General features: G+C 71.5%; 46 protein-coding genes, 1 tRNA gene, 1 pseudogene and 2 riboswitches. Of the genes and pseudogenes, 34 read left to right on the forward strand and 14 right to left on the reverse strand.

All coding sequences use genetic code 11. The features are described 5' to 3' along the window. Positions 1–187 precede the first annotated feature (187 nt). From ACWEKM_RS20080 to ACWEKM_RS20110, 7 genes are all read right to left on the reverse strand, one after another. Positions 188–2,947, reverse strand: coding sequence for a BTAD domain-containing putative transcriptional regulator (locus ACWEKM_RS20080; RefSeq protein ID WP_451622532.1), 2,760 nt, complete (start codon positions 2,945–2,947; stop codon positions 188–190). Positions 2,948–2,997: 50 nt separating this feature from the next. Then, entirely contained in the window at positions 2,998–4,008 is a 1,011-nt protein-coding gene (locus tag ACWEKM_RS20085) for an AfsA-related hotdog domain-containing protein (protein ID WP_451622533.1), read from the reverse strand. 146 nt (positions 4,009–4,154) lie between these two features. Beyond that, the gene (gene fdxA, locus ACWEKM_RS20090; protein WP_451622534.1) at positions 4,155–4,481 is read right to left on the reverse strand and encodes a ferredoxin; all 327 of its coding nucleotides are present in this window, start codon (positions 4,479–4,481) and stop codon (positions 4,155–4,157) included. Then, on the reverse strand, positions 4,478–5,533 hold the full coding sequence (locus tag ACWEKM_RS20095; protein ID WP_451622535.1) for a 2-oxoacid:ferredoxin oxidoreductase subunit beta: 1,056 nt from the start codon (positions 5,531–5,533) through the stop codon (positions 4,478–4,480). The genes fdxA and ACWEKM_RS20095 overlap by 4 nt, the downstream gene beginning before the upstream one ends. Then, complete coding sequence (locus ACWEKM_RS20100) at positions 5,523–7,382, reverse strand: 2-oxoacid:acceptor oxidoreductase subunit alpha (RefSeq protein ID WP_451622575.1); 1,860 nt, start codon at positions 7,380–7,382, stop codon at positions 5,523–5,525. The genes ACWEKM_RS20095 and ACWEKM_RS20100 overlap by 11 nt, the downstream gene beginning before the upstream one ends. 187 nt (positions 7,383–7,569) lie before the next feature. Beyond that, positions 7,570–8,178, reverse strand: a complete 609-nt coding sequence (locus tag ACWEKM_RS20105; protein ID WP_451622536.1) for a response regulator transcription factor — start codon at positions 8,176–8,178, stop codon at positions 7,570–7,572. 82 nt (positions 8,179–8,260) lie between these two features. After that, the gene (locus ACWEKM_RS20110; protein ID WP_451622537.1) at positions 8,261–9,448 is read right to left on the reverse strand and encodes a sensor histidine kinase; all 1,188 of its coding nucleotides are present in this window, start codon (positions 9,446–9,448) and stop codon (positions 8,261–8,263) included. Positions 9,449–10,558: 1,110 nt separating this feature from the next. Here ACWEKM_RS20110 and ACWEKM_RS20115 point away from each other — a divergent pair. The 12 genes from ACWEKM_RS20115 to ACWEKM_RS20170 all read left to right on the forward strand — a co-directional run bounded on the left by ACWEKM_RS20115 (position 10,559) and on the right by ACWEKM_RS20170 (position 23,232). Next, positions 10,559–11,845, forward strand: a complete 1,287-nt coding sequence (locus tag ACWEKM_RS20115; protein WP_451622538.1) for an activator-dependent family glycosyltransferase — start codon at positions 10,559–10,561, stop codon at positions 11,843–11,845. 47 nt (positions 11,846–11,892) lie between these two features. Next, positions 11,893–12,465: a dTDP-4-dehydrorhamnose 3,5-epimerase family protein gene (locus tag ACWEKM_RS20120; RefSeq protein WP_451622539.1), complete on the forward strand. Its 573-nt coding sequence runs from the start codon at positions 11,893–11,895 to the stop codon at positions 12,463–12,465. Between the two features lie 120 nt (positions 12,466–12,585). Further along, the gene (locus ACWEKM_RS20125) at positions 12,586–13,653 is read left to right on the forward strand and encodes a glucose-1-phosphate thymidylyltransferase (protein ID WP_451622540.1); all 1,068 of its coding nucleotides are present in this window, start codon (positions 12,586–12,588) and stop codon (positions 13,651–13,653) included. Next, positions 13,650–14,636: a dTDP-glucose 4,6-dehydratase gene (gene rfbB / locus ACWEKM_RS20130; RefSeq protein ID WP_451622541.1), complete on the forward strand. Its 987-nt coding sequence runs from the start codon at positions 13,650–13,652 to the stop codon at positions 14,634–14,636. The genes ACWEKM_RS20125 and rfbB overlap by 4 nt, the downstream gene beginning before the upstream one ends. Then, positions 14,623–15,627, forward strand: coding sequence for an NAD-dependent epimerase/dehydratase family protein (locus tag ACWEKM_RS20135; protein WP_451622542.1), 1,005 nt, complete (start codon positions 14,623–14,625; stop codon positions 15,625–15,627). Before rfbB ends, ACWEKM_RS20135 begins: the two co-directional genes overlap by 14 nt. Continuing rightward, the gene (rfbH, locus tag ACWEKM_RS20140) at positions 15,624–17,009 is read left to right on the forward strand and encodes a lipopolysaccharide biosynthesis protein RfbH (RefSeq protein ID WP_451622543.1); all 1,386 of its coding nucleotides are present in this window, start codon (positions 15,624–15,626) and stop codon (positions 17,007–17,009) included. Before ACWEKM_RS20135 ends, rfbH begins: the two co-directional genes overlap by 4 nt. A 42-nt stretch (positions 17,010–17,051) precedes the next feature. Continuing rightward, positions 17,052–17,795 carry an NAD-dependent epimerase/dehydratase family protein gene (locus ACWEKM_RS20145; protein ID WP_451622544.1) on the forward strand — a complete coding sequence of 248 codons (744 nt, stop codon included), beginning with the start codon at positions 17,052–17,054 and terminating at the stop codon, positions 17,793–17,795. A 43-nt stretch (positions 17,796–17,838) separates the two neighbouring features. Continuing rightward, positions 17,839–19,236, forward strand: coding sequence for an NDP-hexose 2,3-dehydratase family protein (locus ACWEKM_RS20150; protein ID WP_451622545.1), 1,398 nt, complete (start codon positions 17,839–17,841; stop codon positions 19,234–19,236). Beyond that, the gene (locus ACWEKM_RS20155; RefSeq protein ID WP_451622546.1) at positions 19,233–20,219 is read left to right on the forward strand and encodes a Gfo/Idh/MocA family protein; all 987 of its coding nucleotides are present in this window, start codon (positions 19,233–19,235) and stop codon (positions 20,217–20,219) included. The genes ACWEKM_RS20150 and ACWEKM_RS20155 overlap by 4 nt, the downstream gene beginning before the upstream one ends. Before the next feature lie 69 nt (positions 20,220–20,288). Beyond that, positions 20,289–21,470 (forward strand): macrolide family glycosyltransferase, encoded by a 1,182-nt coding sequence (locus ACWEKM_RS20160; protein ID WP_451622547.1) that lies wholly within the window; start codon positions 20,289–20,291, stop codon positions 21,468–21,470. 362 nt (positions 21,471–21,832) lie between these two features. Beyond that, on the forward strand, positions 21,833–22,897 hold the full coding sequence (locus ACWEKM_RS20165) for an alpha/beta hydrolase (protein ID WP_451622548.1): 1,065 nt from the start codon (positions 21,833–21,835) through the stop codon (positions 22,895–22,897). Then, the gene (locus ACWEKM_RS20170; protein ID WP_451622549.1) at positions 22,894–23,232 is read left to right on the forward strand and encodes a hypothetical protein; all 339 of its coding nucleotides are present in this window, start codon (positions 22,894–22,896) and stop codon (positions 23,230–23,232) included. Before ACWEKM_RS20165 ends, ACWEKM_RS20170 begins: the two co-directional genes overlap by 4 nt. A 17-nt stretch (positions 23,233–23,249) precedes the next feature. Here the strand turns inward: ACWEKM_RS20170 and ACWEKM_RS20175 are convergent. Together ACWEKM_RS20175 and ACWEKM_RS20180 are read right to left on the reverse strand one after the other, a co-directional pair. After that, a pseudogene (locus ACWEKM_RS20175) lies at positions 23,250–23,719 on the reverse strand (Gfo/Idh/MocA family oxidoreductase). 139 nt (positions 23,720–23,858) lie between these two features. Then, on the reverse strand, positions 23,859–25,019 hold the full coding sequence (locus ACWEKM_RS20180; RefSeq protein WP_451622550.1) for a Gfo/Idh/MocA family protein: 1,161 nt from the start codon (positions 25,017–25,019) through the stop codon (positions 23,859–23,861). Between the two features lie 110 nt (positions 25,020–25,129). On the opposite strand from ACWEKM_RS20180, the gene ACWEKM_RS20185 reads away from it, so the two are divergent. Next, on the forward strand, positions 25,130–26,140 hold the full coding sequence (locus ACWEKM_RS20185; RefSeq protein WP_451622551.1) for a LacI family DNA-binding transcriptional regulator: 1,011 nt from the start codon (positions 25,130–25,132) through the stop codon (positions 26,138–26,140). Here the strand turns inward: ACWEKM_RS20185 and ACWEKM_RS20190 are convergent. Continuing rightward, positions 26,130–26,474 carry a cupin domain-containing protein gene (locus tag ACWEKM_RS20190; RefSeq protein WP_451622552.1) on the reverse strand — a complete coding sequence of 115 codons (345 nt, stop codon included), beginning with the start codon at positions 26,472–26,474 and terminating at the stop codon, positions 26,130–26,132. The genes ACWEKM_RS20185 and ACWEKM_RS20190 overlap by 11 nt on opposite strands. Positions 26,475–26,718: 244 nt before the next feature. Between ACWEKM_RS20190 and ACWEKM_RS20195 the strand changes: the two genes are divergently transcribed. The 3 genes from ACWEKM_RS20195 (at position 26,719) to ACWEKM_RS20205 (ending at position 29,692) form a co-directional block, all read left to right on the forward strand. After that, positions 26,719–26,792, forward strand: a tRNA-Pro gene (locus tag ACWEKM_RS20195). A 286-nt stretch (positions 26,793–27,078) separates the two neighbouring features. Then, a complete protein-coding gene (gene glnA / locus ACWEKM_RS20200; protein WP_451622553.1) occupies positions 27,079–28,488 on the forward strand; it encodes a type I glutamate--ammonia ligase in 1,410 nt (469 codons plus the stop codon). Between the two features lie 226 nt (positions 28,489–28,714). Beyond that, positions 28,715–29,692, forward strand: coding sequence for a hypothetical protein (locus ACWEKM_RS20205; RefSeq protein ID WP_451622554.1), 978 nt, complete (start codon positions 28,715–28,717; stop codon positions 29,690–29,692). Between the two features lie 91 nt (positions 29,693–29,783). Here ACWEKM_RS20205 and ACWEKM_RS20210 read toward each other — a convergent pair whose 3' ends face one another. Then, positions 29,784–30,680, reverse strand: a complete 897-nt coding sequence (locus ACWEKM_RS20210; protein WP_451622555.1) for a GNAT family N-acetyltransferase — start codon at positions 30,678–30,680, stop codon at positions 29,784–29,786. A gap of 87 nt (positions 30,681–30,767) precedes the next feature. Next, on the reverse strand, positions 30,768–31,625 hold the full coding sequence (locus tag ACWEKM_RS20215) for an esterase/lipase family protein (protein ID WP_451622556.1): 858 nt from the start codon (positions 31,623–31,625) through the stop codon (positions 30,768–30,770). 465 nt (positions 31,626–32,090) lie between these two features. Here ACWEKM_RS20215 and ACWEKM_RS20220 point away from each other — a divergent pair, with 465 nt between their 5' ends. After that, a complete protein-coding gene (locus tag ACWEKM_RS20220; RefSeq protein ID WP_451622576.1) occupies positions 32,091–33,011 on the forward strand; it encodes an alpha/beta fold hydrolase in 921 nt (306 codons plus the stop codon). A gap of 198 nt (positions 33,012–33,209) precedes the next feature. On the opposite strand, the gene ACWEKM_RS20225 is transcribed toward ACWEKM_RS20220, so the two are convergent. Then, positions 33,210–34,049 carry a hypothetical protein gene (locus tag ACWEKM_RS20225; RefSeq protein WP_451622557.1) on the reverse strand — a complete coding sequence of 280 codons (840 nt, stop codon included), beginning with the start codon at positions 34,047–34,049 and terminating at the stop codon, positions 33,210–33,212. A gap of 226 nt (positions 34,050–34,275) precedes the next feature. Here ACWEKM_RS20225 and ACWEKM_RS20230 point away from each other — a divergent pair, with 226 nt between their 5' ends. The 9 genes from ACWEKM_RS20230 to ACWEKM_RS20270 all read left to right on the forward strand — a co-directional run bounded on the left by ACWEKM_RS20230 (position 34,276) and on the right by ACWEKM_RS20270 (position 42,550). Further along, positions 34,276–34,395 carry a putative leader peptide gene (locus ACWEKM_RS20230; protein WP_451622577.1) on the forward strand — a complete coding sequence of 40 codons (120 nt, stop codon included), beginning with the start codon at positions 34,276–34,278 and terminating at the stop codon, positions 34,393–34,395. Positions 34,396–34,509: 114 nt separating this feature from the next. Next, complete coding sequence (locus ACWEKM_RS20235) at positions 34,510–35,400, forward strand: glutathione S-transferase C-terminal domain-containing protein (protein WP_451622558.1); 891 nt, start codon at positions 34,510–34,512, stop codon at positions 35,398–35,400. 89 nt (positions 35,401–35,489) lie between these two features. After that, positions 35,490–35,601, forward strand: a riboswitch (SAM riboswitch). Positions 35,602–35,957: 356 nt separating this feature from the next. Then, positions 35,958–36,938: an amino acid ABC transporter permease gene (locus tag ACWEKM_RS20240; RefSeq protein ID WP_451622559.1), complete on the forward strand. Its 981-nt coding sequence runs from the start codon at positions 35,958–35,960 to the stop codon at positions 36,936–36,938. Beyond that, positions 36,935–37,723: an amino acid ABC transporter ATP-binding protein gene (locus tag ACWEKM_RS20245; RefSeq protein ID WP_451622560.1), complete on the forward strand. Its 789-nt coding sequence runs from the start codon at positions 36,935–36,937 to the stop codon at positions 37,721–37,723. Before ACWEKM_RS20240 ends, ACWEKM_RS20245 begins: the two co-directional genes overlap by 4 nt. A 125-nt stretch (positions 37,724–37,848) precedes the next feature. Further along, entirely contained in the window at positions 37,849–38,868 is a 1,020-nt protein-coding gene (locus ACWEKM_RS20250; protein WP_451622561.1) for an ABC transporter substrate-binding protein, read from the forward strand. Between the two features lie 135 nt (positions 38,869–39,003). Further along, a complete protein-coding gene (locus ACWEKM_RS20255; RefSeq protein WP_310887600.1) occupies positions 39,004–39,090 on the forward strand; it encodes a putative leader peptide in 87 nt (28 codons plus the stop codon). 97 nt (positions 39,091–39,187) lie between these two features. Beyond that, positions 39,188–40,429, forward strand: a complete 1,242-nt coding sequence (locus tag ACWEKM_RS20260) for an LLM class flavin-dependent oxidoreductase (protein ID WP_451622562.1) — start codon at positions 39,188–39,190, stop codon at positions 40,427–40,429. A 19-nt stretch (positions 40,430–40,448) separates the two neighbouring features. Next, positions 40,449–41,828 (forward strand): NtaA/DmoA family FMN-dependent monooxygenase, encoded by a 1,380-nt coding sequence (locus ACWEKM_RS20265; RefSeq protein WP_451622563.1) that lies wholly within the window; start codon positions 40,449–40,451, stop codon positions 41,826–41,828. 83 nt (positions 41,829–41,911) lie between these two features. Then, positions 41,912–42,550: an HAD family hydrolase gene (locus ACWEKM_RS20270; RefSeq protein WP_451622564.1), complete on the forward strand. Its 639-nt coding sequence runs from the start codon at positions 41,912–41,914 to the stop codon at positions 42,548–42,550. 521 nt (positions 42,551–43,071) lie between these two features. Here ACWEKM_RS20270 and ACWEKM_RS20275 read toward each other — a convergent pair. After that, positions 43,072–44,283, reverse strand: a complete 1,212-nt coding sequence (locus ACWEKM_RS20275) for a globin domain-containing protein (protein WP_451622565.1) — start codon at positions 44,281–44,283, stop codon at positions 43,072–43,074. A gap of 577 nt (positions 44,284–44,860) precedes the next feature. On the opposite strand from ACWEKM_RS20275, the gene ACWEKM_RS20280 reads away from it, so the two are divergent. The 8 genes from ACWEKM_RS20280 (at position 44,861) to ACWEKM_RS20315 (ending at position 53,038) form a co-directional block, all read left to right on the forward strand. Then, positions 44,861–45,421 carry an MgtC/SapB family protein gene (locus tag ACWEKM_RS20280; RefSeq protein WP_451622566.1) on the forward strand — a complete coding sequence of 187 codons (561 nt, stop codon included), beginning with the start codon at positions 44,861–44,863 and terminating at the stop codon, positions 45,419–45,421. Beyond that, a complete protein-coding gene (locus ACWEKM_RS20285; protein ID WP_451622567.1) occupies positions 45,418–45,696 on the forward strand; it encodes a hypothetical protein in 279 nt (92 codons plus the stop codon). The genes ACWEKM_RS20280 and ACWEKM_RS20285 overlap by 4 nt, the downstream gene beginning before the upstream one ends. Positions 45,697–46,148: 452 nt before the next feature. After that, a riboswitch (cobalamin riboswitch) is annotated at positions 46,149–46,361 on the forward strand. Positions 46,362–46,417: 56 nt separating this feature from the next. Then, positions 46,418–47,461 (forward strand): ABC transporter substrate-binding protein, encoded by a 1,044-nt coding sequence (locus ACWEKM_RS20290; protein ID WP_451622568.1) that lies wholly within the window; start codon positions 46,418–46,420, stop codon positions 47,459–47,461. Next, complete coding sequence (locus tag ACWEKM_RS20295; protein ID WP_451622569.1) at positions 47,458–48,471, forward strand: FecCD family ABC transporter permease; 1,014 nt, start codon at positions 47,458–47,460, stop codon at positions 48,469–48,471. The genes ACWEKM_RS20290 and ACWEKM_RS20295 overlap by 4 nt, the downstream gene beginning before the upstream one ends. Further along, a complete protein-coding gene (locus ACWEKM_RS20300; RefSeq protein WP_451622570.1) occupies positions 48,468–49,340 on the forward strand; it encodes an ABC transporter ATP-binding protein in 873 nt (290 codons plus the stop codon). Before ACWEKM_RS20295 ends, ACWEKM_RS20300 begins: the two co-directional genes overlap by 4 nt. A gap of 191 nt (positions 49,341–49,531) precedes the next feature. Continuing rightward, positions 49,532–50,164, forward strand: a complete 633-nt coding sequence (locus tag ACWEKM_RS20305) for a DUF1345 domain-containing protein (protein ID WP_451622571.1) — start codon at positions 49,532–49,534, stop codon at positions 50,162–50,164. A gap of 532 nt (positions 50,165–50,696) precedes the next feature. Beyond that, the gene (locus tag ACWEKM_RS20310; protein WP_451622572.1) at positions 50,697–52,418 is read left to right on the forward strand and encodes a PHP domain-containing protein; all 1,722 of its coding nucleotides are present in this window, start codon (positions 50,697–50,699) and stop codon (positions 52,416–52,418) included. After that, positions 52,415–53,038, forward strand: coding sequence for a hypothetical protein (locus ACWEKM_RS20315; RefSeq protein ID WP_451622573.1), 624 nt, complete (start codon positions 52,415–52,417; stop codon positions 53,036–53,038). Before ACWEKM_RS20310 ends, ACWEKM_RS20315 begins: the two co-directional genes overlap by 4 nt. Positions 53,039–53,161 lie beyond the last annotated feature (123 nt).

The raw sequence follows: 53,161 nt of genomic DNA on the forward strand, positions 1-53,161 counted from the left end.
CCGCCGCCGCCCCCCCGCCCCCTGACGTCTTTAATGTTACGGCGCCCTCTGAGTTGTACACTACGAGGACAACTCTGTTCCCCTCCACGCCGCTCTTCCGATCTGCCCTGGTCGCGGCGCTGGCCGAGGAGGAACCGGAGACGCCCGCCCAGCCCCGGGGATAGCCCCGGGGCCGGACGGGTGGCCCTCACGCGGCCCGCTGGTCCGGCCGCACCGGATGGAACAGCCAGACCCCGGGCCGCACTTCGAGCGGGATCGAGGCCGCCGCGGCCGACTGGCCGGAGCCGAGCGCCAGGCGGAGCGCGGAAGCCGTGCGCCGCGCGTACTCGATCCAGCGGTGGTCGCCGGCCGAGCGCGCGGCGCTCTCGCACTCATCGAGGCGGGCCAGCGCCTCCTCGGGACGGCCCTCGCGCTGCGCCACCAGGGCCAGTCCGCGCAGCGACTCCGCCGCGCCCCGCACATCGTCGGCCGGCCGGCTCTCCGACAGGGCACGCGCATAGCCCCGCCCGGCCCGGCCGACGTGCCCCATCGCGAGCAGCGCGTCCGCCTCCGCGGACAGACAGCGGCCCGCCGCCGCCCGGTCACCGTGCCGGGTGAACAGCTGCCAGGCGCGGTGGTACCGGTCGACGGCCTGCGAGGTCTGGTGGCGCTGCCAGGACAGGTCGCCGAGGGACCGCAGGATCACGGCCTGCGCATGGCCGTCGCCCCACGCACGGGCCGCGTCCAGCGCGAGATCGTGTGTCGACTCCCACTCGTCCCACAGGGCGCCCGCCTCGTAGTAGCCGGCCGCGGCCGAGGCCAGGGCGCAGCACAGCCCCCACAGCCCGGCCGCATGGGCCTGCCGCACGGCCTCCGACAGACCCGCGGACTCCTCCTGGAACCAGCGTAGCGGCGCCCGGCCGACCACCTCCTCGGGCGAGACCCCGGCCACGGGTTCGGCCTCGTGGCTGAGCAGGTCCCGGCCGGGTGCCAGTTGCGCGTCCGCGTGCCGGGCCAGCGTCAGAAAGGCACGGCACAGCCGTTCCACGGCCGCGGGGCCCTCCTGCGGGGACTCCTCGGCCAGCACATCGAGGGCCAGCGAGCGCAGCAGCGCGTGGAAGCCGTAGCGGACGGGAGTCAGCCGCCCCGGCCGCCGCCGCGCCTCCAACAGATGGGCCTGCACCAGCCGTTCGGTGAGCCGTTCGGCCCGCGCCGGGTCCGTCGCGAGCAGCGCGGTCGCGGTCCAGGGCGCGAAGTCCGGCAGCGGGGCCAGCCCGAGCATCCGGAACGCGTGCCGGGCCTCCTCGTCCACGTCGTGGTAGGCGGTCAGCAGCGTGCTGCGTACGTCGAGGTCGCCGAGGGCGAGCGCGGCCAGCCGGGTGCGCTCGTCGCGCAGCCGCCGGGCGAGTCCGGCGGCGGTCCAGTGCGGGCGGGCCGCGAGTCCGGCTGCCGCCACCCGAAGGGCCAGCGGCAGCCGTCCGCACAGCCGGGCGATCTCCGCCGCCGCCTCCGGCTCGTCCCGCATCCGCTCACCGCCGCAGGCCGCGAGCAGCGCCTCGGCCTCGGGCGCGGAGAGCACGTCCAGGGTCAACTGCCGCACGCTGTCCAGCGCGCCGAGCACCTGACGGCTGGTCAGGATCACCGTGCTGTCGGGCAGCGCCGACAGCACCGGCCGGACCTGTGCCTCCGAGACGGCGTCGTCCAGGACGACGAGCATCCTGCGGCCCTCGGTGCGCCGGTGCAGCAGCTCCGCGAGCTCCGCCTCGGACGACGGCAGCGGTGGTTCCGCGCCGACGTCGGCTGCCGCTGCCGTCGACTGCGGCCCGCGCAGCCGTCGCAGCAGGGTCGCCATGGCGGTCCTCGGTTCGACGGCGCGCCCGCCGGCGTCCCGCAACGTCACCAGGATCCGCCCGTCGGGGAACCGGTCGGCGGCGCCGTGGGCCAGTCGCACGGCGAGCGCCGTCTTTCCGGCACCGGCCCGGCCCGACAGCACGAGCACCCTGTTCCGGCCGGGCGGATCGCCCGCCAGCACCCGCTCACCGAAGGCCAGTTGGTCCTCGCGTCCGGTGAAGTCCGCCACGGCCGGCGGCAGCCACACCGTGGGCCCCGCGTCCCGGCCGCCGCTCGCGGACCCCTCGGCCGACCCGCCGCCCGCGGACCCCTTCGCCGATCCGCCGGGCGCCCCATCGGCCGGGTGCCGGCCGGATTCGCCGACCGGAACGAGCCGGCGTTCCGGCTCGCCGTGCCAGGCCAGCGAGGGGTCGGAGGCCAGGATCCGCTCCTGGAGCCTGCTCAGTACCGGGCCGGGCTCCACGCCCAGCTCGTCGACGAGCGAGCGCCGCGCCTGCTGATAGACCTGCAGCGCGTCCGACTGCCGGCCGGACCGGTAGAGCGCCACCATCAGATGACAGTGCAGCGTCTCGCGCAGTGGATGCTCGTGGGCCAGGGCCATCAGCTCACCGACCAGTTCCTGGTGCTGCCCGAGCCGCAGATCGGCGGAGATCCGCTGTTCCAGCACCTCCGCGCGCAGCTCGTTCAGCCGGATCGCGGAGGTCTCCAGCGTGGGGCCGTGCGGTATGCCCGAGAGCGCGGGGCCGGTCCACAGCCCGAGTGCGCGGCCGAGCGCCCGCGAAGCGGCCTCGTACTCGCACCGGCCGTACGCGGCCCGGCCCTCGGCCCGCAGCGACTCGAAGACGCCCAGGTCGAGTTCCTCCGGGGCGACCCGCAGCATATAGCCGGGCGGCCGGGTCACCAGCGGCTGCTCCGTGCCCGTCCTGGCCACGGTGTCGTCGGCGCCCTCCAGCAGGGCCTTGCGCAGCTGGGACACATACACCTGGAGGGTGGTGGTGGCGGTGCGGGGTGGCTCCGCACCCCACAGTTCATCGATCAGCGTATGGGTGGACACCACCGTGTCGCGCTGCACCAACAGGGTGGCGAGGACCGCGCGCGGCTTGGCCGCGGACGGCATACGGGGCGTCATGTGCACTGGGCCGAGTACCCGGTATCTCATCGCGCGGCTCAGCAGTCCTGCAGCACGGACGCGGAGATCCGCGCCACGACCCGGCTGCCCTGGAGGAACGACAGCCGCAGCTCGACCACCGGTCGGCCCGCGGCGTCCCGGCACACCCGCCCGTCCGTGCGGCGCACGCTCTCCCGCACCGTGCAGTGCAGCGGCAGTCCGGGCTCGGCGAAGCCGCGGAAGGATGCCTGCCACCGGGACAGCACGGCGTGCGAGGGGACGAAGCCGCGCAGTTCGGCGGTGGCGAGCAGCCCCACCTGACGGGCCACCTCCAGGAACAGCATCGGCGGCACCTCGTCCGGCGCGTCGGGCGCGCACCGCAGCAGCCCGGCCGCCGCTCGCGCGTCGATGGGGAAGGCCAGTTCCGCATGGCCGTCCGCCCCGGTGCGCTCGGGCAGCCCGACCAGGACGTCACGGCCGTCCCGGTGACCCACCTGCTCGGGCCGCGGCACGCCCTGCGGGTACGGTTCGTCGTCCCAGCCCGCCAAGGACTGCTCGCTCTGCCGTCGGCCGAGGTCGCGATGGCCGCGGTAGACGCCCTGGGTGAGGAAGACCAGCCGGGCCGCGGCGGTGCCGCAGCGCTCTCCGTCGATGGAGACGGCGGCCTCGCACTCCAGGCCGCGCGGCACGCCGGCCACGACGTCGAGCGGTGTCATCCCGAGTTCCAGGGCGATCCCGGTCGGCCCCTCGCCGCGGCGCCAGGCGTCCAGACGGGTGATCGCGGCGCTGCCCGAGGCCACCACGGGATGCCAGCCGGGCGGCACTCTGAAGTAGCGGCGTGCCGCGAACAGCATGGTCTGGTGCAGCGACTCCACGGGGAACAGCAGATCGTGGTACTGCGACACACAGTCGCCGAACAGCGGGTGTTCTTCGGGTAGTTCTGCGGAGAAGGCGAAGTTCTGCCGTACGGGTGCGGTCGCCTTCAGTAGAAATGCCTCGGGGCTGGCCGGCCTGTGGACCAGATGGTGGGCCCCGAGGAGGGAGGGGGACGGAGCGGTGATGGTGTCCATGGGGAATCCTCTGCGGCGGTGTCCGGCGGCTCTGCGGAACGCTTGCTGGGCACGTGCGCTTGACGGGGTGCACGTTGCCCGACTCCGCTGAAGGACGGGGGAAGCCGCGCTGAAGCCCGAGGGGTCGCCTTCCGCACCGCCGCCGTTCAGCCCGCTTCGACCGGTTCTCCCGTCACGATCGGGTGGTCCTCGGCCAGGGGTTCGGCCCCGCTCGCCCCGCCGGACGCGCCGGCTCCGGCCGTCGCAAAGACCTCCCGTTCGGCGGTGAGATAGCCGGACCACTCGTCGGGCAGGGCGTCCTCGTAGAAGATCGCCTCGACCGGGCAGACGGGCTCGCAGGCGCCGCAGTCCACGCATTCGTCGGGGTTGATGTACATCTTGCGCGGGCCTTCGTAGATGCAGTCGACGGGGCATTCGTCGACGCATGCCTTGTCCTTGAGGTCCACACAGGGCTGGGCGATGACGTACGTCACGGGGTCTCCACGGTCCAGGTGTCGGGGCCGGCGAGGAGGGCGGCGAGGTCGCCCTTGCCGTGCCGCTCGACGGCGGTTTCGAGCTGGTCGGACATCGTGGCGTCGTAGACCGGCCGGGCCACGGACCGGAAGACGCCGATGGGTGTGCGGTGCAGGGTGTCGGGGTCGGCGAGCCGGGACAGGGCGAACGCGGTGCCGGGGCTCGCGCGGTGGGCGTCGTGGACGAGGACCTGTGCCTCGTTCTGCGGGGTGACCGTCACCACCCGGAGCTCGTCGGTCCGTGTGTCCCGTACGACGCCCTGGGCGCGGTCGGCGCCGAAGCGGATCTGCCGGCCGTGCTCCAGGCGGATCACGGCCTCCTCGGCCCGCCGACGGTCCTTGACGGCGTCGAAGGCGCCGTCGTTGAAGATGTTGCAGTTCTGGTAGATCTCGACCAGGGCGGTGCCGGGGTGGGCGGCGGCCTGCCGCAGGACCTCGGTGAGGTGTGCGCGGTCGGAGTCGACGGTGCGGGCCACGAACGATACCTCGGCGCCGATGGCCAGGGACACCGGGTTGAACGGCGCGTCGAGCGAGCCCATCGGGGTCGACTTGGTGATCTTGCCGACTTCGGAGGTGGGGGAGTACTGGCCCTTGGTAAGGCCGTAGATGCGGTTGTTGAAGAGGAGGATCTTCAGGTTGACGTTGCGGCGCAGGGCGTGGATGAGGTGGTTGCCGCCGATCGACAGTGCGTCGCCGTCACCGGTGACGACCCAGACGGACAGGTCGCGGCGCGAGGTGGCCAGGCCGGTCGCGATCGCGGGCGCCCGGCCGTGGATGGAGTGCATCCCGTAGGTGTTCATGTAGTACGGGAAGCGGGAGGAGCAGCCGATGCCCGACACGAACACGATGTTCTCGCGGGCCAGGCCGAGTTCGGGCATGAAGCCCTGCACGGCCGCCAGGATCGCGTAGTCGCCGCAGCCGGGGCACCAGCGCACCTCCTGGTCGGACTTGAAGTCGCGGGCCGAGAGCGGAACGTCCGCCTTCGGCACCATGGACAGTGCCTCAACGGGCATGGACGGCCTCCTTGAGAACGGTGACGAGCCGCTCGACCTTGAACGGCGTTCCGTCGACCTGGCTGTACGAGTCCGCGTCGACGAGGTACTTGGCCCGCAGCAGGGCGGCGAGCTGACCGAGGTTCATCTCGGGGACGATCACCTTGTCGTAACGTGCCAGCACCGCCCCGAGGTTGGCGGGGAACGGGTTGAGGTGGCGCAGGTGGGCCCGGGCGACCGGCTCGCCCGCCGCGCGCAGCCTGCGGACCGCGGCGGTGATGGGCCCGTAGGTGGATCCCCAGCCGAGGACGAGGAGGCTTGCCCCGTCCGGATCGTCGACCTCGATGTCGGGCACCTCGATGCCGTCGATCTTGGCCTGGCGGGTGCGGACCATGAAGTCGTGGTTGGCCGGGTCGTAGGAGATGTTGCCCGTGCCGTCCTGCTTCTCGATGCCGCCGATGCGGTGCTCAAGACCCGGCGTGCCCGGGACGGCCCACGGGCGGGCGAGGGTCCGCGGATCGCGCTTGTACGGCCGGAACACCTCGGTGCCGTCGTCCAGCGTGTGATTGGGGGCCTGCGCGAACTGCACGCGAAGATCGGGGAGTTCGTCGATGGCGGGAATGCGCCAGGGCTCGGAGCCGCCCGCGAGGTAGCCGTCGGAGAGCAGGAAAACCGGGGTGCGGTAGGTCAGCGCGATCCGGGCTGCGTCGAGGGCGGCGTCGAAGCAGTCCGCGGGGGTGCGCGGGGCGATGACGGGGACCGGGGCCTCGCCGTTGCGGCCGTACATGGCCTGGAGCAGGTCGGCCTGTTCGGTCTTGGTGGGCAGGCCGGTGGAGGGTCCGCCGCGCTGAATGTCGATCACCAGCAACGGCAGTTCCAGGGACACCGCGAGTCCGATGGTCTCCGACTTCAGGGCCACACCGGGACCGCTCGTCGTGGTCACCGCCAGGGACCCGCCGAAGGCCGCCCCGAGCGCGGCACCGATGGCGGCGATCTCGTCCTCGGCCTGGAAGGTCCGTACGCCGAAGTTCTTGTGCCGGGACAGCTCGTGCAGGATGTCCGAGGCCGGGGTGATCGGGTACGACCCGAGGAACAGCGGCAGGTCCGCCTGCCGGGACGCGGCGATCAGCCCGTAGGACAGGGCCAGGTTCCCGGAGATGTTGCGGTATGTGCCGGCCGGGAACGCCTCGGCGGCGGGCGCGACCTCGTAGGAGACCGCGAAGTCCTCGGTGGTCTCGCCGAAGTTCCAGCCCGCGCGGAACGCCGTCAGATTCGCCTCGGCGATCTCCGGCCGCTTCGCGAACTTGGCCCGCAGAAACTTCTCCGTGCCCTCGGTCGGCCGGTGGTACATCCACGACAGCAGACCCAGCGCGAACATGTTCTTGCTGCGCTCGGCCTCCTTGCGGCTGAGGTCGAACTCGCCCAGCGCCTCCACCGTCAGCGTGGTCAGCGGCACCGGGTGCAGCCCGTAGCCGTCCAGCGAGCCGTCCTCCAGCGGGCTGGTGGCATAGCCGACCTTCCGCATCGCCCGTTCGGTGAACTCGTCCGTGTCGACGATGATCTCCGCGCCGCGCGGAAGGTCGCCGATGTTCGCCTTCAGCGCGGCCGGGTTCATCGCCACCAGCACGTCCGGTGCGTCGCCGGGCGTGAGGATGTCGTGGTCGGCGAAGTGCAGCTGGAACGACGAGACACCCGGCAGGGTGCCGGCGGGCGCCCGGATCTCGGCGGGGAAGTTCGGCAGCGTCGCCAGGTCGTTGCCGAAGGACGCCGTTTCCGCGGTGAAGCGGTCACCGGCGAGCTGCATCCCGTCGCCGGAGTCCCCCGCGAACCGGATGATCACCCGGTCCAGGCTGCGGACCTCGTGGGCCAAACGAGCCGTCGCGTCCGTGTTTCCGGGGGCGCTCGTGTCACTCGTGTCAGTCGTGTCAACGGCCACCGGCCGCTCCTTCCCGTCGCCGCAGCTGGCTGCCTGCCGCCGCACGGTAGTGAGCGCCCCTTGTGACCGGCCAAAGCCGGTCCGCGAGGCCGTGGGGCTCGGCCGGAACGTCTGGACACCGTCACGGCAGCCAGTCCGCCTCCCTGGCGATGCGGATCGCGTCGACGCGGTTGCGCGCGTTGAGTTTGTTGACGATGGTGGTGAGGTAGTTACGCACCGTCCCCGCCGACAACCGCAGCATGGAGGCGATCTCCCGTGCCTCCGCGCCCTCCGCCGCGAGCCGTAGTACCTGGGTCTCCCGGTCGGTGAGGGGGCTCTCGAACTCGCCCCAGGCGGCCAGCGCCAGTTCCGGGTCCACGGCCCGCTGACCCGCCGCCACCCGCCGTACGGCCAGGGCGAGTTCACCGGACGGAGCGTCCTTGAGGAGATAGCCGGAGACCCTGGCCTCCAGGGCCCGGCGCAGGGTGCCCGGACGGCCGAGGCTGGTGAGGATGAGGGTGCGGCACTGGGGGAGCCGTTCACGCAGCAGGGTGGCGGCCGACAGCCCGTCGACACCGGGCAGGTCGATGTCGATGATGGCGACATCGGGCCGGTGTTTGAGCGCCATGTCGACGATCTCGTCCCCGCGTTCGACCTCGCAGATCACTTCGAGATCATCCTGGAGATTCAGCAGAGCGACCAGGGCGCCGCGGACCATGTTCATGTCCTCGGCGAGCAGTATCCGTATCACTGAGCTCCCGTCTGCGGTCCGTTGGTGGGGCCGGATCGTGGCGAGGTGTCGTGGTCCGTACTGGTGCCGTACCGGCACTCGATCATGCGGCCGAGCCATTGGGTGGGAACACGATGTCCCGTGTTTCTGCGGGTGTTTCCGTCGGTTTTCTGGCGGGTGCTTCGGCGACCAGGCGGAATACACCGTCCTTTCCGAGATCCGATTCGAGGCGCCCGCCTATTGCGGTCATACGGGTGCGCAGATTTCCGAGTCCGTTGCCACTGTCGGGCTCCGGGTTGTGGTAAGCGGGGTCGACGCCGTCGTTTTCGACCACGAGTCGGATGACGCCGTCGTGTTGGGCTGCTCCGATACGGCAGTGCGCGGCGTTGCTGTGGCGCAAGAGGTTGGTGACGGCTTCGCGCAGGGTGGTGGCGAGCGCGGTGTCGATGTGCGGTGAGAGCGTGCCGAGTTCGCATTCCGTGCGGATCTCGATGCCGGCGGCGTGCAGCATGGACTGTGCCGTTCTGATCTCCTGCTGGAGCGACAGGGTGCGGTAACCGCTGGCCGCTTTGCGGACGTCGGTGAGGGACTGGCCGGCGATGGCCAGGACCTCGTCGATCTCTTTCATGGCACGGGCGGGCTGGGTCGGGATGAGCTGGTGGACGAGTTCGCTCTTGAGCGTGATGGCGGAGAGGCTGAAGCCGAGGAGGTCGTGGAGGTCGCGGGCGAAGCGGAGCCGTTCTCCGGTGACCGCCTGACGGGCCAGTTCGCCGCGGGTGGTGTGGAGGTGGGTGATGAGTTGGGTGAGCCGGGTGAGTCCGTACACGACGAGCCCGGTGAGCAGGGTGGTGTAGGTGAGGTGGATGCTGTGCAGCAGGGGTCGGCCCTGGAGCAGGGCGGGGACGAGGACGCTGAGCCCCACCGTCGCGCAGAGGGGCCAGGCCGCGCGGCGCGGCAGCAGAAGCAGGAGGGAGCCGGCGAGATAGCCGGCCATGGTCTCCCACAGGGTCCGGAAGAGCACGAACGGCAGATAGGTCAGGAGTGCCTGCAAGGTCAGGGTCAGGTAGGTGCGCCGCGGGGACGCCCGGTTGCCGTCCGGCGCGCAGTGCAGGAGCTGCAGCGCGAGGAGCGCCAGCAGCAGGACCAGACCGGTCGCCTTGGCCGCGAGGGACACCCCGGCGGTCAGGATGCTGGTGGTGGTCAGCAGCGCATAGCCCAGCAGCGCGGTGATGAGGACGGTGCGGGCGATCCGGGGAGCGGGGAAGGGGGGTACGGGTTCGGGCGGGGCCACCGCCCCGGGTCTGTCGGCCCTCGACTCGTCAGCGCCGTCGGAACGGTCGTGACTGTCCATCATCCGCACGGCCCCCCGCAACTATGTGCGCCATCCTGCCTGCGGGGATGATAAGTCACCGTTGTAAAGAATGTGCGGCGATCAGGGTTGTGAGAGTTCACATTTTCGCTACCAACAACTGGCGAAACAGAAGGTGAAACGGATTCACCTTTTCCGGTCGACGGACCCCTCGCTTCTCGCCAAGAGTTACGGGCGGAGGAAAGTCGGCCCGGGCGGGGGTGCGCCCAGAACTCCCGTATCCGGAAACGGTCCTTTCGGCCGCCCGAGCGCCGGGCCCGCCTCCGCGTCCGCTCCCGCCGAGGGACCGCGGCGCCGCGTGCCCCTGGGAACCGCTCGCCCCGCGCCGTGACCGCACGGCGTCCGAGCGAAGACTTGGCCGCTGCGGCGGCCGGGGCCACATGTCGTGGCGGCGCGGTCGCCCACCGCCCGGGTGCGACCGGAGAGCCGGAAGACCGGGGCCGGTCCACGGACGCCCCCCGGCCCCGGCCCGCACGGCAACGCGCCGTACGGGCCGGGGCCTTGGACCTTTCCACCCGCCGGGAACGGCCGCGTGCCGGGCTCGGCCACCTGCCGAGACCGGTCGCGTGCCAGGGACGGACGGTCGCGGTATCGGACCGGGTCGCGGTATCGAACCGGTGGGTCGAGCCGGCCGCCGCCCGGCCGCCGCCGCACCGCATCCGGCTGGTCGGGCTACCAACCGACTCCCGCCGTACCGAATCCGACTGAACAGACCCCACCAACCGAGTCCCGTCGTACCGCACCCGGCCGTTCGGGCCGCCAGCTGACTGCCGCCGTACCGCATCCGGCCGTTCGGGCCGTCAACCGAGTTCCGTCGTACCGCATCCGGCCGTTCGGGCCGCCGACTGACTTCCGCCGTACCGCACCCGGCTGTTCGGGCCGCGAACCGCATGGATCGCCCGCCGAGTCCGCGAGCCCGTGCGGCGCGTCGTTGCCCGCTCGCCTGCACAAGCGGCTCTTTAGAGCCCCCTCACAGGATTCGAGCGAACAGCACGCGTCGGCGTCGGGCCGGCAGTCTCGGAGAGGTCAGCGATGCGCGTTCTATTCACCATCTTTCCGACATCGGCACATCTGTATCCGGCCATCCCGCTGGCCTGGGCCTTGCAGAGTGCCGGTCATGAGGTCGTCCTGGCGAGCCCCGAGGGCGTGGTCGACCCCAAGGTGATCCCCAACATCACCTCGGCCGGTCTCACCGCCGTGTCGCTGGGCGGCAAGGAGGAGCTCACCGCCTCGCTGGCCCCGCTCATCGCCGCCGCGGGCCCGGGCCGGCCCACTCTGGCGCTCGACCCCGACGACGCGAACGCCTGGCGCACCACCAGGGCCGTCCTCGGGGGCATGTTCAACGCGTACTACCCGCGTGAGTCGGCCGAGGGCGGGCGGCGGCCGGTCCTCGACAACCTGGTGGAGTTCGCCCGCAGCTGGCGCCCGGACCTGGTGCTGTGGGATCCGCTGGCGCCGACCGGTGCCGTGGCCGCCCGCGCCTGCGGCGCCGCACACGCGCGGCTGCTGTTCGGCATGGACAACATCGGCCTGATCCGTGACAGGACGCGGCAGGAGCTGGCCGATCCGTCCTCGGGGCTGACCGAGGACCCGTGGCTGCAGTGGCTGGGCCCGGTGCTGGAGCGTTACGGCCTCGACTTCACCGAGGAGACGCTGGTCGGCCAGTGGACCCTGGACCTCACCCAGTCCCGGATGCGCAACCCGCTGGATCTGACGTACATCCCGGTCCGCCGGGTCCCCTACAACGGGGCCGCCATGCTTCCCCCGTGGCTGCACTCCCGGCCCGAGCGGCCCCGCGCGGTGCTCACCCTGGGGGTGAGCCGCCGACTGCTCGCCGGTCAGCACAGCGGCTTCCCGATGCGGGAGTTCTTCGACTCCGTCTCCGGCCTGGACCTGGAACTGGTCGCGACGCTGAACGGCGAGCAGCTCACCGCCGTGGGCACGCTCCCGGACAACGTCCGCGCCATCGAGTACGTACCGCTCAACCAGGTGCTGCCCACCAGCTCGGCCATCATCCACCACGGCGGCGGCGGGACGTTCGCCGCGGCCGTGGCCTGCCAGGTGCCGCAGCTCGTCGTGCCGCTGCCGATGTGGGACGAGATGGTCACGGCCCGCTATGTCGTCCGCCGGGGCGCGGGACTGGCCGCCGACCCTGCGGCGATCGACGTCGCCGACCTGCACAAGGATCTCGTCCGGCTCCTTGAGGAGCCGTCCTTCCGGCTCGGGGCCCGCGGTCTGTACGAGGACATGCTGGCCGCCCCGGCGCCCAAGGACGTGGTCCCCGTCCTGGAGCGGCTGACCGCGGAACACCGCGGCTGAGGCCCGCACCGCACGAGTCGAATCCAGGACGGGAAGGCGAGCGAGCCGTGCGCATCGAGGAAACCACCATCCCCGGCACGTTCCTGATCGAGCCGGACCACATATCCGACGACCGGGGGGTGTTCTACGAGTCGATGCGCTCCGACGAACTGGAGCGGTCCGCCGGGATCGATTTCAGCCCCCGGCAGATCAACTACTCGGTGTCCAGGCGGCACACCCTGCGCGGCATCCACAGCGTGCGCATCCCCCCGGGGCAGGCCAAGTTCGTCACCTGCGTCCGGGGCGCGCTGCGGGACATCGTCGTCGATCTGCGGATCGGTTCGCCCGCCTTCGGCCGGCACCAGGTGAACGAGCTGGACGCCGCCTCCGGACGGTCCGTGTACGTCCCGGAGGGTGTCGGCCACGGCTTCCTGGCGCTCACCGACGACGCCTGCATCTGCTACGTCGTCTCCAGCACCTATGTCCCCGGCACACAGATCGACATCAACCCGCTCGACCCCGACCTGGACCTGCCCTGGGACTGCGCCGGGACACCCCTGCTCTCGGACAAGGACGCGAAGGCACCCACGCTGGCCGAGGCGCTGACAGCAGGCATGCTGTCCGAATTCCACGCCGCCTGACGCGGCATCACCCCTGTCCTGCCCGCCGTCGGCGCACGGGACGACGCGTGCACGGCCGAGCGGCCGGGAACCGCGCACCAGACCGAAGAGGCATCAACCCATGAATCGAGAGGACCTGCCATGAAGGCTCTGGTGCTGTCCGGCGGATCGGGCACCCGCCTACGGCCCTTCAGTTACTCGATGCCCAAACAGCTCATCCCCATCGCCAACACACCGGTCCTGGAATACGTACTGAGGAACATCCTCGACCTGGGTGTGACCGAGATCGGGATCATCGTCGGCGACCGCGCCCCCGAGATCCGCCAGGCACTCGGGGACGGATCGCGGTTCGGGGCCCAACTGACCTACATCCCGCAGGACGCTCCGCTCGGCCTCGCGCACACCGTCGCCATCGCCCGGGACTTCCTCGGCGACGACGACTTCGTGATGTACCTCGGCGACAACATGCTGCCCGAGGGGATCGCCGGCATCGCCGAGGAGTTCGCCGCGCACCGCCCGGCCGCCCATGTCGTGGTGTACAAGGTCCCGGACCCGCGCGCCTTCGGTGTGGCCGAACTCGGCCCCGGCGGCGAGGTGCTGCGCCTGGTGGAGAAGCCGGCGCAGCCGCGCAGCGACCTGGCCCTGATCGGCGTGTACTTCTTCACCGCCGCCATCCACGAGGCGGTGCGGGCCATCGAGCCCAGCGCCCGCGGCGAGTTGGAGATCACCGACGCGATCCAGTGGCTGGTGTCGTCGGGCGCGGACGTACGGGCCGGCCAGTACGAGGGCTACTGGAAGGACACCGGGAACGTCGAGGACGTCCTGGAGTGCAACCGGCACATCCTGGAGGGCCTGCGGCCCCACATGGCCGGCGCGGTCGACGACGCCAGCGTGCTGGCGGGACCGGTCGTCGTGGAGGAAGGGGCGCGCATCGTGCGCTCCCACGTCGAGGGGCCGGCGATCATCGGTGCCGGCACGGTCGTGGAGGACAGCCACATCGGCCCGCACACCTCCATCGGGAGCGGCTGCACGGTCAGCAAGAGCCGGCTGGAGTACTCCATCGCCCTGGACGGTGCGTCGGTCACCGGCGTGCAGGGCCTGCGCAACTCCGTCATCGGCCGCTCCGCCTCGGTCGGCACCAGTGAGCAGAGCACGGACGGTTACCGCCTGGTCGTCGGAGACCACACCCGAGTGGAAGTCGCGGCATGAGGATCCTCATCACCGGCGCGGCCGGTTTCATCGGCTCCAACTTCGTCCGCAACCTCCTCGCGGACACCTATGCGGGCTGGGAAGGCGCCCAGGTCACCGCCCTGGACAAACTCACCTACGCCGGCAACCGCGCCAACCTGCCGGCCTCGCACCCGCGCCTGGAGTTCGTCCGCGGCGACATCTGCGACGCGGGCCTGCTGCGCGAACTGCTGCCCGGACACGACGCGGTGGTGCACTTCGCCGCGGAGTCCCACGTGGACCGCTCGCTGCAGGGCGCCGGAGAGTTCTTCCGCACCAATGTCCTCGGCACCCAGACGCTCCTCGACGCCGTGCTGGACAGCGGGGTCGAACGGGTCGTGCACGTCTCCACCGACGAGGTGTACGGCTCGATCGAGGAGGGCTCCTGGCGCGAGGACTGGCCGCTGCTGCCCAACACCCCCTACGCGGCGTCCAAGGCATGCTCCGACCTGGTCGCCCGCACCTACTGGCGCACCCACGGTGTGGACCTGTCCATCACCCGCTGCTCCAACAACTACGGGCCGCACCAGCACCCGGAGAAGCTCATCCCGCTGTTCGTCACCAACCTGCTGGAGGGGCGGCAGGTGCCGCTGTACGGCGACGGACGCAACATCCGCGAATGGCTGCACGTGGACGACCACTGCCGTGGCATCCACCTCGTGCTCCAGGGCGGCCGGGCCGGTGAGGTCTACAACATCGGCGGCGGCAACGAGCGGACCAACCGCGCCATCACCGAGCGGCTGCTCGAACTGACCGGCTCCGGCCCGGAGATGATCCGTCACGTCGCCGACCGCAAGGCACACGACCTGCGGTACTCCATCGACGAGTCCAAGATCCGCGAAGAACTGGGCTATGCGCCGCTGACCGGGTTCGACGAGGGCCTGGCCGCCACCGTGGCCTGGTACCGGGACAACCCCGACTGGTGGAAGACCGTCAAGTACGGGGCCGAACGTGCCGACGGCTGACAGCGGCGCGGCGGCCGGGCTCCATGTCGTGGTGCTCGGCGGCACCGGCTACCTGGGCCGCCGGATCGGCGCGGCGTTCTGCGCCGACGGCGCCCTGGTGCACCTGGTGTCCCGGAACCCGGCCGAGGACGGCCCGGCGGAGGGGCAACACGTCCGCCTGGACCTGCTGGCCGCCGGTCCGCGGGAACTCGGCTCATTCTTCGGCTCGGTACGGCCCGATGTGGTGGTCAACGCCGCCGGCCTGGTGTGGCGGGGCGACGAGACCGAGATGACCGCGGGCAACGCCGACCTGGTCGCCCGGGTCACGGAGGCACTCGCACAGCTGCCCCGCCCGCCACGGCTGATCCAACTCGGCACCGTCCACGAGTACGGCGCCGGCACGCCGGGCGTCGGCACCCGCGAGGAGCACGAGCCCGCTCCCGTCACACCGTACGGGCGCACCAAACTGCTCGGCACCCGGGCCGTGCTGCGGGCCACGGCCGAAGGCGGCCTGGACGGGGTGGTGCTCCGCCTCGCCAACGTGATCGGCGCCGGGGTGCCGGCCGGCAGCCTCTTCGGCCGGGTCGCCGCGCACCTCGGCGAGGCCGCGCGCGCCCGGCAACGGGGCGAGAAGCCGGACGAGTTGAGGCTTCCGCCGCTGCGCGCCCACCGCGACATCGTCGATGTGCACGACGCCGTCGACGCCGTACGGGCCGCCGCCACCGCGCCCGGGTGTGAACTCAGCGGCCAGGTGGTCAACATCGGCCGCGGCGAGGCGGTCCCGATGGATGCGCTGATCCACCGCATGGTCGAACTCAGCGGCGTGCACCTCCCGGTCGTCGAGACCGTTCCCGACCAGCCCTCGCGCACCGATGCGCAGTGGCAGCAGCTGGATGTCTCACGGGCGCTGCGGCTCCTCGGCTGGCAGCCCCGGCGCCCCCTCGACGCCTCGCTGCGCGACCTGCTCTCGGCCACGGTGCCGACGCCCGTCAACGGAAGGACACGACGATGAGCGACAACAGCCTCACCAGCAGCAACAGCGATAACGACAGCAACAGCGGCAGCGCCGGCAGCGTCGGCAACGACAGCACCGGCGGCTACAAGGAACAGGTGCTGGACGAGGTCCGCAGGTACCACCGGGAGACCGCGCCGAGCCGCGAGTTCGTGCCCGGCGTCACCGAGATCTGGCCCTCCGGCGCGGTCCTGGACGAAGCGGACCGGGTCGCCATCGTCGAGGCCGCGCTGACCATGCGCATCGCCGCCGGACCCAGCTCGAAGAAGTTCGAGTCCGCGTTCGCCAAGCGCCTGAAGCGACGCAAGGCCCATCTGACCAACTCCGGTTCGTCGGCGAACCTGCTCGCCGTCACGGCCCTCACCTCGCACCAGCTCGGCGACCGGCCGCTGCAGCCGGGCGACGAGGTGATCACCGTCGCCGCGGGCTTCCCCACCACCGTCAACCCGATCCTGCAGAACGGGCTGCTGCCGGTCTTCGTGGACGTGGACCTGGCCACCTACAACACCACGGCCGACCGGGTGGCGCGGGCCATCGGCCCGAAGACCCGGGCGATCATCATCGCGCACGCGCTCGGCAACCCCTTCGAGGTCGCCGAGGTGGCCCAACTCGCCAAGGACCACGGCCTGTTCCTCATCGAGGACAACTGCGACGCGGTCGGCTCCACCTACGACGGACAGCTCACCGGCAGCTTCGGCGATCTGACCACGGTCAGCTTCTACCCCGCGCACCACCTCACCATGGGCGAAGGCGGCTGCGTCCTCACCTCGAACCTGGTCCTCGCCCGCATCGTGGAGTCGCTGCGCGACTGGGGCCGGGACTGCTGGTGCGAACCCGGCAAGAACAACACCTGCTTCAAGCGGTTCGAGTACCAGATGGGCAACCTGCCCGCCGGCTACGACCACAAGTACATCTTCTCCCACGTCGGTTACAACCTGAAGGGCACCGACATCCAGGCCGCCCTCGGCCTCGCCCAGCTCGACAAGCTGGACGGCTTCATCGAGGCGCGCCGACGCAACTGGCGACGGCTGCGCGAGGGACTGGACGGCGTGCCGGGCCTGCTGCTGCCCGAGCCGACCCCGCGGTCCGAACCGAGCTGGTTCGGGTTCGTCATCACCGTCGACCCCAAGGCCCGCTTCACCCGCGCCGAACTGGTCGACCACCTGGAGGAACGGAAGATCGGCACCCGGCGGCTGTTCGCCGGCAACCTCACCCGTCAGCCGGCCTACATCGGCCGGCCCCACCGCATCGTCGGCGACCTCACCAACAGCGACGTCATCACCGAGCACACCTTCTGGATCGGCGTCTACCCGGGCCTCACCGACGAAATGCTCGACTACATGACCGCCACGATCAAGGAGTTCGTGGCCCAGCGCGGCTGAGCCCGACGGACCGCCTCCCACCCAGAGATCAGGACGACGACGATGGAGATAGTGGGAACCGGATTCCTGGCGCGGAGCCTGCGTCCGCTGGCCGGCCGGCATCCGGGCACCGTGGCCCTCGCGGCGGGGGAGTCCAGGACCAGCGGCGCCTCCGAAGCGGACTTCGCGCGCGAGGCCGCACTGCTGCGCGATGTCGCCAAGCAGTGCGCGGCCACCGGACAGCGGCTGGTGTTCTTCTCGACGGCCGCGACGGGAATGTACGGGTTCGCCGAGGGACCCGGCAGGGAGGACACCCCGGTGACCCCCTACACCCCCTACGGCGCACACAAACTCGCCCTGGAGCAGCAACTGCGCGACTCCGGGACCGACCACCTCATCCTCCGCCTTGCGCACCTGGTGGGCCCGCACGGCCGGTACCACCAGCTCATCCCCACACTGTTCCGGCAGGTCCGCGAAGGGGCGGTGTCCATGCACCGGGGCGCCTCCCGGGACCTGATCCGGGTCCGCGACTCGCTGACGATCATCGACCGGCTGCTCGCCGCGGGTCTGCGGGCCGACACGGTCAACGTGGCCTCCGGATTCGCCGTTTCCGTGGAAGACATCGTCGACCACCTCGCCGGCGCACTGGGGCTCACGCCGCGCAAGGAGTACGTGGACACCGGCGTCCAGTACGACATCTCCACCGAGAAGCTGCGCGCCCTGGTCCCCCAGGTGGCGGACATGGGCTTCGGCCCCGACTACTACCGCCTGGTCCTCAACGACTTCCTCGCGGCCGAACATGCCTGACCCGGCCGCGTACGCATCACAAGAAAGGCGGGGAGTCTCTCCGATGCCGTCCCACATCCTCACGACGCGTGAGAACAAGAGCCTGCCCGCCCGCATCGCTCTGTCGGCCGCCGCCACCGAGGGCGCACACCTGCGCACCGAGCAGTTCGGCGACTGGCTGGCCGAACGGGGCAGGGCCCATACCTTCCGGGTGGAGCGGATACCGTTCGCGGAACTGGACGGCTGGTCGTTCCAGGAGTCCACCGGCAACCTCGTGCACCGCAGCGGCCGGTTCTTCACCGTCGAGGGCCTGCATGTCACGGAGGAGGGGGAACCGTACGGCGACGGCCCGTACGCCGACTGGTACCAGCCCATCATCAAACAGCCCGAGGTGGGGGTCCTCGGCATCCTCGTCAAGGAGTTCGACGGGGTGCTGCACTTCCTGATGCAGGCGAAGATGGAGCCGGGCAACCCGAACCTGCTCCAGCTCTCGCCCACGGTCCAGGCGACCCGCAGCAACTACACCAAGGCCCACCAGGGCGCGGACGTCAAGTACATCGAGTACTTCGTCGGCCCCGACCGCGGCCGGATCGTCGCAGACGTGCTCCAGTCCGAGCACGGCTCGTGGTTCTACCGCAAGGCCAACCGCAACATGGTGGTGGAGGCCGTCGGCGACGTGCCGCTGCACGACGACTTCTGCTGGCTCACCCTCGGCCAGATCCACGCACTGCTGCACCGGGACAACGTGGTCAACATGGACTCCCGTACCGTGCTGTCCTGCCTGCCCTTCGCGGACGCCTCGCACGGCGCGCTGCTCTCCGACACCGACCTGCACTCGTGGATCACCGGCGAGCGCACCCGGCACAGCGTGCGGGCCGAGCGCGTCCCGCTGGACTCCATTCCCGGCTGGAAGCGCGGCGACAGCGCGATCGAGCACGAGGAAGGCCGCTACTTCAAGGTCGTGGCCGTGTCCGTACAGGCGGAGAACCGCGAGGTGACGGGCTGGACCCAGCCCCTGTTCGAGCCGGTCGGCCTGGGCGTCACCGCCTTCCTCACCCGCGAGTTCGACGGCGTTGCGCATGTGCTGGTGCACGCCCGGGTCGAGGGCGGCTTCCTCGACACCGTCGAGCTGGGACCGACCGTGCAGTGCACCCCGGACAACTACGCCCACCTGCCCGAGAAGGAACGCCCCAGGTTCCTGGACACGGTGCTGAACGCGGGCCCGGACCGCATCCGCTACGAGGTCGTGCACTCCGAGGAGGGCGGCCGCTTCCTCAACGCCGAGAGCCGCTTCCTCGTCGTCCGGGCGGACGAGTCCGACGCCCCGCTCACCCCGCCGCCCGGCTACGCCTGGGTCACCCCCGGACAGCTGACGTCCCTGGTCCGGCACGGCCACTACCTCAACGTCCAGGCCCGCACCATGCTCGCCTGCCTCAACGCGATCGCGGAGCGGACCCGGTGACCGGACCCTTGCGGCTGGGGGTGATCGGATGCGCGGGCATCGCGGTGCGCCGCATGCTGCCCGCCTTCGCCGCCTGCCCGGACATCGAGATCGCGGCCGTGGCCAGCCGTGACCGGGCCAAGGCACGGCAGGTCGCGGAACGCTTCGGCTGCCGTCCCGTGCACGGATACGCCGAACTCCTCGAACTCGACGACATCCAGGCCGTCTATGTGCCGCTGCCCGCGGCCCTGCACGCCCGATGGACCGAGGCGGCACTGCGCACGGGCCGGCACGTCCTCGCCGAGAAGCCCCTGACCACCGACCACCGGCGCACCGCGGAACTGCTCGAACTCGCCGACCGCCGCGGCCTGGTGCTCATGGAGAACGTGATGTTCGTGCACCACCCCCTGCACCGGGCGGTGGGCCGGCTGGTGGCCGACGGCGCGATCGGTGAACTGCGCACGTTCCACGCCGTGTTCACCATCCCCCCGCTGCCGGACCATGACATCAGATACGACCCCGAACTCGGCGGCGGGGCCCTGGCCGACGTCGGGATCTACCCGCTCCGGGCCGCGCTGCATCTGCTGGGCGACGGACTCGACGTCGTCGGCGCCCGTCTCACGCGGGGCCCGGGACGGCGGGTCGAGACCTCCGGCGCCGCGCTGCTGGGCACTCCCGGCACGGTCACGGCCCAGATCACCTTCGGCATGGAGCACGCCTACCGCTCGTCGTACCAACTGTGGGGCAGCGAGGGCGGCATCACGGTCGACCGGGCGTTCACCCCGCCCGCCGACCACGTCCCCGTGATCGGCCTGCACCGCGGTGGGACGGCCGAGGAGATCCGGCTCGAACCGCACGACCAGGTCGCGGCCACCGTCGCGGCCTTCGCCGCCGCGGTGCGCACCGGAACCGCGCCGGACACCGGCGCCACCCTGCGGCAGGCCGAACTCCTCGACGAGATACACCGGTCCGCCTCGCGCGAAGAACCCAACGGAACTGGATGAGCGGCCGCTGCCCGGACCTTCGGCGACGACCGGCCGAAGGACACCGGCAGCGCATGGAAGGAGACACTCGTGCAACGCCACATCGCTTTCTTCAACTTTCCGGCTGTAGGCCATGTCAATCCCACCATCGGCGTGGTCGAGGAGCTGGTGAAACGGGGCCACCGCGTCACCTGCACCGTGACGGACCACTTCGCCCCCATCGTGAAGGCCGCCGGCGCCGAACCGGTCCGATACGACTCGGTCTTCGGCGACTTCTACCGGGCCCCCCTGACCGCCGCGGAGAACGCGGGCGAGGGACTGCGGTGCCTGGGCGAAAGCACGTCGCTGGTGGAACAGGTCGCACCGTTCTACGCGGAGAACCGGCCGGATGTCATCGTCCATGACTTCATGGCGTGGGGGGCGCGTTTCTACGCCGCCCAGAACGACATTCCGCTGATCCGCACCTACCCGGTGTTCGGGGCGAACGAGCATTTCTCGCTCCGGGAGAAGTTCCCGGTGGCTGAGCTGAACGACCCGCAGATCATGGAAGCGGCGCAGAAACTCGCGGGTGTGCTGCCCCAGTTCGGCCTGCCGGCCGACCCGATGGGCTTCCTCTCGTCGATCGAGAAGCTCGGCATCATCTTCCTCCCGCGTGAATTCCAGTACGAGGGCGACACCTTCGACGAACGGTTCGTCTTCACCGGGCCCTGCATCGCCGAACGTCCCTACCAGGGCACCTGGCAGCCGGCCTCGGCGGACCGTCCCGTGCTGCTGATCTCGCTCGGCACCTCGGCGCGGGGCTGGCCGGAGTTCTTCACCATGTCCATCGAGGCATTCGCCGACTCCGAGTGGGATGTCCTCATCACCGTCGGCGAGCACACCGACCCGGCCGGCCTCGGGCCGCTGCCCGCGAACGTCGACGTACGGCGGTACGCGCCGCAGCTCGACGTGCTGCGCCACGCCAGGCTGTTCCTCACCCACGGCGGTATGAACAGCACCATGGAGTCGCTGGACAACGGCGTGCCCATGGTGGTCGTGCCGCAGACGAGCGAGCAGCGGGCGAACGCCCAGCGCGTGGAGGAGCTGGGCCTCGGCCGCCGGCTGGCCAAGGAGGACGTCACGGTGCAGAGCCTGCGCGAGATCACGGCCCAGGTGACGGCGGACGCGTCCGTGGCCGAGCGGGTGCGGGCCATGCGGGAGCGCATGCGGTCCGTCGACGGACCGGCCGTCGCGGCCGACGCCATCGAGAACCACCTCGCCCGGCTGGGCTGAACACCGACGCCGCGACACGCAACCGTGTCGCGGGCGGCCGCCGGTGTCGTACGGCCCCCGCTCACAGGCCGTACGACACCGGCGGCATCGGCCGCCCCGGCGACCTGCGGGGGTGACCTGCGGGGCGACCTGTGGGCCGTCATACCGTCGCACTACGCAGCCGACCGGGCCCAAGCAGGTCCGGTGAAGTCCGCTGCGGTTCGCCAGCACCCTGAAGGGGCGCGAGGAACTGCGCGACCAGCCACGATGGTGCCGCACCCGACCGACGGCACATCACGGCATCTCCAGCGGAGCGCCAAGCGGCCGCGGTCCGCGCCGTCCCGACGGCGCCCTCCACCGACCGGGAACGGTGACCGACCACCATGGACCATCTCGAAGAACTCAAGGAATTCGCCCGCCTGCACGCCCGAGGCCAGGGCATGACGGCCGAGCACGCCACGCGTGTCCTCGCCCGGATCACCAACGACACCACCGGGGACCCGGACTCCTGGGCCGCGGTGTGGACCGCCGAGGGCCGGGCCGCCGCCGCCCGCGGCGACCTGCTCGACGCGTGCCGACACCACGCGCTCGCCCGTTTCCCGTACCACGGCGACGCCGATCGCCGCTCCGCCCAGCGGCTCTGCGTCGACACCTTCGACCGGTGGCGCCGCGGCCAGGACGGCATCGAGCGCCTGGAGTTCGACCACGGCGACGGCACCGTCGCCTGCTGGGCCGCCGGACTCGGCGCCTCCCGCCCGCTGCTGGTCGTCATGGGCGGCATCGTCAGCGTCAAGGAACAGTGGGCGCCGCTGCTGCCCCTGCTGCGCAGACTCGGCTTCGCCGCCGTCGTCACCGAGCTGCCGGGCGTCGGCGAGAACACCGTCACCTACGGCCCCGATTCCTGGCGCACCCTCGGCCTGCTGCTCGACCGGCTCACCGGCCGCGCCCGGGTCTCGGACACCTCGATGCTCGCCCTCAGCTTCAGCGGTCACCTCGCCCTGCGGGCCGCCGCCGAGGACCCGCGCATCCGCCGCGTCCTCACCGTGGGCGCGCCCGTCGCCCACTTCTTCGCCGACGAGGCATGGTGGCCGCGCGTGCCCGGCATCACCGCCGACACCCTGCGCCGACTGACCGGCAGCGCGGACCTGTCCGAACTCCGCGGCCGACTGCCGGAGTTCGCGCTCACGCCGAAGCAGCTTCGGCAACTGCGCATCCCGGTCCGGTACGTCGCCAGCAGCCGCGACGAGATCATCCCGGACACGGAGCAGACGCTGCTGCGCGGCACGCTCCACGACGTCCGGTTCAAGACGTTCGACGACGTGCACGGCTCGCCCGCCCATCTCGGCGCGATGCGGCGCTGGCTCGTCTCCCAACTGCTGTGGCTGCGCGTCGCGCGCCGCGGCGCCCGGCCGGCGTCCCGCGCCGAACTCGGCGAGAGACGCTCGTGAACGGGCACGAGCACGGGCCCGGACATGGGCACGAGGACGCCGCGACCCCCCACAGCGCGCACGGCGCGCACGGCACGGTGCGGCCGTGGCAGACCTTGGCCTCGCTCGGCATCACCGAGGACGACCTGACGACCGTCCGCCAAGCGCCGCTGCACGGCCGTCAGCCCGAACCGGCGAGGCGCTCCGCCGCCCTCAGCGCCTTTGACGCGGTGGCCTTTGTGCGCCGGTCCGCCGGGTCGGGGGAGGTTTTGGACCAGCGCAGGCCGAAGCGGTCGAGCGGGTCACGGTCGGTGGCCCAGAGTGAATTAGCCGGCTTCGCGACGTACGCACGGTAGGGGGCGGTGCGTCCGGTTCAGGCCGTGCGGATCTCCTCGATCGTCACCGGGCGGTGCTCGCGCAGCGACAGGGTGCACGCCTCCGTGATCCAGCCGGCCTCCAGGGCGTCCGCGATCGTGCACGGTGAGGGCCGGTGACCGGAGACGACCTCGGTGAACGCGGTCAGTTCGGCGCGGTAGGCGTCGGCGAAGCGGTCCATGAAGAAGTCATGCGGGGTACCGGCCGGGAAGGCCACGCCGGGCTCGACGGAGCGCAGCGGGAGCTTGTCCTCCAGAGACGCGGCCGGCGGCGGGGCCGGGTCCAGCGTCGTCGAGCGGATCGTGTGGAGCCGGCCCAGTTCGCCGCCCCGCACCGAGGCCCCGCGGCGGCCTCGGCCGTGTCGGCGAACGGGGCGGCGACGACGAGGGACTCGACCGCGTCCAGTGCGGACAGGGTCTCGGCGTGAAAGGCGCCGATACGGCCGAGGCCGAGGATCCCGATGCGCATGGGCTTGCAGCTCCTTGGTGCGGTGCGGAGTGGGGCGGTGTGGTGTGGGCGCGGAGCCGAGAACGTGGGGGAGCGACCTGCCACGATGCCGCCGCAGTCGACCGACGGCGCGGCGCCGCACGGCACGGCCCCACCACGCCTACGACACCGGCAGGTCGACCCAGCACCCGCGCTGCGCGGACCGGGCCATCGCGTCCAGGACGACGGCGCTGTGCACCGCGTCCGCCAGGGTGGTGCCGTGCGGCGTGCCCTCGGCGATCGAGCGCAGAAACCGGTACGCCTCGATGACCTTGAGGTCGTCGTAGCCCATGGCGTTGGCCGCGCCGGGCTGGAACGCGCCGAACTCGCCCTGCCCCGGGCCGACGTACACCGTGCTGACCGGCTGGTCCCGGTATGTCGTGCCGTGGCTGACCGCCAACTCGTTCATCCTGCGGAAGTCCCAGAACACCGCGCCCTTGGTGCCGTGCACCTCGAAGCCGTAGTTGTTCTGTTCGCCGACGGAGACCCGGCATGCCTCCAGAACGCCCCGGGCGCCGGAGGCGAAGCGCAGCAGACAGCTGACGTAGTCCTCGTTCTCCACCGGGCCCAGATCGCCGCCGGAGGCGAGCGCATGGCCGGAGGTCGCGCCCGTGGGGCGGGCCCGCTCGGGGACGAAGATCGCGGTGTCGGCGGTCAGCGAGGCGATGTCGCCGAGCAGGAAGCGGGCCAGGTCGGCGCCGTGCGAGGCGAGGTCGCCGAGGACCCCGCTGCCGCCGCGCTCGCGCTCGTAGCGCCAGGTCAGGGCGGAGTCCGGGTGGGCCGCGTAGTCGCTGAACAGACGGATGCGGACATGGGTGACGGTGCCGATCTCGCCGCCCGCGATCAGCTCGCGGGCACTTTCCACGGCCGGGGCGTTGCGGTAGTTGAAGCCGACCGCGCCCCGCACCCCGGCGGTGGCGACGGCGTCGGCCACCGCCCGCGCGTCGTCGGCGGTCAGACCCACCGGCTTCTCGATCCAGAGGTGCTTGCCCGCCTCGGCCATGGCGACGCCGATCTCCCGGTGCAGGAAGTTCGGCGCGGTGATGCTGACCGCCCGCACCCTGGGGTCCGCCGCCACCTCGCGCCAGTCCCGGGTCGTCGAGGCGAAGCCGAACTGCCGGGCGGCCTCCTCGGCCCGGCCCGGCACCTCCTCGGCGACCGTGATCAGCCGGGGCCGCAGAGCCAGCTGCGGATAGTGATGCGGAACTCGGGCGTACGCCTGGGTGTGCACCCGGCCCATCCAGCCGAACCCGACGACGGCGACACCGAGCGCATCCACCATGGCGACCCCTCTTTGGAACGGTCCACATCCTGTCCAGGCCACCTTCGGAGGCGTATCAGCTTGTGTCAAGCACTTTGACAAGCGCCCGGACCTCGTGGAACGGTCCATGCATGAGACCTCCGACGATTCGCGATGTGGCCGACCGGGCCGGCGTCTCCAAGTCGCTGGTCTCCCTGGTGCTGCGCGGCGCGGGCCAGGTGCGCCCGGAGAAGCGGGAAGCGGTGCTCCGGGCCGTACGGGAGCTCGGATACCGGCCGAACGCCGCCGCGCGCAGCCTCAGCGAACAGCGTTCGCGCACCGTCGGTGTCCTCCTCGACGACCTGCGCAACCCCTGGTTCGTGGACCTGCTCGACGGCCTCAACTCCCTGCTGCACGCGGGCGGTCTGCACATGCTGCTGGCCGACGCCCGGCTGAGCCGCCGCACGGGCGGCCGGGTCACCGACCCCTTTCTGGACCTCGGGGTCGACGGCCTGGTGGTGGTCGGCACGCTGCCCGATCCGACGGACCTCGGCGGCGTCGCGGAGCGGCTCCCGGTGGTCGTCGCGGGCGCCCGGGAGCCGACGCCGGCGGGCGTGGACCTCGTGGCGGGCGACGACGAGACGGGCGCCCGCCTCGCCACCGAACACCTCATCCGGCTCGGCCACCGGCGCATCGCCCACATCGGCGGGTACGGGGCCGTCAGCGAACTGCGACGGCGCGGTTTCGAGGCGACCATGCGCGCGCACGGCCTCGCGGACCAGGCGCTCGTCGAGCCCGGCGACATGACGGAGGAGGGCGGCTACCGCGGCGCCGTCCGGCTGCTCGGCCGCCCGGACCGGCCCACCGCCGTCTTCGCGGTCAACGACATCGCCTCCGTCGGTGTGCTGTCCGCGGCCGGCGAGCTGGGCCTGCGGGTTCCCGGGGACCTCTCGGTGACCGGGGTCGACAACACCGGCATCGCCCGGCTGCGCCATGTCTGGCTCACCACCGTCGACACGGCCCCGCACGAGGTCGGCCACCGGGCCGCCCGCTTCCTTCTCGACCGCTTCGAGCGGCCCGGCGGCGCCGGCCGGGTGCACCTGGCCACGCCGACGCTGGAGGTCCGGGGCACCACGGCGGCGCCCCACGACCTCACAGGTTGATCGCGTACACCTTGCGCAGCGTCTCGTGCACGGTCCACGTCGTACGGTCGCCCGCGCGCAGCACGGCCAGATCCCCGGGCCCGACCCGCAGCGTCGGCCCGCCCTCGACCTCGATCGTCGCCGAGCCGCTGATCACCGTGAACAGCTCGTCCGCCTCGGTGTCGGTGACGACCCCCGGGGTGATCTGCCAGATCCCGCGGAGCTGTCGGCCGTCCGGCGACTCCCAGAGCACCTTCCCGGTCACCTCCGGCGTGCCGGAGACGATCTGCGCCGGGTCGAGGGGCTCGGGTTCGAGCTCGGCGTCCGGGACATGGAGAGCGAAGCTGTGCGTCATGGGGCGACCCTAGCGAGCCCGAGCGGCCGTCGGCCGTTGACAGAGTGTGCGGCATCGGGCCCGGCGGGAGGACACTTCGTCGGGCCGTGCGCGGTGGCGTCCGGGCCGTGAGCGCCGACGCCCGGGCCGGGCGCCGATGATCGGGGGAGGCAGGCCCGACTGCACGCGCCCGGCATCGGCACCTGTCCGCGTGCGGTAGGGTTGACCTGCGCGATCACGCGGAACACACCGCGTGGCACCGCATCGGGACGTGGCGCAGCTTGGTAGCGCACTTGACTGGGGGTCAAGGGGTCGCAGGTTCAAATCCTGTCGTCCCGACTTGAGAGAGTCACCGGCCAGGGGCGGTTTCGGAGGAATCCGAAACCGCCCCTGATCTTTTGTTGGGGGACCGGCGTCTCATTTTTGGGGACCGTCGCCGTGCTCAGGACGGAATCCGACCTCGATCTCGCCGTCGACGCCCGCTGTATGACGAAGACGGCGGCGGCGGGCGAAGTCTTCACCGAGTGGTGCCCCTGTCCGTAAAGTGGCATTTGTGGTGCACGCCGCATGGGCCGCACCGGAGCCGACCTCGTAGCGCACCGGAACCGGGCGGAGGGTGAGTCGGATGTTCCAGAATGCCGAGGAAGCCAGGAAGTTCATCGCGGACGCGGACGTGAAGTTCGTCGATGTGCGCTTCTGCGATGTGCCCGGCACCATGCAGCACTTCACCGTGCCGGTGGAGATCTTCGATCCCGAGGGCGAGCTGGCGTTCGACGGTTCGTCGATTCGCGGCTTCCAGGCCATCCACGAGTCCGACATGGCCCTGCGCGCCGACCTGCCGACGGCACGGCTCGACCCGTTCCGTACGGACACCACGCTGATCGTCAACTTCTTCATCCATGACCCGGTGACCGGCGAGTGGTACAGCCGTGACCCGCGCAACGTGGCCCGCAAGGCGGAGACGTACCTGGTGTCGACGGGCATCGCGGACGCCGCGTACTTCGGCCCGGAGGCGGAGTTCTACGTTTTCGACAGCGCCCGCTTCAGTACCTCTCAGAACGAGGGCTTCTACCACGTCGACTCCGAGGCGGGCGCCTGGAACACCGGCGCGCTGGAGGACAACCGCGGCTACAAGGTGCGCTACAAGGGCGGCTACTTCCCGGTTCCGCCGGTCGACCACTTCGCCGACCTGCGTGCCGAGATGACGCTCGAACTGATCAAGGTGAACATCCTGGTCGAGAAGCAGCACCACGAGGTGGGCACGGCGGGCCAGGCCGAGATCAACTACAGGTTCAACACGCTGCTGCACGCCGCCGACGATCTACAGCTCTACAAGTACATCGTCAAGAACGTCGCCTGGCGGGCCGGCAAGACAGCCACCTTCATGCCCAAGCCGATCTTCGGTGACAATGGCTCCGGCATGCACTGCCACCAGTCCCTGTGGCAGGGCGGCAGCCCTCTCTTCTACGACCAGGAGGGCTATGCCGGCCTCTCGGACACCGCCCGCCACTACATCGGCGGACTGCTCAGACACGCCCCGTCGCTGCTCGCCTTCACCAACCCGACGGTCAACTCGTACCACCGCCTGGTCCCCGGCTTCGAGGCGCCCGTCAACCTCGTCTACTCGCAGCGCAACCGCTCCGCCTGCATCCGCATCCCGATCACCGGAGCGAACCCGAAGGCCAAGCGTCTGGAGTTCCGCGCCCCCGATCCGTCCTGCAACCCCTACCTGGCGTTCTCCGCGATGCTGCTGGCGGGCCTTGACGGCATCCGGAACAAGATCGAACCGCCCGAGCCGGTCGACAAGGACCTCTACGAACTCGCCCCCGAGGAACATGCGAGCGTTCCCCAGGTCCCGGCCTCCCTCCCGGACGTGCTGGACGCCCTGAAGGCCGACCACGACTACCTCCTCCAGGGCGATGTCTTCACCGCCGACCTGATCGAGACCTGGATCGACCTCAAGCGCGCCCACGAGATCGCTCCGCTCCAACTACGGCCGCACCCGTACGAGTTCGAGCTGTACTTCGACGTGTGAACCCCGCGGCGACGTCCGGCGCCTCCGGCGCCCGGGACGTGCGGCGAGGACCCTGATCCCGTGGACCACCGCCCGGAGTCGGCGACTGCGCCCGGCTCATCCGCTCGGCCTGGTCAGAAGATGCGGGAGCGGCCGTTTCGGGGGACCGTGGGGAGGGTGGGGGCAGGGCCGTGCACCAAGGCTCTTTCTTGTTCTTGCGAGCATCGCACTAGCCGAAGGAAACATGATGGCCGTAGCCACAGACATGCTCGTTCCGGCACTGCGCGAGGTCCGTGAGGCCCAAGCCGCGCTTGCCGACCGTTTCAAGGCCCACCTTGCGGTCACACCCGCCGGCGAGTACCGGGAAGTCCTGGAGCGCCGCGTCGGCGATGCCCGGGGCCATGTGTACCTCGTCGACGAACGACTGGAGACGTTGCAGCCCCGCGGGGTGGTGCAGACCGTCGCCGAGAATGCCTGGCATCTGACCAGGCATGCGGTCCGACTCCCGTGGAACGCCGCCATGCTCGTCCCGAGCACGCTGTCGCGGGGTCAGCAGAAGGCCACCGAGCAGCAGTTGCTGAAGAACGCCGAGGACGAGTACGCGGTCACCGCCTTCGCCGTGGCCATCTCCCGGGCCGCCGAGCGTATCGCCCAGGAGGCCCGGGACCCGGCCAGCGCCGATCTGCTCGGCTTCATCCGCCGCGACGGCGAGGAGACGCTGGAGGAAATCGGCCGCAGCCTCGAAGAGCACGCCGAGGCCGCGGTGGAGGCCGCCGAGGTCTCGGGCGCCGGCGGCGCCGCCCTCGCGGTCCGTGACTGGAGCAGCTGGCTGCGGGAGACGGCCGAGCGCATGCCCGGTGTGGACCGGCTCCAGATCACTCCGGAGGGAGCCCTCATCTCGGAGGACGAGCTGCCGATTCCCGACTACCGCAGGCTCAGCAGCAGGATGATCCTGGACCGGCTCCCCGAGCTGACGCAGACGGATCTCGCCACTGTCGGCGCCTACGAGCGTTCCCACGCGGCCCGTTCCGCGGTTCTGAGCAGGATCGCCGACCTGCTGGGGCCGGAGCCCTGGCGGGGCTACGACAGCATGAACGAGGACGAGATCCTCAAGCGGCTCGGTGACGCCGGGGGGAGCCTTACCCGGCGGGTGCTGGAGTACGAGCGTCACCATCAGGCGCGCTCCGCCATCCTGGCGGCCGCCGAACCGGTTCCGCACGCCTGACCGGTTCCGGTCACTCACGCCTGACCGGTTCCGGTTCGGCGGGGCCACCGGTGCCGTAGCCCCGGGGCCGTCAGGGCCGCCCTTGCACGCCCTAGGGTTCGATCGCCCGGCCGCGGGGCTCGGGGCGCCGGTGCCAGTAGGTCCACAGCTGGTCGACGAGGGTGAAGCCGAAGGAATCGAAGAGCCGGGGGGCGGCCTGGCTGTCGGGGGCGCACTGCTGGGCGTCGTCGAGGACGAGAGCGACCTCGGTGGCGCCCAGCTCGGCCAGCAGGGCCAGGGCCTGGCCCAGCAGCTTGCGGCCCAGGCCACACCGACGGCGGGTGGGCAGGGTCTCGATCCAGTAGAGGGTCGCCGTGCGGTCGGGGCCCACACTGACCACGGCCTCGGCAACCGGTTCGGCGGCCTCGCGGACGATCAGCCGGTGGCCCGGCGGAAACTCGCAGGGGAAGACGTCGGCGACCAGCTTGGCCGAGGGGGGTTCGGCGGGAAGCCTTCGGTGCAGATAGCAGCCCTGGTGACGGCCGGTGAAGCCGGTCCGCACCAGGGCATCGTGGGTGGCGGCGCGACGAGCGCGGGGCAGGCCACCCGGTCCCAGGGGACCCGGCGGGCCACCCACGAACGCATCGATCTGCGGGCAGTCGGCGAGGGCGGCCAGCGCGTGGCCGATCAGCGCACGCAGCGCCGCGGGATCTTCGTACGCGTGCACCCAGCTGATCACCCCGGTGTGCACATCGGCCCAGGACAGATAGGCGATGAACCCGCAGGGGCGGTCCTCGGCATCGGCCAGCACACTGATCCGCGGCCGACTCGGTGTCGCCCAGACCAGAGAAACAGGACCGTGGCGCTCCGCGGGCCGCTCCTCACAGGGGGTGTACTGCGGTTGCCCCGGCAGCCGGTCGGCCTCGATCAGTTCTCGCACGCCCGCTTCGTCCTCGGGGCGATAGGGGCGCAGCCTCGACCCGCTCCCGGAGCTGGTTGAAAAGGTCATGCTGCCCGTCCGCACATGTGCTGACGCTTCTCTTGGCCGCCTGGCTTCTATCGGCTACCTACAGACTCCTCCGCTCCAGCCCGGCTGTCACCAAGGAATCCCGGCTGCGCCGAACCGGCCCTGTTGTGGGCCGTCGCCGTGCGGGGGACCTGCGGCACAGCCGGTCTGCTGGATCGCGGCCAGCAGTGAGCGCACCTGGTCGATGACCGGTCGGTGCAGGGGGAGCGTCAGATGGCCGACGCCGGGCACCAGCACGTTGCGGACCATGAGGTCGGGATGGTCGATGCGGCCCTTGGCGGCCGGGATGACCGCCTCGTCCCGGTCGCTGTAGAAGGCCACGAACCGGGTGCCGCAGCCGGCTGCCGGCTGTGCCAGCTCGGTCAGCAGCTCGCTGCCCGGCCGTAGTTGGCGCAGGAGCGGATGCGGCGGGGCCAGCAGGGCCGTGGCGGTTCCGCTGTGCGGCGTCGCCAGCGTGATCACCAGCGGCACGTGCGCGTCCCCGCCGAGCCGCTGTACGTAGTAGCGGGCGATCAGCCCGCCCAGGCTGTACCCGATCACCACCGCGGTCCGTTCCGCGCAGCGGGCACAGGCCAGCTCCACCTGCTCGCCCAGAGCCCGGGCGACCGCGCGGAGGTCCGGGCTGAAGGCCGGATAGCTCACCGAGATGAACGGCCCCGTGCCAAGGCCGCCCAGGGCCCGCTGAAGGGGCAGGACGACCGATCCTCCGTCGGCCAGCCCGTGCACCAGCAGCACGGGGATCCCCGCGTCCGCCGCCGGCGGTTCGCCCCGGCCCGTCCCCGTTTCCGGCCGCGGCACGACGCGACCGAGGCGCCCGGTCAGCTGCTCGACGCCCTCTGTGGCAAGGTCCAGCGGAAGCCGCAGCAGGCGCACGGCAGCCCTGCTCGCCTCGACACCCGCGCCGCGCACCGGCGACAGCCCCGGCACCGAAAGATGCGGTCCGAAAGGAATGCCCGTAGCCGTTCACCTTCCTTCTATGTTCTTTTCATTCTATGTCGGGACATTGTGTGCCCTGTTCGGATGTCCCGGCCATCGGGAAGCGCGCGGGAGGAGCGACGTACGCCGGGGAAGGGCGCGGGAGGGCCGACGTACGTCGGTACGCCGGGGAAGGCGGCGAGCCCGCCCGGCTGTGGTCGGCGTCATGGCGTATCTCACGTCGGGGGCGGCGCGACGGGCGGCGGGCTGTGCACATCCCCAGGTCGCGGCGGTGATCCGGGCGGCTTCGGGGTGCCCGCGGCGGGATGCGCTGTGACGTTGCCGACTCCGTAAATCGACTTGTTGATTTAGATTCCATCAGCGCGTGTGCGTGACGAGCACGTAAACCGGCACCGAGGGGCTCCGCCCCGGAGAGGAGCCACTGTGGCAAGCATCCCCCAGCAGCGTGGTGAGCCCATGCGGTTGCGTGCGATCCACCAGCCCGTCCCACGGCAGTACCGGGTCGTGCACGGCCACCGTTGGGCCTTCCGCATGGTGGGCAGGGGTCCGGCCGTACTCCTGATCCATGGCATCGGTGACTCGTCCGACACCTGGGCCGAGCTGATTCCCGAGCTCGCCCGGCACCACACGGTCATCGCCCCGGACCTGCTGGGCCACGGCTCCTCCGACAAACCGCGCGGCGACTACTCGGTCCCCGCGTACGCCAACGGCATGCGGGACCTGCTGGGAGTGCTGGACATCGACCGGGTGACGCTGGTCGGGCACTCCCTCGGCGGCGGAGTGGCCATGCAGTTCGCCTACCAGTTCCCGGGCCGGACCGAGCGGCTGGCGCTGGTGAGTACCGGTGGGGTGGGCCGCGGTGTCACTCCGGCACTGCGCCTCGCCTCGCTGCCCGGGGCCCATCTTGCGCTGGCCCTGTTGCGGCTTCCGACGGTACGGACGCAGACCGCCATCGCGGTCCGGCTGCTGCGGCTGCTCGACACCGGGCTCGGCGTGGACGCGCCGGATCTGTTGCGCGTGGTGGACGCGCTGCCCGATGCGGCCTCCCGCGACGCGTTCATCCGCACGCTGCGCGCGGTGGTGGACTGGCGCGGTCAGGTGGTGACCATGCTTGACCGCTGCTATCTCACCGCCGGCATGCCGACCCTGCTGGTCTGGGGCTCGCGCGACCAGGTGGTGCCCGCCGGGCACGCCGACGTGGCGCACGCGGCGATGCCCGGCAGCCGTCTGGAGATCTTCGAGGGCTCGGGGCACTTTCCGTTCCACGCCGATCCGCAACGCTTCCTGGCCGTACTGGAGAACTTCATCGCGACCACGCGGCCGGTCAGCCGGAGCGCGGAGGAATGGCGGGAGCAGTTGCGTTCCGAGGGGCGCTGACACGGGGGCGGCGCATGCGTCCCCGATGATGCCTCCCGGTCGAACGGCCGGGGCGGCCCAGGGATGGGTGCACGCCGACCGCGAGGCGGAGCGGCACGCGCGGTTCCGGCTCGGCGAACCGGTTCGGGCCGACGGGCTCCGCGACGCGCCTTTGCGTGCAGCGCGCCTCTGCGTGGCGCGCCTACGCGTGCGGCGCGGTCAGTCGAACTGGCTGGGGTGCGGCGCCGGGGTCTTCCCGGCGAGGACGTCCCGCAGTCGCTGCGCACCCGTCCGCACGGCCGCCTCGGTGCTCGGGTGGGAGACGCCGGAGAGGCCGCCGTTGATGACGGTGGCCCCGGAGGCACCCACCCGGAGCACGGCGACATCCGTGGTGAGCGTGGTCGGCTGCCCGTTGGCGGTGCCCTTCACCGTCACGGTGAGGGCCGCCCGGTCGTCGCCCGCGGTGGGCAGTGAAGCCGGTACCACCTGGACCGTCCGTCTGCCGCCATCGGAGCCGGTCGCGGTGAACTGGTCGCACTTCTGCGGCAGGCTCCGGAACCAGTCCAGGGACTTCGTCAGCGAATCCTGGCCGTAGTCGCCGACCTGGTACAGCAGCCGGGCCTGCGGATTGCTGAAGCCGGTGAGCGCCGTGGCGCCGGGTGTGCGGCCCAGCAGGCTGTCGGAGTACAGGCCGTCGAGAAGTTTCTGGCAGTCGGCCGCGGCGCCCTTCGTCTTGAGGAACGCGGCGACGTCGACCTTGCCCAGCAGCAACTTGTCCCGCCACGAGGCCGCGTCGTTCGCCTGCGTCCAGTCGTCCTCAAGGTCGGCCGCGGTGATCAGCGCGGCCTTCGCGCCCGCCCTGGTGAGCGCGGGAGTGGCGGACGCGCTCGGCGACCGCTCGGCGGCGGGGGAGGTCCCGGCGGGCCGTTCGGCGGCGGGGGAGACGGACACCGTGCCGGAGGCCCCGCCGACGTCCGAGCAGGCACCCGCGGCCAGCAGTGGTCCGGCGGCCAGGACCGAGGCGAGGACACGCACAGGACGACGGGACGAACGGTTCATCGGGACTGCCTCCTCGAAACGCGGTACGTCCCTCCACGCCACCACCGGGCACGTCGACCGACCAGCGCAACCGGGCCGTTCGGGTGAGCGGGAGAGCAGATCGCGCCGGGTCCCTCGGCGCACGTCGCCGGGTGTCCCAGTTCTAGGAGTGGACGCCCCCTTGACGGCGCCGTGGACGCGGATCGACACTCCAGAAGGGGAATCCTAGTGAAAAGGTAGGGAAATGATGGGGCGCCGTGGGACGAGCACCGGCCGCAGCCGCCGTGCACCGTCGCTCCCGCTGCTGACCTCCCGTCGGCACATCGACCTGCTGCGGGTCTGCAGCGCGCTCAGCCTCCCGGGCTGACCGTCCCTCGCTCCCGGCCGACCGGAGCCCCTCGCACCCACGGGTCCCTCGCACCCACCGACCGACGACGCTTCCACCGCGCGTACGTCCGCGCGCTCGCATCCGGGGAGACGCATGTCCACGTTCAGCACGCCGCTCGCCGCCCTCCCGCGCGTCCAGCGGCCCGCCCCCTTCCGGGGCAGGATCGGCCGGGACGCGCGCAGCGGCCACTACGCCGTGCCCCGCCGCTACCGGCTCCACCTCACGACCGCCTGCCGCGACGGCCTGCGGATCGCCGTGGGCCACAGCCTCCTCGCCCTCCACGACATCTGTCCGGTCACCTTCCTCACCGCCGTCCCCGACTGTCCCGGCGGCGGCCACTCGGCGCTGCGCCCGCTGTACGAGGCGAGCGCGCACCGCTACACCGGACCGGCGCTCGCGCCGGTGCTCAGCGACGACTGGTCGGGGCGCATCGTCAGCACTCACGCCCCTGACATCCTGCGCGACCTCGACCGTTGCTTCGGCGACGGGCGCGACCGGCTCTACCCGTGCGGCGCCGAGGCCGAGATCGAGGAAGTCGAGCGGCGGTGCGCGCAGGGCATCGAGGAGGCCGCGCAGCGCGCGGGCCGGGTCGGCGCGGACGCGGCCGAGCGGGCCGCGGCGCTCGACGTCCTGCTCGGCACGCTGGCCGGACTGGAACGACGGCTCGCCGGGCGGGAGTTCCTTGTCGGCGACGGACTCACCGCCGCCGACGTGGAGTTGTGGGTCGCCCTGGTGCAACTCGACACCGTGCACCGCCACCACCTCGACGCCGCCGCCGTGCACCGCGTGGCCGATCACCCGGCGCTGTGGGCGCACGCCCGGCGGCTGGCAGCCCGGCCCGCCTTCGGCGCCCACCTCGACCTGGACGGCATCGCCCGCCGGCACCACGCCCGCTGCGCGGGTCTGGAGGCGGCCGGCTCGGCCGTCCAGATCCTGGACTGGGCGCGGCACACGGCCGGCGCCCCCGGATCCCGGCGCGGCTGAACAGGGCCGACACCGGTCCATTCGCCGGTCCATTCCGCGGACGGGCGTTGACATCCGTCCGCCCAACTGCCTTACTTACCGCTCAGCACGGTCATGAGTGTCAGCGACAAGCCCTGGCTCGCTGTCCGGCAACCCTCGCACCGCGGTGGGGTGCCCCAGGTGACGACCGGACCGGATGACGTTTTTCGGTAAGCGCGAGGGCCCACAGGGGCCGGAAATGCGAGTGACGGACATGTACGCAGCCGACCGGACGGCCATCGGCCGCTCCCGAAGCTGCGTACATCCGTACGCGGGCCTGCTCGTCGCCGACCGGGCCGTCGACCTGCTCCGCGTGAGCAGCGCGCTGTGTACCGCTTCGGGCCCTGCCCGTCGCCGGGGCTGACGCCACTTCCAGCCCCCGCGTTCCCGCCGCACACCGATCGAGCGGTGTGCCGCTGCCCGTTCCGTCCTCGCATCCCGTGCTTTCCCGCGTGCCGCGCCGTGCCATAGCGCCGTCGGCGTAGCCACGCGGGTCCCGCCGCGGGCCCGGGGGCGCCCGACCACGCCGGAGCCCTGCCATGACAGAACTCCCGGGCGGCGCCGTGTCCGTCACCGCGCCGCCGAAAGCCGACACACCGTCAAAACCCCTGTCAGCCCAGCGAGTTGTGCCGCTGCGCCGTCCCGGCCGGTGGATCGTCACCGCCGTCGTGCTGGTGGTCGTGGCGCAGATCGCGCACGGACTGGCCACCAACCCCTTCTACCAGTGGGACCGTTTCCGCTACTGGTTCCTGCGCCCCACCGTGCTCGACGGCCTCCTCATCACCCTCGAAGTGACCGCGCTCAGTGCCGTGTTGGGTCTGCTCGGCGGCATCCTGCTGGCCCTCGGCCGGCTGTCCGGAAGCCCCGTGCTGCGCGCCGTCAGCTGGACGTACACCTGGCTGTTCCGGTCCGTGCCGCTCATCGTCGTACTGATCTTCCTCTACAACTTCTCGGCCCTGTACCGGACGGTGAGCCTCGGCCTCCCCTTCGGCCCCGCCTTCGTCACCTTCGACGAGTCGAGGCTGGCCACCGACATGGCGGTCGCGGTGGTCGGCCTCAGCCTCAACGAGGCGGCGTACGCGTCGGAGGTGGTCCGCGGCGGCATCCTCTCCGTCGATCAGGGCCAGCACGAGGCCGCCGCCGCGCTCGGCCTGCCGAAGGGCTACCAGTTCACCCGGATCGTCTTCCCGCAGGCGCTCAGGTCCATCACGCCGAACTACGTCAACCAGCTCATCGGCCTGATCAAGGGCACGTCCCTGGTGTTCTACGTGTCGCTGATCGACCTGTTCGGCGCGGTGCAGACCATGGGCAGCACCTATCCCGGTGACATCGTGCCGCTGCTGCTGGTCGCCACCGTCTGGTACCTGATCCTCACCAGCGCCGTGTCCGTCGTCCAGTTCTACGTCGAGCGGTACTTCGCCCGGGGCGCCACCCGCACCCTGCCGCCCACACCCTTGCAGCGGGCCCGCTCCGGCCTCGCCGAACTACGTGCCCGACTGCGCCGGGAGGCCACCGTATGACCGCCGCCACGCCCGCCGACCAGGCCCCCGTCGCCCTGGAGGTGCACAACGTGCACAAGTGGTACGGCGCCCACCGCGTCCTCGACGGCATCGACCTGACCGTGCGCCCCGGCGAGGTCACCGTCGTCATCGGCCCGTCCGGTTCCGGGAAGTCCACGCTGCTGCGGGTGATCAACCACCTGGAGAAGCCCGAGATCGGACACGTCAGCGTCGGCGGCGAACCGATCGGGGTCAGACGGAGCGGGACGCGGCTCAAGGAGTTGAGCGAGCGGGCCATCCTGGCCCAGCGCAGCCGGATCGGCTTCGTCTTCCAGAACTTCAACCTGTTTCCGCACCTGACCGTGCTCGACAACGTCGCCGCGGCCCCCGTGGCCACCGGACGGCTCACCCGGCCCGCGGCCCAGGAACTCGCCCGCGACCTGCTCGCCCGGGTCGGGCTCGGCGACCGCGCGGGCGCCTATCCGCGGCAGTTGTCCGGCGGCCAGCAGCAGCGCGTCGCGATCGCCCGCGCCCTCGCGCTGCGCCCCGGCATCATCCTGTTCGACGAACCGACCTCGGCGCTCGACCCGGAACTGGTCGGCGAGGTGCTCTCCGTCATCAGGGACCTCGCGACCAGCGGCACCACGCTCGTCATCGTCACCCACGAGATCGGATTCGCCCGCGAGGTCGCCGACCGGATCGTCTTCGTCGACGGCGGACGGATCGTCGAACAGGGTCCGCCCGCCGAGGTGCTCGACCATCCCCGGCACGAGCGGACCAGGGACTTCCTGAGCAAGGTCCTGTGACCGCCCGCCCGTTCCCCGGCACCACACCCCATTCCCGCCCGCACCCGGCTTCCGCACACCCACTCACACCTGCTCACACCCACTCACGCCCCCTCACCCCGAACGACGAACGACGAAGGACAGCCATGCCCTCCCAGCTCTCCCGACGCGGCCTGATACGCGGCATCACCGCGGTGGCCGCCGCAGCCACCCTCGCCACCGGCCTCACCGCTTGCGGGGGCGACAGCGACGCCGCCACCACCACCGACACCGTGGGCACCGTCACGGTGGGCCGGGTGTCCAACGGCGCGGCCACACAGACCGAACTCAAGGTCTCCGAGGTGAAGTCGATCAGCGCCGAACTGCCCGCATCCGTCCGCGGCAGCGGCACCCTGAAGATCGTCGTCGGCGCCCTGCCCGACGGCTTCCCGCCGCTCGCGTACATCGGCTCCGACCAGAAGACCCTCACCGGCGCCGAGCCCGACCTGGCCCGTCTGGTCGCCGCCGTGCTCGGTCTGAAGCCGGAGATCTCCAACGCCACCTGGGAGAACATGTTCGTCGGCATCGACAGCGGCCGGGCCGACATCGGCTTCTCCAACATCACCGACACCGAGGAGCGCAAGAAGAAGTACGACTTCGCCTCGTACCGCAAGGACAACGTCGGCTTCGAGGTGTTGAAGAAGAGCACCTGGAACTTCGACGGGGACTACCGCAACCTCGCCGGCCGGACGGTCGCGACCGACAACGGCACCAACCAGGAGAAGATCCTGCTGGAGTGGCAGGCGAAGCTGAAGAAAGAGGGCAAGCAGCTCACCGTGAAGCACTACGCCAGCAAGAACGCCACCTATCTCGCGCTGACCGGCGGCAAGATCGACGCCTACTTCTCCGCCAACCCCGGGCTCGCCTACCACATCAGACAGACCGCCAAGTCGCCGAACCCGACGCGCAGCGGCGGCACCTTCTCCGGCGCGGGCACCACGCTCCAGGGCTTGATCGCGGCGACCACGAAGAAGGGCAATGGCCTCGCCAAGCCGGTTGCCGACGCGATCGACCACCTGATCAAGAATGGGCAGTACGCCAAGTGGCTGGCCGCCTACAACCTGTCCGCCGAGGCCGTCCCCAAGGCCGAGATCAATCCGCCGGGACTGCCCCTCGACAACTCCTGACCCGCCGCCGCACGGGCGACGGAACACACCGCACGGACGATGGAACACACCGGACGGGCGGCGTGTTGTGACCTACGACGAGATGTGCACGGCGCGGCCGCACGGCCGCCGAAGCGAGGGGCGGAGGTGACGGACATGATCCGGGTCCGCCGCGCCGTCCGGCTCCACTCCCGGCCGCACATCGATCTGCTGCGCGTGGCCGGCGCGCTCTGTTGCTCCTGACCCGTTGCCCCATCCGCCACCGCCCCCGACCGCCGGGGCGGGTTCGGCGATCTCGTACGGACCTCCAGGAAACGGACCCCCAGGAAGGCGCCCACTCGTGTCCTCAACCTCCCCTGCCCCCCTGCATCTCGCCGTCGCGCTCGACGGCACCGGCTGGCACCCCGCCTCCTGGCGCGAACCGGTCGCCCGCCCCCAAGACCTGTTCACCGCCGGCTACTGGGCCGACCTGGTCGCCGAGGCCGAGCACGGCCTGATCGACTTCGTGACCGTCGAGGACGGCCTGGGCCCACAGTCCTCGCGCTTCCTCGACCCGGACGAGCGCACCGACCAGATCCGCGGTCGGCTCGACGCGGTCCTCATCGCCTCCCGCGTCGCACCGCTCACCCGCCACATAGGTCTGGTGCCAACAGTGGTGGCCACCCACACGGAGCCGTTCCACATATCCAAGGCGATCGCCACCCTCGACTACATCAGCACCGGCCGGGCCGGACTGCGCGTCCAGATCAGCGCACGCCCCGACGAGGCCGCCCACTTCGGCCGCCGCACCGTACCCAGGATCGACGTCTACGACAGCCCGGCCGCCCAGGACCTGGTCACCGACCTGTTCGACGAGGCCGCCGACCACGTGGAGGTCGTCCGCCGGCTCTGGGACAGCTGGGAGGACGACGCCGAGATCCGGGACACGGCCACCGGCCGCTTCATCGACCGGGACAGGCTGCACTACATCGACTTCGAGGGCCGGCACTTCCGGGTCAGGGGTCCGAGCATCACACCCCGCCCGCCGCAGGGGCAGCCGCTCGTCACCGCGCTCGCCCACCGGACCGTGCCCTACCGGCTCGTGGCCCGCCAGGCCGACATCGGATACGTCACCCCGCACGACACGGAGCAGGCCCGTGCGATCGTCGCCGAGATCCGGGCCGAACAGGCGGCGGCCGGCCGCGCCGACGAGCCCCTGCACATCTTCGGTGACCTGCTGGTCTTCCTCGACTCCGACCCGGCCGAGGCATCCGCCCGCCGCGATCGGCTGGACGAGCTGGCGGGCGGGCCGTATACCTCCGACGCCCGGATCTTCACCGGCACCCCCGCCCAACTCGCCGATCTGCTGGTGGAGTTGCAGGAGGGCGGGCTCACCGGCTTCCGGCTGCGGCCCGCCGTCCTCGGCCACGACCTGCCGCGCATCACCCGGGGCCTGGTGCCCGAACTCCAGCGCCGCGGCCTGTTCCGGCGCGCCTACGAAGCCGACACCCTGCGCGGGCTGCTCGGGCTCGGCCGCCCCGCCAACCGCTATTCCCCCAGGCACTCGGCCTCGCTCGTGCCCGGGAACACCCCGATCGCCTGAGCCGGAGGGACCCACCGACATGAGCAAGCCGCTGAAGCAGATCCATCTGGCCGCCCACTTCCCCGGCGTCAACAACACCACCGTGTGGAGCGATCCGGCCGCCGGCAGCCACATCGAGTTCGCCTCCTTCGCCCACTTCGCGCGCACCGCCGAACGCGCCAAGTTCGACTTCCTGTTCCTCGCCGAGGGGCTGCGGCTGCGTGAACAGGGCGGGCAGATCTACGACTTGGATGTCGTCGGCCGCCCCGACACCTTCACCGTGCTCGCGGCGCTGGCCGCCGTCACCGACCGGCTCGGCCTGACCGGCACCATCAACTCCACCTTCAACGAGCCCTACGAGGTGGCCCGCCAGTTCGCCAGCCTCGACCACCTCTCCGGTGGCCGGTCCGCCTGGAACGTGGTCACCTCCTGGGACGCCTTCACCGGCGAGAACTTCCGCCGCGGCGGCTTCCTGCCCCAGGACGAGCGCTACCAGCGCGCCAAGGAGTTCCTCGCCACCGCGAACGAGCTGTTCGACTCCTGGCACGGTGACGAGATCCTCGCCGACCGGGCCACCGGCACCTTCCTGCGCGACGCACGGGCCGGCGCCTTCGTCCACCGGGGCCGGCACTTCGACATCCACGGCCGGTTCAACGTGCCGCGCTCGCCGCAGGGCCGGCCGGTGATCTTCCAGGCCGGCGACTCCGAAGAGGGACGCGAGTTCGCCGCCGCGAGCGCCGACGCGATCTTCAGCAGGTACGCCACGCTCAAGGAGGGCCAGGCGTTCTACGCCGACGTCAAGAGGCGCCTGGCCGCCCACGGCCGGCGCCGCGACCAACTGCTCATCCTGCCCGCGGCGACCTTCGTGCTCGGCGACACCGACGCCGAGGCCGAGGAACTGGCTCGCGCAGTGCGCCGGCAGCAGGTCAGCGGCGCCACCGCGATCAAGCACCTGGAGTTCGTGTGGAACCGGGACCTGTCCGGATACGACCCGGACGGACCGCTGCCCGAGATCGACCCGAACGTGGACGAGGAGCACATCTCGCGGGGCCGCGCCCAGGTGCGCATGTACCGGGACCCGCTGGCCACCGCCCGTGAGTGGCGAGAGCTGGCCGCCGCCAACAAGTGGTCCATCCGCGACCTGGTCATCCACACCGGTAACCGGCAGACCTTCGTCGGCTCCCCGGCCACCGTCGCCCGCGCCATCGACGATTTCGTCCAGGCCGACGCCAGCGACGGCTTCATCCTCGTCCCGCACATCACACCCGGCGGGCTCGACGTGTTCGCCGACACCGTCGTCCCGCTGCTCCAGGAGCGCGGCGTCTTCCGCACCGACTACGAGGGCCCCACCCTCCGCGACCACCTCGGCCTCGCCCACCCGGACGACACACGAGGCGAGGGAGAGCGGGCCGCGTCGTGAAGTAGAACCACGCCGGCGGACCGGCCCCTGCTGCCTCCGGGCAACGGGGGCCCCTTTCGTCGTGCCCGGGTACGCTCCCGACCATGATGCGCGCTGTGATCTTCGACGTCGGCGAGACGATCACCAGAGATGACCGGTACTGGGCAGCCTGGGCCGACTGGCTCACCATCCCCCGCCACACCCTGTCCGCCCTCGTCGGCGCCGTCGTCGCCCGCGGGGACGACAACGCCGAAGCGCTGCGCCTCATCCGCCCCGGCATCGACATCCCGGCCGAGTATGCCGCGCGGGAAGCCGCCGGCCGCGGGGAACACCTCGGCGAAAGCGACCTGTACGACGACGTGCGGCCCGCCCTCAGCATGCTCCAGGAGCAGGGCGTCCGTGTCGTCGTCGCCGGGAACCAGACCGCGCGCGCCGGTGAACTGCTTCGCGGGCTCGGCCTGCCCGCCGACTACATCACCACGTCCGCCGAACTCGACGCCGCCAAGCCGTCGACCGACTTCTTCCACCGTGTGCTCGCGGCCAGCGGCACCGACCCACACACTTCCCTGTACGTCGGTGACCACCCCGCCAACGACATCGGGCCCGCGCAGGCGGCCGGGCTACGCGCAGCGCACCTGCGCCGCGGGCCCTGGGGACACCTGTGGGCCGACACCGCGGCGGCGGCCTCGGCGGATTACCGCATCAACAGCCTGCTCGACCTCGTTGGGATCGTCTCCGCCTGACCGCCCTCACAAGCCGCCCCGGCACCGCTGCGGCGAGTGCAGAACCAGCACAGTTCGGGGGGAGTCTGCGCGTTCGGTCGGCGAGCGTATCGCCTACTGCCGCAGCACCGGGTCGGCGTCCACGAAGTGCTGTATCCGGCATGGTTGTTCGTCACCCCGGTGGTGTCGGCGGTGGTGGCCGCGGTCGGATCACTCGTCCGACGCGTGCGTCCGCGGGGGACGTGACCGACAGACGTGGCGGGCGGGGAACTCGCACGGTCCGGCGGTCGCGCAGCCGGTGCTTGCCGCCTCGGCGCGCGCCTGGGGACGGTCCCGGCCGTGGTGTCGGCGGTGGCGGTCGCCGTGGTGGAGCCGGTCTTGCTGGCGAGCTTCCACACCATGGTCCCCGACGCCGCCACCACCCAGCGGACGGCCCGGCAACGCCTTCGACCAGCTGACCGAGGGCGCCGACGTCGTCCAGCACGGCCGCGTTGCCCCCTTGCCCCAGGCTCTTCTTGAAGGATCGCTGGGCCTGCCTTGGGTTACTTGCTCAGCCAGAGATCGGGACCGAACACCTCGTAGTGGATGGCGGCGGGGTTGAGACCTCGGGTGAGCAGGTCGCCACGAACGGCTTGCATGAAGGGCAGCGGGCCGCACAGATAGGCCGTGGTGGTGTCGGGCAAGGTGAGACCGGTCAGGTCTGCGCGGCCCTCACGCACGTGTAGGCGGGGTTCCTTGACCTCTTCTGCACCGTTTTCGTACCACAGGTACATGGAAGAGCCGGGAAGTCGATGGGCGAGTTCGGTGTGCTCCTCGCGGTGTGCGTGATGGCTGGGAGAGCGGTCGGCGTGGATGACGGTGACGGGACGGTTCGGGGAGGAGACGGCGAGGTGGTCCAGCATGGACAGCATGGGAGTGACGCCGATGCCGGCGGAGGCGAGAAGAAGCGGGCCGTCCCCTTGAGGGAGGACCAGGTCGCCGAAGGGCAGTGAGACGTTGAGGACATGGCCGGGGTGGGCGTGGGCGTGGAGCCAGCTGGAGACCTCGCCCTCGGGGGCTTCGGTGTCGGCACCACGCTCGCGCTTGACGGTGATGCGCCACGTTTTGTGACCGGGAGCGGCAGAAAGACTGTACTGACGTATCTGCCGTGCCCCATCGGGGAGTTCAACCTGGACGCTGACGTACTGACCCGGCAGGAAGGGCTCGGTGGGCAGACCGTCGGGACGGCGTAGGACGAAGGAGGCGGCGTCCGAAGACTCCTCCGTGCGTTCGGCGATTTCCATCTCGCGCCAGACGTCGCCGTCTTCGACCTGGGCCTGAGCGTACAGCCGTGCCTCCATGGCGATCAGAGCATTGGCCATCAGCCAGTACACCTCGTCCCAGGCGGACGCCACCTCGGGGGTCACGGCGTCGCCGAGGACTTCCGCGACGGCGCCCAGCAGATGGCGTCCGACGAGGGTGTACTGATCGGCGGTGATACCCAGCGAGGCGTGCTTGTTGGCGATGCGGCCGAGGATGGCGTCGGGACGTTCACCGGGACGCTCCACCAATGCGGTGGCGAAGGCCGCGACGGCGCCCGCGAGTGCTTCACGCTGGGCGCCGGTGGCCTGGTTCCCCCGGTTAAAGAGGTTCCGCAGCAGTTCCGGACGCTCTTCGAACATGTGGCGGTAGAACAGTTCGGTGACGGCGCCAAGGGAGGCTCCCACGGCCGGAAGAGTGGCTCGGACGACCGGGACGGCTTGTGCTGAGAGCATGACAGCTCCTATCTGGTATCTCAGATGCATATTTAAGGTGGTGCTCGTCCACCTGTGGGCAGGTGAGGTGCGGTTCAGTTGCGCGAGGCGGCTGCTTCCCGGTCCCCCTCCGGAGTCGTGCACTTGGCGAGTCGCACAGGAGCATCGTAGTTAATTGGTATTACGGAGTCCAATTAAGTGGTGTGTGGCATGGGTCTCCTTGCCTGGGTGAGGGGCTTGGGAGTTGTGGGATCGGCGGCCGAACCGGCTCCTGCGGGGCCGAACCAACTGATCGTTTCAGGATGCGTGCCCAGGCCGAACCGGGGCAGGAACGTCGGCGCCAGGGTGACCTTCGGGATGCGCACGCTCGCATGCCGGCTGCCCGAAGGGTGGGCGGAATTTGCGTCACTGTGCAACTCTGGAGAGGTGCCGACCGAGGAGGAGGTGAGCGACATGGATCGCAGCAGCAGTAGTCAGGGCCGAGCCCGGCCCCGCACCCCCATGTCCCCCCGCTCCTCGGGCATCCGGTAGCCCCGCTCTGCCCGGCGGCTGCCATGCCCTCGACCTCCCCCGCCGCGACGGGGGAGGGGAGGTTTCCATGGCGAATCCGACCACCTTCCCTTTCGTGCTCCGGCGCCCGGTCGGCGTCGGCTGCGGCGGCCTGATCGGCGTCGAACGTCGGTGGCGCGCCCGCACGGCCGGGCTGCGTACCAATGCGCTCGTGGCCGCCTGTGCCACCCTGTTCGTCCGCTACGGCACGGTCACCGACGACCACGGCAGGCCCATCCGGGGCGCCTCCTACGCCGTGTCCGTCATCGGCTTCCTCGGCGCCGGGGTCATCCTGCGGGAGGGCGGCGGCATCCGCGGCCTCAACACGTCCGCCACACTGCGGTGTTCGGCCGCCGACCGGATGATCGACGGTCGGGTGCAGCTCTCCCCGGCCCGCACCGGCGACGGACGCGCCCCCACCGGGCTGCGGGTGCTGCGCGACGGTGAGGACATTACTGCCCTGCGGGTCGGCGTCGGCCTCGATGGCCACCCTGCTCGCGGCCCGGAACGGCTCGTCGCCCGGCTCTCCCCGGAGCCCGGCGTGCGGGAGTTGCGCCGACACCTGGACCACAGCTCGCTCGACATGGCACGGGAGGCGACAGCGGCATGAACGACCTCGACACCCTGAGCGCACGACACACCGTCCGCCGCGCCGCCCGGCGCCTGGCGGAGGACGCCCCGAAACTCGTCGTCGGCTCCGCGGACGCCTACCGGGCCGGCCTCGCCACCCGCGCCGCCGAACTGCGCCGAGCCGTGCTCGCCGCCTGGCTCACCGGCGTACCCGAGCACGTCATAGCCGCCGACGGCGGCCTGTCCCTGGCCGTCGTCCACGCGTGGATCTCGGCCGAGACCCCGCCCCCACACTCGGCCGACGGGCCGGGGTGAGGTACGACGTCCCACCCCCGCCCGAGTGCCGGTGCCGGGAGACAGGGGGCGGGGGCGGGCAACTTGCCGCGCACGGTACGGGCGGCGGTGGTACGCGGGGCGTCGGCGCCGACGCAACCCTTCCCGTGGTCCTCGATTGGTCCTCGATCGCCTTCTGCGGTTCGGTACCGGCCCCGGCTGGGGTGGCCGTACACGGTGGCCCGTGCTGCCGCGGCTGCGGGCCCGGCGGTCACGGAGATCTCCTTCGCGCCACGCATCCCCGGGATCCGTGGCGAGGGGACGAGAGCGCGAAGGAGCGGCGGACCGGACGGGGACGACCACGCACGGGCAGTGTGCGGCGTTGACGGCGGTCGTTCCCGCTCACCGCTGCGGGGCAGTCCCCGATGGTGACATGGCCCAGGCGGGCGCCCGGCGCCGGGGACAGGAACCCGGTCCGGCCGGCCGGACCGTCTTGGTAGCCTGATCGGGCCAGTCGAGCCACATCCGAGGCCAGGGAATCCGGTGCGAATCCGGAGCTGACGCGCAGCGGTGAGGGGGACGGGCGGGGCACAGCAAGCCACTGGGAGGGGTTCGGACCGGCCGCGGGCCGGTGCGGGGCCGTACCGGGAAGGCGCTCCGTCCGGACGAACCCGAGTCCGAAGACCTGCTGGCACCTCCGCACCACGTGCGCGGAGGGACGTCCGTAGGCCAGGCTCCGCGTACGAGCCCCGACACCCGAGGCATGCCCGTGCTCCGTTCCGCGTTCCGTCCCGCCCTGCTGTTCCTCACCCCGGCGCTGCTGCTGACCGCGTGCGTCGGCTCCGGCGGAGCCTCCCCGGACTCCGGCCGCTCCACCGTCGGCTACCCCCGCACGATCGACAACTGTGGCCACGAGGTCACCCTGAAGTCGGCCCCCGAACACGCTGTATCCCTCAACCAGGGCACCACCGAGATCCTGCTCTCCCTCGGCCTCGGGGATCGTCTTGCCGGCACCGCCACCTGGACCGACCCGGTGCTGAAGGGCCTGGAGAAGGCCAACGCGTCCGTGCCCCGACTGGCCGAGAACACTCCCTCCTTCGAGAAGGTGCTCGACGCCGGACCGGACTTCGTCACCGCGTCGTTCGTCTCCACCCTCGGCAAGGGCGGCGTCGCCACCCGCGAGCAGTTCGAGAAGCTGGGCGTGCCCACGTACGTCTCCCCGTCCGACTGCGCCGCAGGCAAGGACAACGGCAGCGGCGGCGACGGCTCCCGCGGCACGCCGCTCACCCTCGACGTCGTGTACGGCGAGATACGCGACCTGGCCCGCGCGTTCGGCGTCGACGAGCGCGGCGCCAGGCTCGTCGCACGGCTGAAGGAGCGGGTGCGGGCGGCCACCGACGGCCTCGACGCCTCCGGCGTCTCCCTCATGTACTGGTTCGCCAACTCCCAGTCTCCCTACCTCGCCGGCTGCTGCGGCGCCCCCGGTGCCATCACCCGGGCGATCGGTGCCGAGAACGCGTTCTCCGACACCCACGACGAGTGGCCCCAGATCAACTGGGAGACCGTCGCCGACCGCGACCCCGACGTCATCGTCCTCGGTGACCTGACCCGCAGGTCCCAGACGGCCGAGACCGCCAAGGCCAAGATCCGCTTCCTGGAGACCAACCCCGCCACCCGCAACCTCACCGCCGTCAGGAAGAAGCGGTACATCCTGCTCAGCGGGCAGGCGATGAACCCGTCCCTGCGCACGGTCGAGGGGATCGAACGGGTCGCCGCCGGACTGCGTCACCTCGGACTCGCCAAGTGAACCTCCGGGCCGCGCTGTTGACCGTCGGCGGGCTGCTGGCGGTGGCCGGGTCGGTGGCGTTCGCCGTGACCTTCGGCCCCGCCGATATCTCCACGGCCGACGTCTGGGCCTCCGTCGCCGCCCATCTCGGGTACGGCGACAGCGAGTTGGCGCCGTTGCGGGACGGCATCGTGTGGGACCTGCGGATGCCCCGGACCCTGCTGGCCGCCCTCTGCGGGGCGGGCCTCGCGGTGTGCGGAGCGGTCATGCAGTCCCTGCTGCGCAATCCGCTGGCCGACCCGTTCGTGCTCGGGGTGTCCTCCGGGGCGTCCACCGGCGCGGTCGCCGTGGTCGTGCTCGGGGTCGGCGGGGGAGCGGTGTCCCTGTCGGCGGGCGCGTTCGTCGGCGCGCTGCTGTCCTTCGGGCTCGTCCTCATGCTGAGCCACACCCTCGGCGGTGGCCCCGACCGGGTGGTGCTGTCCGGCGTGGCGGCCATGCAACTCTTCTCCGCGTTCACCTCGTTCACCGTCCTGACGTCGGCGGACGCGGAGACCACCCGAGGCGTGCTGTTCTGGCTGCTCGGCTCGCTGAGCGGCGCGAGCTGGAGCGATGTGCTGCTGTGCGCCGTCGTGCTCGCCGCCGTTCTCACGGTCTGCCTCGGACACGCCCGCCTCCTGGACGCGTTCGCGTTCGGCGAGGACGCCGCGGCGGCGCTCGGCGTGCGCGTCGCCCGCACCCGGCTGGTGCTGCTGTGCGCGACCGCGCTGCTGACCGCGACACTCGTCAGCTGCGCCGGGGCGATCGGCTTCGTCGGGCTGGTGCTGCCGCACGCGGCCCGTGCGCTCACCGGTTCCGGCCATGTGCGACTGCTGCCCGTCACGGCGCTGGCCGGAGCCGTCTTCCTGGTGTGGGTGGACACGATCGCCCGTACCGTCATCGATCCCCAGGAGGTCCCGGTGGGCGTGGTGACATCCCTGATCGGCGTGCCGGCGTTCGTGGCGGTCCTGTACCGCGGACGGAGGCGGGCATGACCGGCCCGGACCCCACGGCCGGCCAGGGCACACCGCCCGGTCTGCGCGCGGAGCGGGTCACGCGCCGCGCCGACGGCCGGATCATCGTCGACGGCGTCACCCTCGCCCCCCGTCCCGGGGAGACGATCGGCCTGCTCGGCCCCAACGGCAGCGGCAAGTCGACCCTGTTGAGGCTGCTCGCCGGAGTGCTCGCGCCCACCACCGGGGTCATCACCCTGGACGGCCGTCCGCTGGCCCGGGTCGGCCGCCGGGCCACCGCGCGGCGCATCGCCACCGTCGAACAGCACGCGGACACCCAGACCGAACTGACCGTCCGGGACGTCGTCGCGCTGGGCCGCATCCCGCACCGGCGGGCCTGGACCGCCGCCTTCGCCGACGACGTGCGGGCGGTCACCGACGCGCTGGCCCGCACCGGGCTGACCGAGCGGGCGGACCAGTCCTGGCACACCCTCTCCGGTGGCGAGCGGCAGCGCGCGCAGATCGCCCGCGCGCTCGCCCAGGAACCCCGCGAACTGCTGCTGGACGAACCCACCAACCACCTCGACATCCAGCACCAGTTGGACCTGCTGGACCTCGTCGTCGGCCTGCCGGTCACCACCGTGATCGCGCTGCACGACCTGAACCTCGCCGCGATGTACTGCGACCGGCTGCTCGTCCTGCAAGACGGTCGGGCGGTCGCGGAAGGCAGCCCGTCCACGGTCCTCACGCCCGCCCTCATCGAACGGGTCTACGGCGTCCGGGCCGAGGTCACCCAGCACCCGGGCCACCCGGTGATCCGCTTCCTGCGCCGAACGACCCACGGTGCGGGGCGGACCGGCCCGCGTGACCTGCCGACCGAGCCGGACGCCTCCGCCGCGACGGCGACCTGACCCCGACCGGTGGACGACGCCGCCCCGCGACGCGGTTCACAAGGCCGTCCCGCGACGCCGCTCACGAGGCCGTCCCTCGGTGCTGTCCCAAGGGGCCGTAGCGCGCCGCCGTCCCGCGCGTCGTCACCGCGTTCCGGCGTACGGCCGTGACTGCCCCTGTGGCGCGCCCCCGGCCGCTACTGTTGCGGCCCATGGGTGCACGGTTGCCGCTCTCGGCGGTCTCCCGGCTGTTCGGCTCCATGGCCGCCGGCGCTGCCGTCGGTGTGGTCGTCGGCGTCCTGACCGACCTGCCCCTGGGCGTTCTCGCGGGCATCGGCGCGACGGAGGCGACCTTCGTCGTGGCGGGCTGGTTCGTGCTGTGGCCCATGGACGCCGAGCAGACCCACCGCAACATTGGCCGTGAGGACTTCCGCCCGGTCCTGGAGGAACTCGTCGTGGTCACGGCCGCGTTGTGCGGGCTGCTCGGCATCGTGCTGCTGCTGGTGTTCGGCAGGTCGGCCGACGGGCACGCGGCGGCGGCCGGCGCGCTCTGCGGGGTGTTCATGGCCTGGGCGGCCCTGCACCTCATGTACGCCACGCGCTACGCCCACCTGTACTGCACGGCGTCCGGCGGCATCGACTTCAACTCGGACGAGCCGCCGGCGTACCGCGACTTCCTGTACTTCAGCTACAACCTGGGCATGACCTACCAGGTCTCGGACACCAGCGTGTCGAGTTCGACGATCCGTGCGGTGGCGCTGCGGCACTGCCTGCTGTCCTACGTCTTCGGCACCGGCATCCTGGCCACCGTGATCAACCTGGTCGTCGGGATCGTCTCCGGCTGACATCGCACACACTGCGCGCCGGCCCCAGCTGTCGGGCTGTCCGGGGGACGGGGGACGGGGCGGGGATGGCGCCGATCATGGCCGGGCCCCCACCGGGCGCCATGGAACGGCGTGCGGGTCACCCGGATCCCCTCGCTCGGGCGCGGTGTCGGCGCGCCGTGCTCGTCGTGGGCCCCTCGGGCACCGGTGTGTCGTGCGGCGGTGTCGGTCCGGTGGCCGCTGAGGGGACGTGGACGAGGTTCGTCTCTTGGTCGGTCGGCTCGGTGTACGTCCTCGCGTGGGGAGTGCGGGGACCGGCGCGGGTTCGGTGGCCGAAAACGAGTCCTTGGCGGGCGGTGCCGTCCGTCGGCAGCGCCGTGGTGGCGACTCGGGCAGGGGCGAGGCATTCCCGCAGCTCCTGGCGGGCTTCGACGTCCGCTGCACATCCGACCTTCTCGGCCGCACCATGGCCCTGACTCTCATCGTTTACCAGAGCTTTGCAGACTCCACACGTCCCAAGCGAATACATCCTTGTTGTCAGCTGGAGTTGAAAATGGGCCACGGCCACGGACATGACCAGGGTCACCACCACCATCACCACCACGGCAGCGACGAACCCACGTCCCTGCCGCCCGCCCTCGACATGTCGGTTCCCGACGCCGAACTGACGCCCAGTCAGTCGTCGCGACGTGCCATGCTCCGCCGCACCGGCCTGCTGGGCGCGGGCCTGGCGGCCGGCAGCGTGCTCAGCGGCGCGGGCCAGGCCGCCGCGGCACCGGCAGCGTCGGCCTCGTCGCACGGCTCGCGTTCGCATGGCTCGCATGCGCACGGCTACCTGTGGCTCGCCGGCGACCACCACATCCACACCCAGCACAGCCCCGACGGCAAGTACCGCGTCATCGACCACGTCCGCCAGGCCAACGCGCACGGTCTGGACTGGATGGTGATCACCGACCACGGCAGCGAGACGCACGCCAAGATCGGTGTGGAGAAGGTCAACCCGGACATCGTCGATGCCCGCGACAAGATCGGCGACACCCTGGTCTTCCAGGGCCTGGAGTGGAATATCCCCGCCGCCGAGCACGGCACCGTCTTCGTCCACCCGGGCAAGAACGAGGTCGCCGTGCTGAAGGAGTTCGAGAACTCCTTCGACGGCGAAGTGAAGAAGGCCACCGGCAACACCCCGGCCAACGAGGCACTGGCCATCGCCGGCATCAACTTCCTCGCCGACCAGGTGCGCCGCCGCAAGGTCAAGGACGTCCTCTTCCTGGCCAACCACCCGGCCCGCAAGGGCATCGACTCCCCGCACGAGATCCGCGGCTGGCGCGACGCCCAGCCCAGGATCGCGGTCGGCATGGAGGGCGCCCCCGGCCACCAGGCCGCCGGCATGCCCGCCCCGAACGGTCCGGGAGAAGGCCGGGGCTACTACGACAACAGCCCCGGCGCCAACTCGTTCCCCGGCTACCCGCTGGAGAGCTACCGCACCTGGGGCGGCTTCGACTGGATGACCGCCACCGTCGGCGGCCTGTGGGACAGCCTGCTCGCCGAGGGCAAGCCCTGGTGGATCACCGCCAACTCCGACTCCCACGAGGTCTACGCCGACTCCTCCACACGCGGCCCGAACAGCGACTTCGAGGCCAACGGCCGCCACGCGGACCCGGTCTACGGCGGCGGGCTGAAGGTGACCGACGGCGACTACTGGCCGGGCCAGTACTCCCGCACCCACGTCGGCGCCTCCTCCTTCTCGTACCAGGCGGTCATGGACGGCATCCGGGCCGGCCGCGTCTGGGTCGACCACGGCGGGCTGATCAGCGGACTGAACGCCCGGGTGCGCTCCGGGTCCAAGGCGGTCACGCTCGGCGGCTCGCTGTTCGTGCGCCGCGGCAGCCAGGTCGACCTGGTCATCGAGATCAGCCTGGCCAACGGCCCCAACTGGTCCCAGTTCGTGCCGAAGCTGGCCCGCGTGGACGTCATCCAGGGCGCCGTCACCGGCCGGGTCGCGGACAAGGACGTCTTCGCCACCCCGGACACCAAGGTCGTGAAGTCCTTCGAGGTGAACAAGTCGACCGGGTCCGTCCGGCTGACCTACTCCCTCGGCCGGGTGGACGAGCCGCTGTACGTGCGGCTGCGCGGCACCGACGGCAACCGCTCCGCCGTCGGCCTGAACGGTGCCGCCGTGGACCCGGTGGGCCCGGCCATGGACGTCGTCGGCGATGCTGACCCGTGGAAGGACCTGTGGTTCTACTCCAACCCGATGTGGGTCCTGCCCGCATGACGGCACCCCACCACGTGCCCGGCGTCCACTCCGTCATCGGGGTGGACGCCGGCACGGCGAGCCTGCGCGAGGCCGATCACCTCGTGCACCGCCTCACCGACGGCCTCGGGCTCCCGGAAGGCACCGTCGGCTGCACCCATCTGATCCGCACCGCCGAGCGCCGCGGGACGACCGTCTCGTTCGCCCTGCCCGACGCGGCGGCGGCCGGGGCGGCCTGGCAGCGCCTGACCGAACTCGCCGACCCGGACCCGGAGCTGGGCGCCGTGCTCGGCGACCTGACGCACGGCGCGGCCGCGTCGGCCCGCGCGGCGGCCCCGGGCGCCGCGGACCACGCCCGTCGCAGCGGCGGGCGGGCCGTGCTCTACCCCGGCGCGGACCGGCTCACCGGCACCGTCGTCCTGGCCGAGCTGCTGGCCACGACCGCCATCGAGCGGGTCGTCGTGGTCGGCGCGCCCTTCGCCGACGGGCCGGACCCCAAGACCCCGGTACTCACTCGGGACCATGTACGACCCGAGTGGCGCGACGGCCGGCTGACCCTCGCCCTCGTTCCGGCGGTCGGCGGGACACTCGCACCCTTCGAGGTGCCCAACCCCACGCCCTGCTGCGCCGAACACGGCTGAGGTTCCCCGCGCGGCCGAGGACCGGATCGGCCGCCGGACCACTGCCCGGCACTGGCACTGGCACCGGCGCCGCCGTCAGGCGCGGCGGCGCCTCCCCGTCGGCGTCGTGCCCCCGGCGGTTCC

This window comes from Streptomyces sp. NPDC004752 (assembly GCF_053601275.1).

Bases quoted from the DNA above. Each gene is read 5' to 3' on its own strand.
- ACWEKM_RS20080 (WP_451622532.1), bottom strand. From the start codon at position 2,947: ATGCCGTCCGCGGCCAAGCCGCGCGCGGTCCTCGCCACCCTGTTGGTG.
- ACWEKM_RS20085 (WP_451622533.1), bottom strand. From the start codon at position 4,008: ATGGACACCATCACCGCTCCGTCCCCCTCCCTCCTCGGGGCCCACCAT.
- ACWEKM_RS20095 (WP_451622535.1), bottom strand. From the start codon at position 5,533: ATGCCCGTTGAGGCACTGTCCATGGTGCCGAAGGCGGACGTTCCGCTC.
- ACWEKM_RS20115 (WP_451622538.1), top strand. From the start codon at position 10,559: ATGCGCGTTCTATTCACCATCTTTCCGACATCGGCACATCTGTATCCG.
- ACWEKM_RS20125 (WP_451622540.1), top strand. From the start codon at position 12,586: ATGAAGGCTCTGGTGCTGTCCGGCGGATCGGGCACCCGCCTACGGCCC.
- rfbB (WP_451622541.1), top strand. From the start codon at position 13,650: ATGAGGATCCTCATCACCGGCGCGGCCGGTTTCATCGGCTCCAACTTC.
- rfbH (WP_451622543.1), top strand. From the start codon at position 15,624: ATGAGCGACAACAGCCTCACCAGCAGCAACAGCGATAACGACAGCAAC.
- ACWEKM_RS20145 (WP_451622544.1), top strand. From the start codon at position 17,052: ATGGAGATAGTGGGAACCGGATTCCTGGCGCGGAGCCTGCGTCCGCTG.
- ACWEKM_RS20150 (WP_451622545.1), top strand. From the start codon at position 17,839: ATGCCGTCCCACATCCTCACGACGCGTGAGAACAAGAGCCTGCCCGCC.
- ACWEKM_RS20165 (WP_451622548.1), top strand. From the start codon at position 21,833: ATGGACCATCTCGAAGAACTCAAGGAATTCGCCCGCCTGCACGCCCGA.
- ACWEKM_RS20180 (WP_451622550.1), bottom strand. From the start codon at position 25,019: ATGGTGGATGCGCTCGGTGTCGCCGTCGTCGGGTTCGGCTGGATGGGC.
- ACWEKM_RS20185 (WP_451622551.1), top strand. From the start codon at position 25,130: ATGAGACCTCCGACGATTCGCGATGTGGCCGACCGGGCCGGCGTCTCC.
- ACWEKM_RS20190 (WP_451622552.1), bottom strand. From the start codon at position 26,474: ATGACGCACAGCTTCGCTCTCCATGTCCCGGACGCCGAGCTCGAACCC.
- glnA (WP_451622553.1), top strand. From the start codon at position 27,079: ATGTTCCAGAATGCCGAGGAAGCCAGGAAGTTCATCGCGGACGCGGAC.
- ACWEKM_RS20205 (WP_451622554.1), top strand. From the start codon at position 28,715: ATGGCCGTAGCCACAGACATGCTCGTTCCGGCACTGCGCGAGGTCCGT.
- ACWEKM_RS20210 (WP_451622555.1), bottom strand. From the start codon at position 30,680: ATGACCTTTTCAACCAGCTCCGGGAGCGGGTCGAGGCTGCGCCCCTAT.
- ACWEKM_RS20220 (WP_451622576.1), top strand. From the start codon at position 32,091: ATGCGGTTGCGTGCGATCCACCAGCCCGTCCCACGGCAGTACCGGGTC.
- ACWEKM_RS20225 (WP_451622557.1), bottom strand. From the start codon at position 34,049: ATGAACCGTTCGTCCCGTCGTCCTGTGCGTGTCCTCGCCTCGGTCCTG.
- ACWEKM_RS20230 (WP_451622577.1), top strand. From the start codon at position 34,276: ATGGGGCGCCGTGGGACGAGCACCGGCCGCAGCCGCCGTGCACCGTCG.
- ACWEKM_RS20235 (WP_451622558.1), top strand. From the start codon at position 34,510: ATGTCCACGTTCAGCACGCCGCTCGCCGCCCTCCCGCGCGTCCAGCGG.
- ACWEKM_RS20240 (WP_451622559.1), top strand. From the start codon at position 35,958: ATGACAGAACTCCCGGGCGGCGCCGTGTCCGTCACCGCGCCGCCGAAA.
- ACWEKM_RS20245 (WP_451622560.1), top strand. From the start codon at position 36,935: ATGACCGCCGCCACGCCCGCCGACCAGGCCCCCGTCGCCCTGGAGGTG.
- ACWEKM_RS20250 (WP_451622561.1), top strand. From the start codon at position 37,849: ATGCCCTCCCAGCTCTCCCGACGCGGCCTGATACGCGGCATCACCGCG.
- ACWEKM_RS20255 (WP_310887600.1), top strand. From the start codon at position 39,004: ATGATCCGGGTCCGCCGCGCCGTCCGGCTCCACTCCCGGCCGCACATC.
- ACWEKM_RS20265 (WP_451622563.1), top strand. From the start codon at position 40,449: ATGAGCAAGCCGCTGAAGCAGATCCATCTGGCCGCCCACTTCCCCGGC.
- ACWEKM_RS20270 (WP_451622564.1), top strand. From the start codon at position 41,912: ATGATGCGCGCTGTGATCTTCGACGTCGGCGAGACGATCACCAGAGAT.
- ACWEKM_RS20275 (WP_451622565.1), bottom strand. From the start codon at position 44,283: ATGCTCTCAGCACAAGCCGTCCCGGTCGTCCGAGCCACTCTTCCGGCC.
- ACWEKM_RS20280 (WP_451622566.1), top strand. From the start codon at position 44,861: ATGGCGAATCCGACCACCTTCCCTTTCGTGCTCCGGCGCCCGGTCGGC.
- ACWEKM_RS20285 (WP_451622567.1), top strand. From the start codon at position 45,418: ATGAACGACCTCGACACCCTGAGCGCACGACACACCGTCCGCCGCGCC.
- ACWEKM_RS20290 (WP_451622568.1), top strand. From the start codon at position 46,418: ATGCCCGTGCTCCGTTCCGCGTTCCGTCCCGCCCTGCTGTTCCTCACC.
- ACWEKM_RS20300 (WP_451622570.1), top strand. From the start codon at position 48,468: ATGACCGGCCCGGACCCCACGGCCGGCCAGGGCACACCGCCCGGTCTG.
- ACWEKM_RS20305 (WP_451622571.1), top strand. From the start codon at position 49,532: ATGGGTGCACGGTTGCCGCTCTCGGCGGTCTCCCGGCTGTTCGGCTCC.
- ACWEKM_RS20310 (WP_451622572.1), top strand. From the start codon at position 50,697: ATGGGCCACGGCCACGGACATGACCAGGGTCACCACCACCATCACCAC.
- ACWEKM_RS20315 (WP_451622573.1), top strand. From the start codon at position 52,415: ATGACGGCACCCCACCACGTGCCCGGCGTCCACTCCGTCATCGGGGTG.